We start from the raw sequence: 56,147 nt of genomic DNA, 5'->3' as shown, positions 1-56,147 counted from the left end.
GCGGCAGCGCGACCTGGGTCATCACGTCGAGGCCGGCCGGCAGCTTGGAAATGAAGGTGATGCCCACGTCGTACTCGCCGCTGAGCACCTTGGACGCCACATCCCAGGGCGTGACGGCGGTGATGGCATACGTGACGGCGGGGTACTGTCCCGAGAACTCCTCGACAGCCGCGGGCAGCAGGTCGACGAACAGCGAATCCATCGCTGCAACCGATACGTGGCCCGTGCGTTCGTCCTTCAGCTCGTCCAGCTCGCCGCGCATCAGGTGGAAATCGTTGAGGGTCGCGCGGATATGCTGCAGCATGCGCTCGCCGGCCGCGTTCAGGCGTATGCCGTTGGGCAGGCGGTCGAACAGATCGGTGCCCATCTCGGCTTCCAGCTTGAGGATCTGCCGGTTCACCGCGCTGGAGGCGACATAGAGGTTCTGCGCGGCCTTGCGGATCGATCCGCAACGGGCGACTTCGACAAAGTACTTCAGGACGCTGGCGTGCATGGAGAGTCTTCTGGTTGCAATCCCGGGATTCTGCCCGCGATCCCGGGCGCGCCGGCACTAGCATTGGCCCTAGTGTGCCGTCCCGCGGATACGCCCGCACGAAACTACGGGACGACACACTAGCTACCCGCGCGCCGGATAGGCCGCGACCATGGGATGGTCGCAGGCCGAGGGCTGCACGCCGTCCGCGCCGCCGGGCGAACCCAGGCCGCTTACGTCCGGTCCGAAGAACTCCCGGTTGACCGCCGCGAACACGGCTTCGTGAGGCGGCAGCTCCTGGGCGTCGTGGATCGCTTCGGTCGGACAGACGGACACGCAGATGCCGCAGCTGATGCACTCGTCCGGATGGATGTACAGCGTGCGCCCGCCCTCGTAGATGCAGTCGACGGGGCAGCATTTGACGCAGGCGCGGTCCTTGACGTCGATGCAGCCGGAAGCGATCACGTAGGTCATTATCTTCCCCGCCATTGTGGTTTGCGCTTCTGCTGGAACGCGAGCACGCCTTCGTGCGCGTCCTCGGATTGCAGGGCCGCGACCAGCGCCGGCAGGCGCAGCGCCTGGGCGTCGGCGGGCGACAGGGTGCCGGTCTTGCGCACCACCTGCTTGATGGCCTGCTGCGACAGCGGGGCGCAGGCCAGCAGGGCGTCGACCCATCGTTGCACCGCCTCGTCCAGGCCGGCGCGCGGGACCACTTCGTTGATCAGGCCGAGTTCGGCGGCCTCGCGCGCCGGGATTCGGCGACCTGTCAGCAGCATCGCCATCGCCTTGCGGTAGGGAATCTGCCGCTGCAGCAGCGTCATGCCGCCGTCCAGCGGCATGCGGCCCACCAGCGCCTCCGGCAGGCCGAAACTGGCTTCCTCGCAGGCCACCACGATGTCGCAGCCCAGCACCATCTCGAAGCCGCCGCCCAGCGCGAAACCGTTGACCCGGGCCACGACCGGCACGTTCAGGGTCTCGCGCAACGCGATGCCGCCGAAGCCGCCAGGGCGCGCCGCGCCCCAGTATTCCAGCCCGGTGGTGGTGGGGTTCTTCAGGTCCGCGCCCACGCAGAAGGCGCGCTCGCCTTCGCCGGTGAGCACGACCACGCGGACGTCGTCGCGGCCCTCGATCTCGGTCCAGATGCGTTGCAGCGCGGCCTCGGTGGCGAGGTCGACGGCGTTGAGCACGTCGGGCCGCGCCAGCGTCACCGTGGCGACATGGTTCTCGATTCGCAGATGCACGCTCATGGCGCCTCCTTGGCGGGGGTGTCCGGACCTTGCGCCAGCTCGCGCAGCACGTCCTCGTTATGCTGCCCGAGCCTGGGCGGCGCGCGGCGCAGGCTGACCCGCGCGCTGGACATCGTGATCGGGCTGTTGATGAAGCGCACGCGCTGGCCTTCGCCGTCGCCCTCGATCAGCATCTGGTTGTGCAGCGTCTGCGGGTCGACCAGCGCTTCGCGCAGATCCCGCACGGGCGAGCAGAGGATGTCGACCGCCTCCAGCCGCGCCAGCCAGTGCTCGCGGGTATTGCCGGCGTAGCGCTCGCGGAAGATGGCCTGCAGCGCCGCCTTGTTCTTGAACTGCTGCGTCAGGTCGCAATAGCGCGGATCGGCCGACAGGTCGTCGATTTCCAGCGCCGCGCAGATGTCGCGCAGCGGATTGGGCTTGAAGGCGCCCACCATCACCAGCGGCCCCGTGCGGGTGTCGTACACGCCGCACAGGGGCATGGCCGCCCAGTTGACCTCGGAATCGGCCATCAGGATCATGGCGGCTTCCTGCATCTGCATCGCCAGCATGGAGTTGTACAGGGACACGCTGATCTTCTGGCCCTGGCCGGTACGCGCGCGGTGCAGCAACGCCAGCAGGATGCCTTGCACCATGTGCATGCCAGCCGAATAGTCCGCCAGCGCCGTCGGGTAGACCGAGACAGGCACCGATGCGTCCGAGCGCCGCGCCATCACGCCGGATATCGCCTGGGCCAGCACGTCCTGGCCGCCCTTGAATGCGTAGGGGCCGGTTTCGCCATAGCCGGTGCCGACCGCGTAGATGACGCGCGGGTTGAGCGCCTTGCAATCGTCGTAGCCCAGGCCCATGCGCTCCATGACGCCGGCGCGGAAGTTGTTGACGACGACGTCGGCGCCGGCGATCAGCGCCTTCACCTGGGCCATGTGCGTCGGATCGCGCAGATCCAGCGCCACGCTGCGCTTGTTCCGGTTCAGGCTGCAGAAGATCGGGTTGTCGGCGCCGGCCACGGGTTCGAAGGTGGAGCGGCTGAGATCGCCCGCGCCCTTGCGCTCGATCTTGATGACGTCGGCGCCGTAGTCGCCCAGCGTCTGCGTGCAGACCGGCCCCATCATCACCTGGGTGAAATCGATCACGCGCACGCCGCTCAGCGGCAGGTCTTGTTGCATATCGCGGTTCTCCATGATGCTCATGCGGTTTCGGCCTGGCGCACGTAGGCGGCCAGGGCCGGGACGTCGGCGTTAGGGCCGGTCTGGTCGCCGGGATCGGCGCCCTGGGCGCGCAGCGTTTTCTGCAAGACGCGCACGTCGATATCGCGCGCGGTCACGCCCGCGTTCAGCGCCAGCGCGGCGGCGGTGCCGGCGGCTTCGCCCATCGCCATGCACGGCGGGATCTCGCGGGATATCTTCTGCGCCTGCGAGGTCGCCGAATAGTGCCGGCCGGCCACCAGCAGGTTTTCGATCCGCCTGGGCAGCAGGGCGCGGAACGGGTAGTAGTAGTCACGACCGCGCGCGATGCTGTCGTCGAAGCGCACGCGCTGCACCACGTCTTCCTTGGTCATCACATACTCGCCTTCCAGCAGGCGGGTCTGGCGCACGCCGGTCTGCGGGGCCACGTCGACGACGAAGCACCGCTCGAAGCCGGGCAGCTTGCCGCGCACGAAGTCGACCAGCGCGTGGATGTGCTGGCGGCCCACGATTTCCGCGCGCGTCAGGTCTTCGACCTTGAGCCCGTCGATGCCGGCCATGTGCGGGCAGTTGCACCAGACCACGCCGGGCAGGGGCGTCTTCATCCACCAGATGCCCCAAGAGCCGCCCAGCACGCGCTTGATCTGGCGATCAAGCTCGGCATAGGCCTCTGGTTCCTCGCGCTCGTAGCGCTCGGCCGCCTCGGTGTCCACGCCACCCAGGCGGAACACGGTGGTGGTGATGTAGCTGTCGCTGATGTGCGGCGCGCCGGCAGAAGCGGCGACGTCCAGGTCGCCGGTGGCGTCGATCACCATGTCCGCCAGGATCGCCTCGCTGCCGTTCTTGGTTTCGCAGATGACGCCCTTGATCCGGTCGCCGTCGACCAGGGCCTGCGAGAACCAGGAATGCAGGCGTAGCTGCACGCCGGCCTGTTGCACCATTTCCAGCGCCACGCGCTTGTAGGCGTCCGGGTCGAAGGCGGCGGCGAAGCAGATGGGGTGGGGCGTCTTCTGACTATGGAAATCAAAGGTGCCCCAGCGGCCCCAGCGCCGGTACGCAGCGGGATCCTCGCCCCATTCGTCCGAGCGGGGGAAACGCGCCAGCCCCATCGCCGCCATGCGCTCGATCATGTCCAGGCAGTTGCCGCGCACCGAGATCTCGCGCAGATGGCTGTCCCACATGTCGTCCAGCACCAGCACCATGCCGCCGGAAGCCAGGCCGCCCAGATGGTTGTAGCGCTCCAGCAGAATGGTCCGGGCGCCGTTGCGCGCCGCCGCCAGGGCCGCGGACAGTCCGGCGGGTCCGCCGCCCACCACCACTACGTCCGCCTGCGCCGCGACCCGTGCGTCGCGGGCGGGCCGTTCAAGCCAATCGCCGATCTTTGTCATGTCTATCCTCCAGGCTGTGTTCCGAAAAAGTGTGCCGATCACTGGGCCTTCGCGCGCCATCGATGCGTGCGCTTGGGCTGCGGCGATCCCCGCCGGCCAGGGATGCCAGCGTTTCGGGGACCGCGTCCAGCGGGTTTGGGGGTGTCGGGCCGTGCCGCTACATGCCGCTCAATGCGACTGCTCGGGCTTCCATTTGATGAGCCAGCGCTCCACCAGGGTGATGATTAGGAAGAAGCTGCCGGACAAGGCCGCGCACAGGACGATCGCGGCATACAGCAAGGCCGAATCGAAGGCGTAGGTGGCCTGGATGATCATGGCGCCCACGCCTGCCGTGGCCCCGATCCATTCGCCGACCACCGCGCCGATCACCGACATGGAGGCGGCGATGCGCAGCGCCGAGAAGAGATAGGGCAGCGAGTTGTACAGCCGCAGCTTGAAGAAGATCTCGCGCTTGCTGGCCGACAGCACGCGCATCAGCTCCAGCGACTGGGGGTTGACGTCTTCCAGCCCGCGAACCATGTTCACCAGCGTGGGGAAGAAGCACACCATGGCGGCGATCGTGATCTTGGGCTCGATGCCGTTGCCCATGATCAGCACCAGGATCGGCGCCTTGGCGACGATCGGGATCGAATTGATCATGCCGGCGACCGGATAGAAAATCTCCCGCAACGTCTTGCTGTGCACGAACACCGTCGCCAGCAGCGCCGCCAGCAGATTGCCGAGCAGGAATCCCCCGGCGGCCTCGAGCGCGGTCGGCATGAGGTTCTGCAGCAGGATGTCGCGCTTGTCGTACAGCGTTTGCAGCACCAGGCCCGGCGTGGGCGCGATGAAGGGCTTGACGTCGAAGATCGCCACCACCGCCCACCAGGCGGCCACGATGCCGAGGATACCCAGCGCCGGCAGCGAGCGCGAACGCCAGAGGCTGCGGCGACGGCTGGCCCGGTAGGCGTCCGCCTCGGCGTCAACGCCGGGCTTGGCCAGATTCAGCTTCATTTCGGACGCGCTCATCAGCAGGTCTCCAGAACGCGCCGCAGATGCGCGGACAGTTGAACGAATTCCGCCGTGTCGCGGGTGGCCAGGGTGCGTTGCTCCGGCAGCATCACCGGCACGATCTCCTTGACCCGGCCGGGATTGGCGGCAAGCAGCAGCACGCGCTGGCCCAGGAAGGCCGCTTCGTGGATGCTGTGCGTGACGAACAGGATCGTCAGCCCCATCTCGCGCCAGACGCGGCGCAGTTCCTCGTTGAGGCGGTCGCGCGTGATCTCATCGAGCGCGCCGAACGGTTCGTCCATCAGCAGCACACGCGGATCGCTCACCAGCGCGCGGGCAATCGCCACGCGCTGACGCATGCCGCCGGACATTTCATGCGGGTACGCGTCCTCGCGGCCCTTCAGTCCGACCAGTTCCAGCAGTTCGCGCGGCGTCGCCTTGCCGGCGCGCGAGCGGCCATTGGCAACCTCCAGCGGCAGCTCGACGTTCTGCAGCGCGGTGCGCCAGGGCAGCAGGGCCGCGTCCTGGAACACGAAGCCGATGTCGCGCCGGGCGCGCGCGGCGGACGGGGCGTCGTTGAGCACCTTGATCTCGCCGCGGCTGGGCTGCACCAGGTCGGCCACCACGCGCAGGAACGTGGATTTGCCACAGCCGGAGGGACCAAGCAGGGTCAGGAACTCGCCCGCGGGGACATCCAGGCTCAGGCCCTCGATCGCGGTCGTGCTGCGCCGGTCGCTGAAGAACCGGACATTGATGTCGCGGCAGCTGATCGACAGGTCCGGGCGCGCGCCGGCGGCGCCCGTCCTGGCGGATGGGGATTGAATCGCTTGTTGCATCGTTTACCCCGCCAGTCGCGCGGATTGGGTGGCCTGCAGGATGTCGAGCGTCATGATGTCCTCGACCTTGGGCGTGCGGGCGCGGAACTGCCCGAGCTGGGCATAGGCGGAGATCTGCTCCTGCCATACCGCCGGATCCATGTTGCCCCAGCCCTTGGCCTTGGTCTCGTCGTTGAAGACGTACTCCATGAATACGTCGATCGCGACGCGCTCGTCGGCCTGGTTCAGGCTGGGAAATTCCTTGACCAGCAGTTCCACCGCCTGGTCGCGATTGCGGTTGGCGTGGTGCCAGCCGCTGGCGGTCGCGCGCAGGAAGCGTTGCAACAGGTCGGGATGATCGCGCAACGTGTCCGTGTGCGCGTAATAGGGCAGGGCATACAGGCGCACGCCGGAGTCCCACAGGCTCATATCGACGCGCTCGGCGCCCAGCGCCTTGAGCGCCGAGACGTTGGTCTGCCAGCCGGCCACGGCGTCCACGCGGCCGCTGAGCAGGGGCATCATGTCCGAGCCGATCGGCACGATGCTGACCTGGTTCTCGGGGATCTGGTGCCGGGCCAGCATGGCCTTGAGCAGCACCATGCCGGTTGCGTGTATGCCGATGCGCTTGCCGATCATGTCCTGAGGCTTGCGGATCGGGTTCTTGCCCAGCGAAAAGAAGGCGTAGGGATGGCGCTGCACGCCGACGGCGAAGCACTTGATCGGGAGTCCCTCGGACACCGCCAGCATGACCGATGGGCTGGACGAGACCTGTCCGGTCTGCCCACGGCCCGAGGCCACGATGGCCACGCCATCGATATTGGGCCCGCCGGGCTCGATCTTGAGATCGATGCCTTCCCGTTCATAGAAGCCCAGCCGCTTGGCCACCACTTCGCCCACTTGCCCGCCGCCGGGAACCCAGCCCAGCTGCATGCTGATCGCCGAGCGCTGGGCGGCGGCCGCACGTACCGATAGCAGGGCGCCCAGTCCTCCCATCACGAGCGAGGCCTGCATCAGGCGCCGCCGCTTGGGATCGTTCAAATCCAGATCTTTCATTGCCCTTGTCTCCTTGGTTTTATGTGCCCGCCGCAGGCCTTGCGCGGGTGCCGGCTGTGCCGGTCGATGCGTTGTGAAATGCATTCTGGCCTTCGGGCAGTGCGCTGACAAGAACCGTTTTTCGAGCAATGCCGATGCCGAAATTAGAGCGCTCCGCAGCGGTCCGGCGCGTGTCGCGCGGCATGCGCCAGATCGCCGGGTGCGCGAAATATTCGAGTGGCCGTGGCAAAAATCTATGCTTCCTGCGGTGACTTTCCTGAGCCGACAATCCACGCAAATCTCGCCAACAAGAGATGCCAGGAGGAGACCCCACATGTTTTTCGCAGTCATGAAACGTAGCGTCATCGCGGCCGCGGCCGCGGCCGCGTCGCTGGCATGCGCCTCGGCGCATGCTGAGAACTCCAATGTCACGCTGTACGGCCTGCTGTCCACCGGCGTCGCCTACACCAACAATCAGGGCGGCAATTCCAGCGTGAAGGCGGTGAACGGCCCCATGCAGACGCCGCGCTGGGGACTGCGCGGCGTGGAAGACCTGGGCGACGGGCTGTCGACGGTCTTCGTGATGGAAAGCGGTTTTTCCATGACCAACGGCACCGCGTCGCAGAATGGCCGGATGTTCGGACGCCAGGTCTATGTCGGCCTGCAGTCGAACGACTACGGCACGATCACGCTGGGACGCCAGTACGACCTGGCCAATGCCGTACTGTGGCCCAATGAGTCCGCCACGCAATTCGCGGCCTATGGCACGCATATCGGCGACAGCGACAACGTGTTCAATACCTTCCGCGTCAACAACACGGTGATCTACAAAAGCCCCGTGTACGACGGGTTGCAGGTCTCGGGCATGTACAGCCTGGGCGGCCAGACGCAGTCGCAGTCGAACAATGCCTACGCGCTGGGCCTGAATTACCAGCGCGGAGGGCTGTCGCTGGGCACGATGTATGAAGTGGTGAACACGCCCAACAGTCCCACCAACCAGGATGGGGCGGTGGTGGCGGACTATGGCTTCAGCTCGCCCTTCGTCAAGAGCCCCGGCGGCGCGGGCGTGGACCGTCAGCGGATCTTCGGCGCGGGCGGCGCGTACAAGCTCGGCGCGCTGGGCGTATCGCTGCTCTATACGCATGTGCGCTTCGACTACTGGACCGGACCCGGCTGGGGCTGAACAACGCCGAAGTGTCGACCACCTACAACCTGTCGCCGCGCCTGCTGCTCGGGCTTGCCTATATTTACACCTGGGGCGCGTACACGCCGTCGGACACCCGTCCGAAATGGCATCAGATCAATATTGGCGCGGACTATTTCCTGAGCAAGCGGACGGACCTGTATGTGACGGGCATCTATCAGCGCGCGGCCGGCGACGCGCAGTTCGCGCAGATCTATACGCTGTTGCCCTCATCGGGCAGGAGCCAGGTCTCGACCGTGGTGGGCATGCGGCACAGGTTCTGAGCTCGCCGGTTTCCGGTCCGGGGGGCATGCTTGATAGCAGGCAATTTCCTTGCCGGACCGGATTTGGCCTGGTTAATCATATTGATGTGCGTGAATATAATATTTGATGCGCCTAGATATTATGATTCTAACGGCGCTTATGTTTTATTATCAGAATAATCAATAATCATTTTAGATTCATTTTCCTGGTGTGTGGACCTAGCATAGGATCAGGTCGCTGGTGATATGCCGGCGTCTGTTCTGCCATTATCAACCTCAAGGAAAATGCAATGTCTTCCATACCCGCGCGCACCCTCAGAACCCCTCGGGCAAGGAGCACGGATGTCACCGCGCTCATCCCGGATTTTCCCTTTGAATATGGAAAGTTCCTGGACCGATCCGGCAGGAACGCACTGTGCACTGTTGCCAATGCCCATTATGGCAAGCAGGTCCTGGTCGTGGGCGCCGGAGTATCCGGAATGGTGTGCGCCTACGAACTGATGCGCATGGGCCTGCATCCCGTGGTGCTGGAGGCATCCGACCGCATTGGCGGTCGCCTGTATTCAAAGAAGCTGGGAAACCCGGGCGATGGGGTTATCTGCGAACTGGGAGGCATGCGATTTCCCGTATCGGCCAAGGCGCTCTTTCATTATTTTGAAAAGGTGGGCGTGAAAGCCAATATGGGGGATTTTCCAAACCCCGGGACGGAAGCCGCGATCAGCACCGTTGTCGACTACCTGGGCGAGCCACCCGTCTATTACGAGGCCACGGGCAACGATTTTCCGAAGCCTCCTGAGTACGCCCAGATAGAAGAAGAATTCTTCACGACTTTTCTCGGCGGCGAGCCCTTCCATTTCGCCGAGATGGAAGCGGCCATGACGGAAGGCTCCATCGATCTCGTCAAGATAAAAACGCTCTGGAACAAGATCGTTGACGACAACGGCGCAACCTGGGACGACAAGAGCTTCCTTCTCGCCCTGCAGGAACTGTCCGGCTGGGACGAGGCGCAGATCAATCTGTTCGGCCAGATCGGTTTTGGAACGGGCGGGTGGAACACTGATTTCCCCAACTCGATCCTGGAACTGCTGCGCGTCATCTATGGCGGCCTGGACGCCGATCACCGGCTGGCCTATGACGGGGCCTCCAGCATGCCCGAGCGCTTGTGGTCCATGCCCGCGAGCACGCTGGGCGATGACGTGGCGCACTGGCCCGCGGGTACCAGCGTGGAAACGCTGACCCGGCAGGCGATGCCCGATCCGTTCTGCAAGGAAGTCCGGCATATCGCGCCCAAGCCGGGCGGTGGCTTCACGGTGAAGTTCATCGACACGCGTACGCAGGAGGCGTTCAGCCGGGAATTCGACTGCGTTGTCTACACGCCCCATGTGCGCGTGCTCGACAAGCTGCGCTATGCCGATGGCGCCGCGAGCCTCGAGCAGATGAATCCGCTGCTGCCCGAGGGAACGTGGGAGGCGGTGATGAATACCCATTACATGCAGTCGACCAAGATCTTCGCGTCGACGACGACGCCGTTCTGGGAGGAACGCGATCCCGTCGACGGCAAGCGGAAAATGAGCGTCACCCTGTCCGACCGGCTGACCCGGGGCACCTACCTGGTGGACTATGGCCCCAGCCTGGGCGCCTACAGGGGCAGCGGAATGTTCCTTTCCTATACATGGAATGACGATGCGCTCAAATTCCAGAGGCATCTTCCCGCCCCGGAAACGCTGTGCACCAATCTGCTGGAATCCATCTATCCAAAGGCCGACATCAGCGGTTTTTACGCAGGCTCGGATACCTTCGCGAAAATGAGTTGGGAAAATGAGCCCCATTATCTTGGCGCGTTCAAGATGAATTTGCCTGGGCAGTATGAATATCAGCGGAGGATATTCTCCCAATTCATGCAGGGCATTGAAGACAATGCGCCGTATGGATTCATCCTGGCGGGCGACGATGTGTCGTGGACGGGAGGGTGGGCCGAAGGGGCCGTGACCACAGCGATCAATGCGGTTCACAAGGCCGCCGTCCTGTTTGGCGGCGGCAGCCAGACTGGCAATCCCGGCCCGATTGATGCTTGGGATACGCTCAAGCCCATAGTGCGGTCTTGATCCGCCGTTTGCATTGAACCCGAGGCCGCTCACGGCCTCATGGCGATCGCTTGGGATGGTTTTCTTCTGGCCTTGTGCACCGGGGCGTGATGCCTCGGTGCATTTTTTTGCCGTGTGCATGCGTCGCTGCCCGGAGGAGCGGCAGTTCTCGCCACCCGCCGCGCCTTACTCGATGTTCTGCGCCTGTTCCCGCATCTGCTCGATCAGCAGCTTCAGATCCATGGCCGCGCGCGTCACGTCCATGCTGCCGGCCTTGGAGCCCAGCGTATTGGCTTCGCGGTTCATTTCCTGGAACAGGAAATCCAGCCGCTTGCCGGCGCTGCCTGCGTTCTTCTTGCCCGACGCCGGCTTGCCGCCGCCGTCGCCCAGCAGGTGGCGCAGTTCTTCCAGATGCGAGCGCAGTCGCGACAGCTCTTCGGCCACGTCGATGCGCAGCGCGAACAGATTGGCTTCCTGGGCCAGCCGTTCGGACAGCTCGGCGCCCGAGATGTGATTGAAGCCGCCGGGGAAGGCGGTTTCCACGCTCTCGCGCAGTTTGGCGGCCAGCTTCTCGCGATGCTCGGCCAGCAATTGGGGCAGGTGGCTTTCCACGGTCTCGACGATGCGGCCCACGCCGTCGGCGCACTCGCGCATCATCGCGGCCAGGCGCTGGCCTTCGCGCTCGCGGCCTTCCTGCAACTGCGTCAGCGCCTGTTGGGCAGCCTGCAGGCAGGCGGCGCCCCAGACCTGGGGATCGAGCGCGTCGTTGCCGCGCTGGCCAGGCCAGTTGAACAGTTCCACCAGGCGGGGCGAGGCGATGTCGGGCAGGATGCGGCGCGCGGCCTGCAGCTGCTCGGACAGCGTCTCGAGCCAGGCCGGGTCGAGCCGGGACATGTCGGCGCTGGCATTGCGCGTGAAGGACACGCGGATCTCGACCTTGCCGCGCGCCAGTTGCGCCGTCAGCAGTTCGCGCAGCGGCGTTTCCACATGGCGCAGCTCGTCGGGCAGGCGGAAATACAGGTCGAGGAAGCGGCTGTTGACGCTGCGCAGTTCGAGCGCCAGCGTGCCTTGCTCCAGGTCTGCCTTGGCGTTGCCGAAGGCGGTCATGCTGCGGATCATGGTGTGTCTATCCTGTTCTTTGCCGGAGGGATGGCGCGTCGCGGCCGCCTGCACAGGGCGTTCGCGGGCGCGCGAGCGCCAATATCGCGGCAGGATACTCCATGCCGCCGCATTTTGCGGTGTTACCGGGCAGGGCGCCGGGTTTCGTCCGGACGCAAGCCCTTACAATGCCGCCATCTGAATTCTTGCCTTGGAGTCATCGTGACCACAACCCCCGCCATTGCCCGCCCGTCCGGCCGCGCCGTCGACGAATTGCGCCCCTTCAGCCTGGAGCGCGGCTTCACGCGCTATGCGGAAGGCTCCGTGCTGGTCAAGGCCGGCAACACCCATGTGCTGTGCACGGCCAGCGTGCTGGAGAAGGTGCCGCCGTTCCTCAAGGGCAAGGGCGAGGGCTGGGTCACGGCCGAATACGGCATGTTGCCGCGCGCCACGCACACGCGCGGCGATCGCGAGGCCGCGCGCGGCAAGCAGAGCGGCCGCACCCAGGAAATCCAGCGCCTGATCGGCCGCAGCCTGCGGGCGGTGTTCGACATGCGCGCGCTGGGCGAGCGCACGCTGCACCTGGACTGCGATGTGCTGCAGGCCGATGGCGGCACGCGCTGCGCCAGCATCACCGGCGCCTGGGTGGCGGCGTCCGATGCGATCGCGCTGCTGATGAAGCGCGGCGACCTGGCCGCCAGCCCGATTCGCGACGCGGTGGCGGCGGTGTCCGTGGGGCTGGTGCAGGGCCGCCCGGTGCTGGACCTGGATTACGAGGAAGATTCGGCCTGCGACGCCGACGTCAACGTCATCATGACGGGCGGCGGCGCGTTCGTGGAAGTGCAGGGCACGGGCGAGGGCGCGACCTTCACCCGCGCAGAGCTGGACCGTATGCTGGAGCTGGCCGAGGGCGGCATCGCCGGGCTGGTGCGGGCACAGCGGGCCGCGCTGGCCGGCTGACTCAACCTTTGAGCGGGCTGGCGCGCGATGCGTGGCCAGTCCGCGACAGCCCAGGCCCGTTCCGGGCTGGGCCGTCCCGCCGGCTTCAACCCAGCAGCTGCCCCAGGGTCTGCGCCTTTTCAAGGCTCCACACCGTGTCGATCAGCGTGCGCAGTTCGCCTTCCGTGGCGGCGTCGGCGTAGCGTCCCAGGCGCAGCGTCTTGTCTTCGATCTCGGCGCGGGACAGCGTGTTGCCGGGATCGCCCTTGGGTTCGTCCACGCGGCTGCGCAACTGGCGCCCGTCGCGGGTATGGACCGTGACCTTGCCGATCCAGCGCTGCGGGTAGGCGGCGTCCACTTCGGGATCCAGCTCCATTACGACGCGTTGGCGGAACGCCGCCACCCGTTCATCGTCCAGTCCGGCGTCGAATTCCGCCAGCCCGGCGCGGCCCTGCAGCGCAACCAGCGCCAGCACCGTGCCCATCGAGAACTTGGATTGATGCACGGTGCGCGGATCGGTCACCGGCCCCAGCACGTCGATCGCGCCCTGGTGCACGTGCGTGACCACGCGCTCGATATCGTCCGGGCTCAGTCCATGCTCGCGCAGCGCCTGTTGCAGCGCGTCGGCCGCCGGATGCGTGTGGCGGCAGGAGGCATGGTACTTGAACGAGGTTTCGGCCAACGCCCAGCGCGTGCCCAGCCGGTCGCACAGCTTGGACGGATCGGCGTCGCGCGACATGCCCGCGGCCATGCCCTGGGGGCCTTCCAGGATGTGGCGGGCGCCGGTGAAGCCGTCGCGCGCCAGGTAGGCGGCGGTCAGGCCGTCGGCGGCGGCCTTGGCGGTGTGCAGCTGCTTGGAGTCGGCGGCGTCGCGCAGGAATTCCCATAGCCCGGCCGCCTGGGTGCCGGCCGAGCCCAGCGCGTGCAGCATCTGCCCGGCGTCCAGGTTCAGCAGCCGACCCACGGTGACGGCGGCGGCGATGGTGCCGGCGGTGCCGGTGGTGTGAAAGATCTTGTAGTGCGAACGGCCGAGAAATTCGCCGACGCGGATGCCGACCTCGTAGCCGGCCACGGCGGCGGTCAGCAGGTCGCGTCCCGAGCGCCCCAGCGCCTGGGCCACGGCCAGCGCCGGAGGGAACACCACGGCGGCGGGGTGGAACACCGAGCCGTTGTGCACGTCATCCTGCTCGACCACGTGCGCGGCGGCGGCATTGACCATGGCCGCGAACAGCGGCGTGCTGCGCCGGCGGGTGATCAGCACCTCGCTGGGGCCGTCGGCCGGGCCCATGGCAGCGGCATAGCGCTCGATCGCCAGCACCGCTGGCGCCGAGGCGCCGGCCAGGATGGAGGCCAGGCAGTCCAGCAGCAGATCCTCGGCGCGCCGCAGCACCGGCGCGGGAATGTCTTCGTGGCGCAGCCCGGCCGCGAAGGCGGCCAGCTCGGCGCTCAGGTGGGGGGTGTGGGAGGCGTTTGTCATCGTCAGAAGGAGCGGGGCAGGCCCAGAATGTGTTCGGCCACGTAGGACAGGATCAGGTTGGTGGAGATCGGCGCCACCTGATACAGACGGGTCTCGCGGAACTTGCGCTCCACATCGTATTCGTTGGCGAAGCCGAAGCCGCCGTGGAACTGCAGGCAGGCGTTGGCTGCTTCCCAGGATGCGTCGGCGGCCAGCAGCTTGGCCATGTTGGCCTGCGCGCCGCAGGGCTCGTGGGCGTCGAACAGGCGGCAGGCTTCGAAGCGCATCAGGTTGGCGGCCTCGACGTTGACGTAGGCGCGCGCGATGGGAAACTGCACGCCCTGGTTCTGACCGATGGGGCGGCCGAACACGGTGCGCTCCTTGGCGTAGGCCGCGACCTTGTCGATGAACCAGTAGCCGTCGCCGATGCATTCGGCGGCGATCAGCGTGCGCTCGGCGTTCAGGCCGTCCAGGATGTACTTGAAACCCTTGCCTTCCTCGCCGATCAGGTTTTCGACCGGGATTTCCAGGTTGTCGAAGAACAGTTCGTTGGTCTCGTGATTGACCATGTTGGGAATCGGGCGCACCGTCATGCCGTGCTTGATCGCGTGGTGCAGATCCACCAGGAAGATCGACATGCCCTCGGACTTGCGCGTCACCTGATCCAGCGGCGTGGTGCGCGCCAGCAGGATCATCAGGTCGGAGTGCTGCACGCGCGAGATCCAGACCTTCTGGCCGTTGATCACGTAGCGGTCGCCTCGGCGCACGGCGGTGGTCTTGATCTTGGTGGTGTCGGTGCCGGTGGTGGGTTCGGTCACGCCCATCGACTGCAGGCGCAGCTCGCCGGTGGCGATGCGCGGCAGGTATTCGCGCTTCTGCGCCTCGGAGCCGTGGCGCAGCAGCGTGCCCATGTTGTACATCTGGCCGTGGCAGGCGCCGGAATTGCCGCCGCTGCGGTTGATTTCCTCCATGATGACCGAGGCCTCGGTCAGGCCCAGGCCGGAGCCGCCGTATTCCTGGGGGATCAGCGCGGCCAGCCAGCCGGCCTCGGTCAGCGCGCGGACGAATGTCTCGGGATAGCCGCGTTCTTCGTCGATCTTGCGGAAGTACTCGCCGGGGAACTGGGAACACAGGTCGCGCACGGCTTCGCGGATGTCCTGGTAGGCGTGGGAGGCTTGGGGCATGGGGGCTTCTTGGATCGTGATGGATGGAAATTCGGTACAGGATGGACTGTGCCGCAAGGCGCCGGGGCTGCCAATTCACAATTCATTAACACGGCCTTGCTCCGCGCCTAAGCGCGCGATCATGACAAGGGTTTGTCATGCAAGGGGCCGGGTTGTGTCAAGAATTTGCCAAACTGCGTCCGCATAATCATCCGCGATGTGCCCTGGAGGCAGGGCGATAGGATGAATATGCGGAAGAATCTGAGAGTCACCACGGCCTTGTCGGCGATCCTGGCCTTGTTCGTGGTGCTGTTCGCGGCGGCCGCCGCCGCGGGCATCGCGGTGCTGCGCGACAATCGCGCCGATATTGAAGCGCTGGGCAAGGGCAGCATCGAGCGCGCCAGCGACCTGGCCGACATGACCAGCCGGCTGTTCCAGGCGCGCGCGGCGCTGACCGATGCCAAGACGGCGATGGAAGGCGGGCTGGAAGAGGCGCGCAATGCCTCGCTCAAGCAGTCCGAGACCCTGCTCAAGCAGGCCGCCGACAGCCTGGCGCGGCTGCGCGCCAATCCGGACGCCAGCGCGCAGGGCGCGCCGCTGTTCGACCAGATGCTGGCCGCCTATGCGGCCTTCGCCGACCAGACCCTGGCGCCCATGCAGAAGGCGATACAGGGCTGGAACGGCATCGAGGTGAATCGCCTGGTCGATAAGGTGCTGCCGGGCAGCGGCAGCGCCTACGTCAGGCAGGCCGAGGCCTACCAGGCCTATGCCCGCCAGCGCGGCGAGGCGGCGGTGGCCGGCGCCAGCGATACCCTGGCCAGGGTCATCCTGGTGGCGGCGGTGGTGCTGGGGCTGGTGGTGCTGCTGGCCGTGCTGATCCGGCTGGCGTTCCGGCGCGGCATCCTGCGCCCGCTGAACGAGGCCGGCGCGCATTTCGACCGCATCGCCGACGGCGACCTGACCGGCGCGATCGCGCTGCGTGGCGACAACGAGATCGGCGTGCTGTATTCGGCCATGCGCCGCATGCAGACCGGCTTGACCGAGGCGGTGGCCTCGGTGCGCCACGGCGTCGAGGAGATCCATACCGGCTCGGGCGAGATCGCCGCGGGCGGCGCCGACATGTCCGACCGCACCGCGCGCCAGGCAGGTTCCTTGCAGGAAGCCGCCGCCAACATGACGCAACTGGCGCACACCGTGCAGCTGACCGCTGGCAACGCCGACCAGGCCAGCCGCCAGGCGCAGAGCGCCACGCAACTGGCCCAGCGCGGCGGCCAGGCGGTCGACGAAGTGGTGCAGAGCATGCGCGGCATCGCCGACAGCGCGCGGCGCATCGGCGAGATCGTGGGCGTGGTCGACAGCATCGCCTTCCAGACCAATATCCTGGCGCTGAACGCGGCGGTCGAGGCAGCGCGCGCCGGCGAGCAGGGCAAGGGCTTCGCCGTGGTCGCGGGCGAGGTGCGTTCGCTGGCGCAGCGCAGCGCGCAGGCGGCCAAGGAAATCAAGGGCCTGATCGACGATTCGGCGGCGCGGGTCGAGGCCGGCGTGCGTCAGGTGGGCCTGGCCGGCGACACGATGCGCGACATGATGGTGTCGGTGGACCGCGTGACGCAGATCGTGGCCGAGATCTCCAGCGCCACGGCCGAGCAGGCCGCGGGCATCGCCTCGGTCAACCTGGCCGTGGCCGACGTGGAGCGCTCCACGCAGGAGAACGCCGCCATGGTCGAGCAGACGGCGGCGGCGGCTGCCGCGCTGGAAAGTCAGGCGCAGGCCCTGCGGCGCGCCGTGGCGGTGTTCCAGATCGCCGAAGGCGAGGACGAGGCGCGGCAGGCCTCAGCCGCCGGCGAGCTGCGCCAGGGATCCGCCGCCATAGCGCTCGCTCACCAGCGACAGGTTCCCATGCTTGACCTTGTGCTTGACGTGCGCGGCGGCCGACGCGATGTCCTCCGGGCGGATGCGCTCGCATAGGGAAGGCGTGACCGTCAGCGCGCCCACGCCGAGGGTCACGAAGGGGAAGAAGCGCGGCACGCCGTAGCGGTCCTCGGCCTCGATGCCGCCGTTGCGGCGGCCTTCGTCGTCGTAGAGGTCCACGGCACGGTCGTTGAATTCGGCGATGATGCGCTGCACCCGCTCCATCCAGTCGGGGCTGCGCAGCAGCACCACGAAATCGTCGCCGCCGACATGACCGACGAAGTCGCGCAGCGGATCGCAATGCCGCTTGATGACCTCGGCGGTCAGCAGGATCATGTCGTCGCCGCGCCAGTAGCCATAGACGTCGTTGAAGGGCTTGAAGTTGTTCAGGTCGCCATAACAGACGGTGAAGTCCTCGGCGTCGTCCAGCAGGGTGGCGATGTGCCGGCTGATGGGGATGTTGCCGGGCAGCGAGGTCAGCGGGTTGGCGTAGCGGGCGGCCTCGATGCGCATCTCGGTGACCGAGCGCACCAGCGTCTCGCCGGTGGCCAGGCCGTCGTAGCGGCCGTCGCGGGTGATGATCAGCCCGTCCATCAGGTAGCGCTGGTCTTCGGAGATCAGTACGTGGCTGAGCTGGTCGATCGATACGTTCAGATCGACCAGCACCGGCTCGCCGTTCATGAAGGTGGAGCAGGTGTCCCGGCCGAACAGCTCGCGCGTGTAGCGCTGCGCGTAGTGCTCGGAGAAATCGCGGCGGTTGATGATGCCGACCGGGCGGTTGTCGGCGTCGATCACGGCCACGGCGTGCAGGTGCTTGTGTTCCATGAACAGGCGGTGCACGTCGTCATTGGTGTGCTTGTCCAGCAGGGCGGCGGGCGCCTCGACCTTCAGGCTGGCGGCGGTGCCGCCCGCCGAGCGTTGGGCCAGCGGCGTGGGCGTGCGCACCCGCAGCGAATCGCGCAGCGGCTGCGTCAGCTCGGTCAGCAGCGCCTCTTCGGGGCGGCCCAGCAGCCAGCCCTGGGCGTAGCGGATGTCCAGCTCGCGTACCACGGCCAGGTCCTCGGCCGTCTCGATGCCTTCGGCCACGATGGCGGTGCCCAGGTGCTGGGCGACCTTGAGGATGGCGCGCACCATGTTCTGCTTGCGGTCGTCCTGGCCGATGCCACGGAAGAAGTAGCGGTCGATCTTGACCAGATCGGGCTGCATCTCGGCCCACAGCTGCAGGTTGGAATTGCCCACGCCGTAGTCGTCCAGCGCGATGCGCATGCCGTAGTCGCGCAGGCAGGCGAAGGCACCGCCTAGCGCGGCCATGTGTTCGGACAGAGGATCCTGCTCGGTCAGCTCGACGATGATGCTGGTGGGTTCGAGCGCGCAATCCTTGAGCAGCCGCAGCGGCATTTCGTCGCCCCACAGCGTCCAGTAATGGATCAGGGCGGAGCCGGACAGGTTCAGGAACAGCTTGCCCTGGGCACGTGCTTCATGGAAGCCATGGGCGCCGGCGCGGAAGCTGGCCAGTTCCAGCTGGGGATGCAGGCCCTGGCGGCGGGCCTCGGCAAACAGGGCGTCGGGAAAGTGCAGCGCCGAGTCCAACGGGCCGCGTATCAGGCTTTCATGGCCGTAGATGCGGCTTTGGGCCAGGTCGATGACGGGTTGGAAGCGGGGTTGCAGGAGGCGTTCGCGCAAGATGCCGGCCAGACTGGCGTGACCAGACCCCACTGCCGGAATGGAATGGGGAGCGCCGGCCGCAACCGGCCGGGGCAAAGCGTGAAGAGAGTTCATCGCCGGTGCGTCAGATACGATCAGTGACAAGATTATCCATAGTGACAATAAAATATGTCGGTCTTGTTGCGCGATTGCCATATTCATCATTCTTCCTGCGCTGGCGCAACAGCGGCATGGCACGCCGGGGCGGGCAGGGCGGCGGCGGCCGGCTCCCTTACAATGCCGCCATGACTTCCCCCAAGATTCCCGAATCGCTGCGCCGCGCGGTGCTGGCGTCCAACAATGCCGGCAAGCTGCGTGAGTTTTCCGCCTTGTTCGCCCCGCTGGGCATGGAGCTGGTGCCCCAGGGCGAGCTGGGCGTGCCCGAGGCCGAAGAGCCGCACGTCACCTTCATCGAGAACGCGCTGGCCAAGGCCCGCCACGCCAGCCGCCTGACGGGGCTGCCGGCCCTGGCCGACGACTCCGGCCTGTGCGTGGCCGCGCTGCAGGGCGCGCCCGGCGTGTATTCGGCGCGCTACGCCAAGATGCATGGCGGCGAGAAATCCGACCTGGCCAACAACGCGTTGCTGGTCCAGAAGCTGGCCGGCCTGGCCGACCGGCGCGCCTGGTACGTGGCGGTGCTGGCGCTGGTGCGGGCCGAGAACGATCCGTGTCCGCTCATCGGCGAAGGCCATTGGCATGGCGAGATCATCGACCAGCCCGAGGGCGCCAACGGCTTTGGCTACGATCCGCATTTCTACCTGCCCGACCTGGGCCTGACCGCCGCCTCGCTGGACCCGGCCGAAAAGAACAGCGTCAGCCACCGCGCCCGCGCGCTGCGCGAGCTGCTGGGCAAGCTCAACCAGGCCTGAGCGGCGCGCCGCCCTTCCTGCATCCGCATCGCAGCATGTCCATCACCATTCCCATCCGCGCTGAATCGGGCGCTTCGCGCCCGCGCCTGGCGACGGGCTCCGCCCTGACCAGCCTGCCGCCACTGTCGCTCTATGTGCACGTGCCCTGGTGCGTGCGCAAATGCCCGTACTGCGACTTCAATTCGCACGCCGCGCCGGGAGAGGGCATTCCGGAACGCGCCTACCTGGACGCGCTGCGCAGTGATCTGGAACAGGCGCTGCCCGGCATCTGGGGCCGGCAGGTCGTGTCGGTGTTCATCGGCGGCGGTACGCCCAGCCTGCTGTCGGCCGCCGGGCTGGACGAGCTGCTGGCGATGTTGCGCGCCTGCCTGAACCTGTGGCCGGACGCCGAGATCACGATGGAAGCCAACCCCGGCACCGCCGAGGCCAGCCGCTTCCGGGACTATGCCGCCAGCGGCGTGACGCGCTTTTCGCTGGGCATCCAGAGCTTCGATGACGTCCAGCTCAAGAAGCTGGGCCGCATCCACGACGCCGCCCAGGCCCGCGCCGCGATCGAGATGGCGCAGCGCGCCGTGTCGCGCGTCAACCTGGACCTGATGTTCGCCTTGCCGGGCCAGACGCTGGCGGCCTGTACGGACGATCTGCGCCAGGCGCTGGCCTTCGGCACCGAGCATCTGTCGCTCTATCACCTGACGATGGAGCCGAACACGGTGTTCGCCAAGTTCCCGCCCGAGGATTTGCCGGACGACGATACCAGCGCCGCCATGCAGGACCTGGTCGAAACCGAGCTGGCCACGGCGGGCCTGGCGCGCTACGAGGTGTCCGCCTACGCCCGGTCGGGCGCGCGTTGCCGTCATAACCTGAATTACTGGGAATTCGGCGACTACCTGGGCATCGGTCCGGGCGCGCATGGCAAGCTGTCTTTCCATGATCGCATCGTGCGCGAGGCGCGCCTGCGCAACCCGGAATCCTGGATGCAGGCCGCCGCCGCGCGCGACGGCAGCCATCTGGCCGAAAGCCGACAGGTCGGGCCGGACGAGCTGCCCTTCGAGTTCATGCTGAACGCCTTGCGCCTGAAGGACGGCGTGGCGGCGACCCTGTTCAGCGAGCGCACCGGCCTGTCGCTGGCCGTCATCGCGCACCAATTGGAGGCAGCGGCCAAACGCGGCCTGCTGGACGCCGATCCCACCCGCCTGCAGGCGACCTCCCTGGGCTGGCGCTTCCTGAACGATCTGCAGGAAATGTTCCTGTAGCAAAAAAGCACCAAGATGGGGCGTTCATGCCCCATCTTTTGCACCATATTGGTGCTACATTTTCCTTCTTACTCGCCGTTGTCCCCGGGGATTCCCTGAGGCCAAACCTGGCACGCTTATTGCTTCCCTCTTTCATGCCAGTCGAGCGGCAGCGCCCTCGACCCTTTTATCTAATGGAGATGACATGGCAAGCCCGAAAGACGTCCTGAAACAGATCGCCGACAACGAAGTCAAATTCGTCGACTTCCGCTTTACCGACACCGTGGGCCGCGAGCACCACGTGTCCGTGCCCACGAGCGCGATCGATGAAGACAAGCTGGAAAGCGGGCAAGCCTTCGACGGTTCGTCGATCGCCGGCTGGAAGGGCATCGAAGCCTCGGACATGCTGCTTATCCCCGACCTGTCCACCGCCAACATGGATCCGTTCCGCGAAGAGCCGACGCTGATCCTGTCCTGCGACGTGGTCGAACCTTCGGACCTGAAGGGCTATGACCGCGATCCGCGCTCGCTGGCCAAGCGCGCCGAAGCCTACCTGAAGTCCTCGGGCCTGGGCGATACCGCCTACTTCGGTCCGGAACCCGAATTCTTCGTGTTCGACGGCGTGACCTGGAACACCGACATGTCGGGCACCTTCGTCAAGATCAAGTCGGAAGAGGCCTCCTGGTCCACCGGCCTGGACTTCGAAGGCGGCAACACCGGCCATCGTCCCTCGGTCAAGGGCGGCTACTTCCCCGTGCCCCCGGTCGATTCGTTCCAGGACATGCGTTCGGAAATGTGCCTGCTGATGGAACAGATGGGCGTGCCGGTCGAAGTGCACCACCACGAAGTGGCGGGCGCCGGCCAGCTGGAAATCGGCACCAAGTTCAGCACGCTGGTGCAGCGCGCCGACTGGACGCAGATCACCAAGTACATCATTCATAACGTGGCTCACGCCTACGGCAAGACCGCCACCTTCATGCCCAAGCCCATCGTCGGCGACAACGGTTCGGGCATGCACGTGCACCAGTCCATCTGGAAGGACGGCCAGAACCTGTTCGCGGGCAACGGCTACGCCGGCCTGTCGGACTTCGCGCTGTACTACATCGGCGGCATCATCAAGCACGCCCGCGCGCTGAACGCCATCACCAACCCGGGCACCAACTCGTACAAGCGCCTGGTTCCGCACTACGAAGCCCCGGTCAAGCTGGCCTACTCGGCCCGCAACCGCTCGGCCTCGATCCGTATCCCCTACGTCGGCAACCCGAAGGGCCGCCGCGTCGAGGCGCGCTTCCCGGACCCCCTGGCCAACCCGTACCTGGCCTTCTCGGCCCTGATGATGGCCGGCCTGGACGGCGTGCAGAACAAGATCCACCCGGGCGATCCGGCCGACAAGAACCTGTACGACCTGCCGCCGGAAGAAGACGCCAAGATCCCGACCGTGTGCGCCTCGCTGGAAGAAGCGCTGGAAGCCCTGGACAAGGACCGCGAGTTCCTGACCCGTGGCGGCGTGTTCAGCAACGACATGCTCAACGCCTACATCGACCTGAAGATGGGCGATGTGAACCGTCTGCGCATGACGACGCACCCGATCGAGTTCGACATGTACTACAGCCTATGAGGTGACGCCCACCCCCGAAGCGCCTTCGGCGCTTCCCCCTCAAGGGGGCGCAGCCAGCGGACCGGCAAAGCCGGCTCCGCGCTGCCTGGGGTGGGGAGGGCTCTGCCGAGTCGTGGCGTTGTCTCCTCCCTTGAGTCGTTTGTCTCCATCGGGTTTGCGGCGGGCCGGCCTGGCCGGCTTTGCCGCGCTCCGGATGGAGTTGTGTTGATTTCTTGCGTTGCGGGTGGCGCGTAGCGCGATGGGTAACTGAGATGAATGTAGAAGCTCTAGACCTGCTCGCCACGTCCGTTTTTCTGGTGAACGGGCGCGGCCACATCGAATACGCCAATGCCGCCGCCGAGGATCTGTTCGGGCGGTCGCGCAAGCAGCTGTGCGGGCAGTCGGCCGCCACGCTGTTCGACAGCCCCGAGCACATACAGTCCTCCATCGATCGCGCCGCCGGCGGCCGCTATGCCGACGTCAGGCAGCTGGCGTTCCTGCGCCGCGCCATGGAATCGGTGGAAGTGTCGGTCACGACCGTCGGGCTGACGGGCCAGCGCTGGCCCGTGCTGATCGAGGCGCGCGAGATCGAGCAGCGCGTGCTGGCCGATCGCAGTCATCGCCTGGTCGAGGAGATCGAGGCGCACCGCGAATTGCTGCGCAATCTCGCGCATGAAGTGAAGAATCCGCTGGGCGGCCTGCGCGGCGCCGCCCAGTTGCTGGAGGCCGAGTTGCCCAACGCGGCGCTGGCCGAGTACACCCAGGTCATCATTTCCGAAGCCGACCGCCTGCAGGCGCTGGTGGACCGCCTGAGCGGACCGCAGCGCGTGCCGCTGAACGCGCGGCCGGTGAACATCCACGAGATCTGCGAGCGCGTCTGCGCGCTGATACAGGCCGAGTTTCGCGACGAGATCACGCTGCTGCGCGACTACGACGCTTCCGTGCCCGACCTGAAGGGCGATGCGGCCCGGCTGATGCAGGCGGTGCTGAACGTGGCCCGCAACGCCGCGCAGGAACTGGTGGCGCGTCCCAGGGACGCCGGCGTGGAGCATGGCCTGGTGACGCTGCGCACGCGGGTGGCGAGGCAGGTCATGCTGGCGCACCGGCAGCACCGGCTGGCGCTGGTGCTCTCGATCATTGACAACGGTCCGGGCGTGCCCGAGCACATCCGCGACCGCATTTTCCATCCGCTGGTGACAGCCCGTGCCGGCGGCACGGGACTGGGCCTGAGCCTGGCTCAGGACTTCGTGCAGCAGCACGGCGGCATCATCGAATTCGAATCCCGGCCCGGGCGCACCGAGTTCCGCCTGGTCCTTCCGATGGAGCCCGCACACTGATGAAACCCGTATGGATCGTCGACGATGACCAGGCCATCCGCTGGGTTCTTGAAAAGGCCCTGGCGCGCGCTGGCATCCCCACCCGCAGTTTTTCCCAATCGGCCGACGTGCTGGATGCCTTGGCGCGCGACGTCCCGTCGGCGCTCGTGTCGGACATACGCATGCCGGGCGGCAATGGGCTGGAGCTGTTGCGCCAGCTGAAGGAACGCCACGCCGGCCTGCCCGTGATCGTGATGACGGCCTTTGCCGACCTGGACAGCACGGTATCCGCCTTCCAGGGCGGCGCGTTCGACTACCTGGCCAAGCCCTTCGATGTGAACGAGGCGGTGGCGCTGATCCAGCGCGCGATGCAGGAGTCCTCGCAGCAGGATGAGGCCGCGCCCGGGCAGGACGAGACGCAGAACAACGAGCGCTGGATGATGACGCAGTCCTCGTCCACCGCCATGCAGGAAGTCTTTCGCGCCATCGGCCGGCTGGCCCAGTCCAAGGTCACGGTGCTGATCACGGGCGAGTCCGGCACCGGCAAGGAGCTGGTGGCGCGGGCGCTGCACGGCCATGGCGTGCGCGCCGGCGGCCCCTTCGTCGCGCTGAACGCCGCGGCGATTCCGCGCGACCTGCTGGAGGCCGAGCTGTTCGGCCACGAACGCGGCGCCTTCACCGGCGCCAACACGCTGCGCCGCGGTCGCTTCGAGGAAGCGCACGGCGGCACGCTGTTCCTGGACGAGATCGGCGACATGCCGATCGAGCTGCAGACCCGCCTGTTGCGCGTGCTGGCCGAAGGCAGCTTCTACCGCGTGGGCGGCGCCCAGCCGGTGCGCGTGGACGTGCGCATCGTCGCGGCCACCCACCAGCCGCTGGAGCAGCGGGTGGAGCAGGGCCTGTTCCGCGAGGATCTGTTCCACCGCCTGAACGTGATCCGGCTGCGCCTGCCGCCCTTGCGCGAGCGCACCGAGGACATTCCGGCGCTGGCCAATCACTTCCTGACGGCCAGCGCCCGCGCGCTGGGCGTGCCGGTCAAGCGCCTGACGCCCGAGGCGCTTGCGGTGCTGACCCGGTTCGACTTTCCCGGCAACGTGCGCCAGCTGGAGAATTTCTGTCACTGGCTGACCGTGATGGCGCCGGGGCAGACGGTGGAACCCGCCGATCTGCCGCCCGAAATCCGGGCGGTGGATTCGCAGCAGGCATCCGGCGCGCCGGCGACGCAGCGCCCGCCCGTGGCCGCCATCGGCACGGTGTTGCCGACCGCGATGCCGGCGCAGGCCGAGCCGGATGCGGCGACGCCGCGCAACTGGCAGGATCCCTTGTTGCGCGACGCGCAGCATCGGCTGGAGCGCGGCGAGCCTGCCGTCATGGCCACGCTGACGCGCCAGTTCGAAAAGATCCTGCTGCAAAGCGCGCTGGATGCCAGCCGTGGCCGACGGGTCGAGGCCGCGACGCGGCTGGGCATTGGCCGCAACACCATCACGCGCAAGCTGCGCGAGCTGGGCATCGAGGACGACTGAGGCACGGGCGCGGCATCGCGCCCGCCTTCAACCCAGCCCGAGCAGGCTTTCGCACAGCCGGGGCGACTTGAGCTTTTCCAGCCACCACTTCAATGCCTCGCCCGGCGGCTCCGCGCGCCACGCGTAGGCCACATGCTCCGTCAGGGGCATGCCTTCCTCCGTCTCGCAGATCGTCAGGAGGCCTTGCGCCAGATACGGCGCGGCCAGCGTCACCGGCAGATAGCCGCAGCCCAGGCCGCGCACCTGCGCGTCAATCTTGGCCTGCATCGTGGGCATGACCAGCACGGGCTGCTCCGACAGGATCCCGCGCGTCTGCGGCGGCAGGCCGCGGCTGGTATCGGCCACCACCACCGAGCTATAGCGGTTCAGATCGGCCGGGCCCAGCGGGCGGTCCAGCGACGCCAGCGGATGGCTGGCGGCCACGCAGAACGCGAACTGCACCTGGCCCATGGCCTGAGAGCGATACGGACCGGTCGGCTCGCCGGCCGCGCCCGCGCCGACGACCAGATCGGCGCGGCCGGAGGTCAGCGCGTCCCAGTTGCCGCTCAGCACCTCGGTGGAAAAACGCAGCGCGGTGGCACTGCCCAGCGCCTGGAATTCCTCGATCAGGTCATACAGCGGGCGCCAGGGCAGCACGGCGCTGACGGCGATGCGCAGCTCCACCTCCCAGCCCGTGGCGATCCGCTTGACGCGGCAGGCCAGGTCGTCGAGCGATTGCAGGAGGTGGCGGCCTTCCCGCAGCAGCGCCTCGCCGGCCGGGGTGAGCCGTGCGCGCTGCCCGCTGCGGTCGAATAGCAGCACGTCCAGCCCGTCCTCCAGCTTGCGGATGGCGTAGGTCACGGCCGAGGGTACCTTGCCCTGTTCGCGGGCGGCCTTGGCGAAGCTGCCGTGGCGCGCGATGGCGTCCACCAGGGTCAGCAGCTCGGGAGTGATGGGCTGGGAGAGCGGGGTCATGACCATGCATTCAAAATTTATGAACGTTGTCTTCAAAAACGGGCGACAAAACCGGCCGCCATCAGGCGCAGAATATCACTCATGCCGGTTGTGCAGCCAGAAACCGCACGGCGATTCCCGCCAGAAGGTACGTCACAACCATTCATTTTATTGAAACAGGAGTCAGCCATGCTTACCATCCGCCGCAGCGCCGAACGGGGCCACGCCAACCACGGTTGGCTCGACTCGTTCCACACCTTTTCCTTCGCCAACTACTACGATCCGGCGCACATGGGCTTCGGCGCGCTGCGCGTGATCAACGATGACCGCATCGCCGCGGGTCGCGGTTTCGGCACCCATGGGCACCGCGACATGGAGATCATCACCTATGTGCTCGACGGCGCCGTCGCCCACAAGGACAGCATGGGCAGCGGCTCGACCATCCGGCCGGGCAACGTGCAGCGCATGAGCGCGGGCCGGGGTGTGCTGCATTCGGAGTTCAACCCGCTGCCGGATGCCGAAACGCATCTGCTGCAGATCTGGATCGAGCCTGACGTGGCCGGCATCGCGCCGGAGTACGAGGAGCGTGAATTCAGCGATGCGCAGAAGCGCGGCCGCCTGCAGGCGCTGGTGTCGCCGGATGGCGCCGAGGGCTCGATGAAGATCCATCAGGACGCGCGGCTGTATGCGGGCCTGTTCGACGGCGATGAAAGCGCCGAGCTGCCGCTGGCGGCGGGGCGTCGTGCCTGGGTGCACGTGGCCCGGGGCGAGATCGTCGCCAATGGCCAGACGCTGAAGGCCGGCGACGCGCTGGCGCTCAGCGATGAGGTCGCCGTGAAGCTGTCGAACGGCAAGGACGCCGAAGTGCTGGTGTTTGACTTGAAGTAGAGGCCCCCCCGAGCGCTGCGCGCTTCCCCCAGGGGCGCCGCTACGGACCGGCAGAGCCGGATCCGTGCGGCCCCGATGGGGGGAGGGCGTGCCACTGTTGATGGGTGGCGTGTGGTGTCGGGTATTACTAAGATGGAATGTGGTTGCAGGATTCAAATGGGAGAGATGACCATGACGACCTTGTCTGATGACGGCGCGAGCCAGATTGAAACGGTGGTGGTGCCGCGCAGCAGCGATCTGGGCGGATTCGAGGTTCGGCGGGCGCTGCCTTCGGCGCAGAAGCGCACCGTCGGGCCTTTCGTGTTCCTGGATCATATGGGGCCGGTCGAATTCAGGGCTGGCAGCGGCATCGATGTGCGGCCGCATCCGCATATCGGGCTGTCCACGGTCACATATCTGTACGAAGGGTCGATGGTGCATCGCGATGGCGCGGGGCATACGCAGACCATCCTGCCGGGCGAGGTGAACTGGATGACGGCGGGCCGGGGCATCGTGCACTCGGAGCGCTCGTCGCCCGAAAGCCGGCAGGCTGATCAGCGGCTCTGTGGCCTGCAGATCTGGGTGGGGCTGCCCAAGCAGCACGAGGAGACCGATCCCGGTTTCGTCCATTACGGGCTGGACGCGCAGCCGGTGGTGGAAGGCGAGGGCGTGCGCGCCCAGGTGGTGGCCGGCGAGCTGTTCGGCAAGACTTCCAGCGTCAAGACGCTGTCGCCGCTGTTCTATGGGGATATCCAGATGCGCGCGGGCTCGACCCTGGTGCTGCCGGCCGAGCATGAAGAGCGCGCGGCCTATCTGGCCACGGGTTCGATCGAGGTCGAGGGGCAGGTGTTCGAAAGCGGCCGCCTGGTCGTGTTCGCGCCGGGCAGGCCGGTGCAGATCCGCGCGGTGAGCGATGCGCGCTACGCGGTGCTGGGCGGCGAACCGCTGGACGGTCCCCGCTTCCTCTGGTGGAACTTCGTGTCCAGCAGCAAGGATCGCATCGAGCAGGCCAAAGAGGACTGGCAGCGCGATCGTTTCGGCCAGACGGTGCCGGGCGATGAGACGGAGTTCATTCCCTTGCCGCCGCCCAAGGCCTGACGGGCATGAGAGATGCTTCCCTGTACAGCGTGCGCCTGCCGCAGAGGGGCTGACCGTTTTGAAAAAACGGCCGGTGACTCGCGTCCCGGCCGTTTCACGCCTGTGCAAGACGCCTGGGCGCGGACTACGCGCCGTCGGCCGGCTCGAAGGCGGCGCCCTTGAACACCCGCTTTGGACTGCCGCGCTCCACCTCATGATGGAATTGGCGGCGGCGGGCGCGTTGCGCCGCGTCCCGCGCCTGCTCGTGGCTGGCCAGCCGATGCGCGATCAACAGCACGGCGAGGCGCTTGTTGGCATGCTGGCTGCGCTCGGTCTGTACCTTCACGCTGATGCCGGTGGCGACGTGCGTGGCGCGCACGGCGGATTCCGTCTTGTTGACGTGCTGGCCGCCAGGTCCGGACGAGCGTGTCGTTTCAAAGCGTATGTCGGCGGCCAGGCTGGGCGCGGGCGCTTCGCAGCGCAAGACGCCGATGAACCAGTTCTTGCGCGGATGGGACGGACGGTAAGGGCTGGGGCAGGTCCATTGGATCGAGCCCTCCCAGTTCGCCGCCAGCGACGCCGCGCCGTCGCCGTCCAGGCTCAGCAGCACGGAGCGGTAAGTGCCGGCCTTGCCGCCGCTTTCGCTTTCGACTATGTCCACATCGACCGAGCGTGCCTGCGCTTCGCGCGACAGTCGCGCCAGCGCCTTGGCCACCGCCAGGCAGCACTCGTCCGGCCCCTGGGCCGAGGATAGTTGCAGCAGGATCATCAGCAGCATCCTCCCCGGGTCTTGTAGGTCAGCACCGGGCGCAGTTTGGCCAGCACCGTCAGCAGGCCGGCCTGTTCCAGGCTGGCGATGATGCTGTCCACCGGCTTGTAGGCTTCGGGCGCTTCTTCGTAGATCAGCTGCTTGTCCTCGCAGATGACGTGGCTGCCCAGCCGGGTCTTGGCGAGTTGCGCGGGGCTGTAGCGCTTGAACAGCCGGTCCTTGCACTCGCTGCGCATCCACTTGCGGCCCGCGCCATGCGCCAGCGAGTACAGGCTGGCCGCGCTGGGAACCGGCGCCACCAGATAGCTGAAGTCGCCGCGCGAGCCCGGGATCACGACCAGCCCGCCATCGGACGGCGTGGCGCCCTTGCGGTGCAGCCAGCCCCGTTCGCCCTGGACCTCGGCGCGCGTGACCAGGTTGTGGTGCACGTCCAGCACCTGTTCGCCTTCCGTGCCGAGCCGGTCCAGCATGCGGCGAGCGACCAACTGCCGGTTGGCCTGGGCGTAGCGCAGGGCGGCGTCGTGCCGGGCCAGGTAGGCCTGGCAATCAGCGCTGTCTTCGGCAAGGCCGTCGTGGCCGTGCCGCTGGACATGCTCTTCCAGGATGGCGCGGCCCAGGCCACGCGACCCGCTGTGGACCAGCAGGACGAGTCGGTCCAGATCCAGCCCCAGCGCGTCGACCGCCTGCGGGTCGCAGACGGTGTCGATGCGCTGCAATTCGGCGAAGTGGTTGCCGCCGCCTATGGTGCCCAGCGCCTGCCGATGGCCGACATCGGCGGGCGCCAGCTCGTCCACCAGCGGCTGCCAGCAGTCATCCAGCGGTCCGTCGATATCGCCGAGCCGCTTTTCCAGCTTGGCCGTCGCGGCCTTGCGGGCGTCGATGCCGGTGCTCCATAGCGACATGCCGCAGCCGATATCGCCGCCGATCAGGGCAGGGTACAGGCGTCCGGTGGAGAAGAAGGCGGCGCCCACCGGATAGCCGCGACCCGGATGCAGGTCGGGCATGCCGGCGACGCGGCGCATGCCGGCGAGCCTGGCGGTCGTGTGTAGTTGTTGGATCGCGTTGCCTTCGATCCAGGTGTCGTCCGAGGCGATCAGCGTGACGCGCTCGGACAGTGCTTGAATGCAATTGCCCATGGAATTTCCATAATCAGGTCTTGGAAAGGGCTTGCTTCCATCGGCATCGGTGCCGCAAGGCGCGGCCACGGCTCACCGGCGCGGCGTATGGCGCGGACGCGGCGATCGCGGCGCACTGCCAGGCAGTGGCCGTGCGGGCGTGATGCGTATGAAAGACCCTGTATGGCAGGACCGGACCAGGGCAGTGCGAATGTCTTGCCGGCTAGTCTGCGGCAAGAAGAATTCAGTCGGGCTGGACGCGGCCTGCAAGGCGGGAAGTCTGTTGTTGTTGCATGATGATTCCTCCTGTGCAGTTCGGTTGATGGGGGTGAGGACGTCGCGCGGATGGCCATACGTGGCGTGGGTGGCGTGCGCGGCGCGGCTTCCTCGGCGGACGTTCGTTGGCGCCGATAAGGGGCGTTGCGCGGGCGTCAGGCCGGAAAGAGCGCAACTCTATCATTGAACTTCGCGGCCTGTCTCGCGGTTGCGGCAAGCCAGGGCCTCATGCGCGTCAATACGTATGAATTGCGCCACAGTGCGCGCGTGCGCGCGGCGCGGCCAGGGCTGGCGCCGCGCAGTATGATGCGCCTCCGGCATCGAGCACAACGCGATCGCCGCGAGACAACAACGGGATGGAGACATCATGCAACGCTTTACCTTGAGCGCGCTGCGCGGCCTGGCCGCGCTGGCGCTGGTCCACGGCGCGGCCGCCGCGCAGGCCGCCGGCTATCCGGCCAAGCCCATCGTATTCATCGTGCCCTACACCGCGGGCGGCACCACCGATCTGGTGGCGCGCACCGCGGGCCAGAAGGTCGCGGAGAAACTGGGCCAGCCCGTCATCGTCGAGAACCGTCCGGGCGCGGGCGGCAACATCGGCATGGACGCCGTGGCCAAGGCCGCGCCGGACGGCTACACCATCGGCTTCGGCGCCATTTCCACCAATGCGCTCAATCCCTTCGTCTATCCGTCGATGCCGTTCGATCCGACCAAGGACTTCACCGGCATCAGCATGCTGGGCGCGTCCTCGGTGGTGCTGGAGACCGGCCCCTCGATCAAGGTCGACAGCGTCAAGGATCTGGTCGCCTATGCCAAGCAGCATCCGGGCACCGCGTTCGGCACGCCGGGAACGGGCACGTCGATGCATCTGGCGGGCGTGATGTTCGATCAGCTGACCGGCGCCGGCATGCAGCACATTCCCTACAAGGGCAGCGCGCAAGGCATCAACGATCTGCTGGGCGGCCATCTGCCCATCATGTTCGACAACCTGCCGGCCTCGCTGCCGCATATCAAGTCGGGCAAGGTCCGCGCGCTGGCCGTGACCGGCAGCAAGCGCGCGCCGGCTCTACCGGACGTGCCGACGCTGGCCGAGCTGGGCTATGGCGCGGCCGTGGTCGATCCGTGGTTCGCGGTCTATGGTCCCGCCAAGATGCCGCCGGAGATCACCAAGACCCTGAGCGAGGCCTTCCAGGCCGCGCTGGCCATGCCCGAGGTCAAGATCAAGCTGGAGCAGGCGGGCTTCATGCCGTATGGCTCGACGCCGGAAGAGGTGGAAAAGCTGACGCGCAGCCAGCACGAGGCCTTCAAGGCCTTGTCGCAGAAGGTGAAGCTGTCGGCGGATTGACGCCGGGACGGAAGTGACGGCGGCCTGGATGGGCGCGCCGTTCGCGCGGGCGGCCCGGACCCTGGTCCTGGCCGCCCGCGTTGCGTTCAGCGGCCGCGCGCGAAGACCTGCTCGCGCTGCTCTTCCAGCGCCTCGCTGCGGATGAAGTCGCGCACGAAGGCGTCGGCCGGGTGATGATGCAGGTTGTATGGCGTGTCCCACTGCGCGATGCGGCCCTTGCTCATCACGCCGATGCGGTCGGCGATGGCGAAGGCCTCGGCCTGATTGTGCGTGACCAGGATGGCGGTGTGGCCGGTGGCCTTCAGGATCTCGCGCACCTCGAAGGCCAGCCGCTCGCGCGTGTCCACGTCCAGGTTGGAGAAAGGCTCGTCCAGCAGCAGCAGCTCGGGCGAGGGCGCCAGCGCCCGGGCCAGCGCCACGCGCTGCTGCTGGCCGCCGGAGATCTCGTGCGGATAGCTGGCAGCGGCATGGTTCAGCCCCACCAGTTCCAGCATTTCCTCGACTCTCCGCGCGCGCGCCGCGCGGTCCAGCCTGCGCAGGCCGAAAGCCACGTTCTGCGCCACCGTCAGGTGCGGGAACAGCGCGTAGTCCTGAAACATCATGCCGACCCGGCGCGACTCGGGCGCGACCTGCATGTCCGGGGTGGAGATGACCGTGCCGTCCAGCAGGATGCGGCCGGCGCGCAGCGGTTCGAAGCCGGCGATGGCGCGCAGCACTGTGGTCTTGCCGCAGCCGGATTCGCCCAGCAGGCAGCCGATGTGGCCGGCGGGCAGCGACAGCGTCAGGTCCCGCACCACGTCGCGCACGCCCTTGGGCGTGTCGTAGGCCAGCGAGATATGGTCGATTTCGAGCAGATCGGACGACAAGATGTTCAATGTCCCATTTTCAGATTGGTGCGCGCCAGCAGGATGACGGGCAACAGGCCCGCCAGCACGATGGCCAGCGCGGCGACCGCGCCTTCCTCGTAGGTGCCCCGGGCCGCCTCGGCGTACAGCCAGGTGGCCAGCGTGTCGAAGTTCATCGGGCGCAGCAGCAGGGTGGCGGGCAGTTCCTTCATGGCGTCTACGAACACCAGCAGCGCGCTGGCCGCCAGGGCCGGGCGCAGCAGCGGCAAGTGGACGCGGCGCAGCGTGCCGGCGGACGTCTCGCCCAGCATGCGCGACGCCTGTTCCAACGACGGCGGAATGCGGGCCAGGCCCGCTTCGATGGCGCCGGTGGAGATAGCCAGGAAGCGGATCGCATAGGCGCACACCAGCGCGCCCATGGAGCCCATCAGCAATAGACCGCCGCCGCCGAACAGGCGGCCCACGGCGGTGTCGATCCAGACGAAGGGCGTGAGCAGCCCGATGGCGAGCACCGTGCCGGGCACGGCGTAGCCCAGGCTGGCGACGCGGCCGCAGGCGCGTCCGGGATTGAAGGCGGCGCTTTCGCGCAGCGTGCGTCCGGCCCAGGCGACGGTCAGGCCGCACAGCAGGGTGACGACGGTTGCGCAGAAGGCCACGGTCAGCGTATTGCGCAGCCCGACCAGCAACTGGCCCGACACGCCGCCGACCAGATGCAGGCGCTTGTAGGTTTCCACCACCAGGTACAGCGCAGGGGCGACGAAGCCCAGCAGCACGGGAATCCAGCCCAGCGCCGCGGCGACCAGCGCCGCCGGACCGCGCAGGCGGCGCGGCTGCATCGGGCGCATGCGCTGGGTGTTGGCGTAGCGCTGGCGCTTGCGTCCATGCCGTTCCAGCAGGATCAGGCCGACGACGATGGCCAGCATGGTCAGCGCGATCTGGGCCGCGCCGGCCAGGTCGGAACGCGTGACCCAGGTGGTGTAGACCGAGACGGTCAGCGTCTGCACGCCCAGGAATTCCGAGGCGCCGATATCGTTCAGCGTTTCCAGCAGGGCCAGGCTCATGCCGACCACGATGGCCGGACGCGCCAGCGGCAGCGCCACCCGGAAGAACACGCCGGCGCGGCCGGCGCCGAGGCTGCGCGCGGCTTCCAGCAGGCTGGCGGCCTGCGTCATGAACATCACGCGCGTGCTCAGGTACACATAGGGATACAGCACGAAGCCCAGCACGAAGATCGCGCCCTGGATCGAGCGCAGGTCGGGCAGGCGGAACTGGCGCGGGCTGTCGTAGCCCAGGATGGCGCGCAGGCCGGTCTGGATGGGGCCGATGGGATGCAGCAGGTCCAGGTAGGCGAAGGCGATGATGTAGGTGGGCACGGCCAGCGGCAGCAGCAGCGCCCAGGTCAGCGTGCGGCGCGTGGGGAACTCGTAGGCGGTCACCAGCCAGGCCGAGCCGGTGCCCAGCAGGGCCACCAGCGCGCCCACGCCGGCGAGCAGGATGAGGGTGTTGGCCAGCGCCTGGGGCAGCACGTAGCTGGCCAGGTGTTGCCAATGGGCCAGGTCGCCGCCCAGCGCCCACCAGCCCAGGGTCAGCAGCGGCGCGAGCACCGCCAGGGCAATCAGGGCGGCGCCGGCGAGCCAGCCGGCGCCGCGTTCCGTCCAGCGCAGCCGCAGCGGCCGGGACAGGGATTCAGTGTGCATGCTTGTACGTCGATAGCTTCAAGTTCTGGCGTCCGGCGCGTCCGGCTTCCTGAGCGGCAAGGCCTGCCGTCGTCCGCCGGGCATGGAGCCGGGGCGGGCGAGGGCAGGCCTGGAGACCGCCGGGACCGCGCGCCGGAGCCGCGCCCGAGGGCGCGGCCACCGTGCATCAGTTGTCGAAGCCGACCTTGTCGACCAGCTCGCTGGCCTGCTTGCGATGCTTGGCGATTTCGGTCAGGGGCAGCGGGTCGATCTTGAGCTCGCCGAAGCTGGCGATCACGGGGTCGAGCTTCACGCCCTTGCGCACTGGGTATTCATAGTTGGCCTGGGCATACAGCGCCTGGGCGGGCTCGGACACCAGGTAATCCAGCAGTTTAATGGCGTTGGCCTTGTTGGGCGCATGCGCGGCCACGGCGGCGCCGCTGACGTTGACGTGCGTGCCGCCGCTCTTGGCGTTGGCGAAGGTCGGACGGATCACCTTGATGGCGTCGCCCCACTTGCGGGCGTCGGTGCCGGCTTCGGCGTTCTTCATGTGGCCCACGTAGTAGGCGTTGGCCAGGCCGATGTCGCAGATGCCGCCCAGGATGTCGCGGGCCACGTCGCGGTCGCCGCCGGCGGCCTTGCGGGCCAGGTTGGCCTTCACGCCGCGCAGCCATTTCTCGGTGGCTTCGGCGCCGTCGTGCGCGATCATGGAGGCGATCATCGCGGTGTTGTAGGGGTGCTGGCCGGAGCGGATGCAGACCTTGCCCTTCCACTTGGGATCGGCCAGGTCTTCATAGCGGAAGGATTCCAGCTTCAGGTCTTTTTCGACGTACAGCACGCGGTCGCGCAGCGACAGGGCGTACCACTTGCCGTCGGCGCCGCGCAGGTTGGCGGGGATGACGGATTCCAGCGTTTCGGACTTGACCGGCTGGGTCACGCCGCCGTCGACCAGGTCCAGCAGGTTGCCGATGTCCACGGTCATCAGCACGTCGGCCGGCGACTTGGCGCCTTCGGCCTTGACCCGCTCGAGCAGGCCGTCCTTGACGAAGACGGTGTTGACCTTGATGCCGCTTTCCTTAGTGAAGGCGTCCAGCAGCGGTTGGATCAGCTTGGGCTCGCGGGTGGTGTAGAGGCTGACTTCCTCGGCGGCCTGGGCCTGCACGGCGAAGGCGGCGGCGCCGGCCAGGGCCAGGACGCGCAGCAGGGAATTCAGTTGGGGACGCTTGGACATGAAACAACTCCGGCAAGAGGGCGCGGGAAGGGCTGCCTTCCTGCGAGGTGTGCCTGCGGCCTGAGCACATGGCCTGGCCGCATAACGAAAATGATTATCAAATGGAAGTGCGACGATACCAGGAAGATTTCCACCGTTCAACTGCGCGTAAGGAGGTGTGACCGGCGCTTGATCCCCATCAATACGGCATAAGCGTATTACGGAATAATGAGAGCAATTATCATCGAGACCCTGTAGAATAGGGTCAACCCTAATGCCGACCGCCGCCTTTTCACTCTTGCCAGCTTTTGAGTGCGGCTCGGAAACCATCCTCGCGGAGCGCGGACGGGCCGCAAGCCCGGCAACGCCGAACCGCCCATAATTGATACGACATGGCTGCTTTCAATACTGAGCGCGTGCTGAGCGTGCACCACTGGAACGACACCCTGTTCTCCTTCACCACCACGCGTGACGCGGCCTTGCGGTTCCACAACGGCCACTTCGTCATGATCGGCCTGGAAGTCGAAGGCAAGCCGCTGCTGCGGGCCTACAGCATCGCCAGCGCGAACTACGAAGAAAACCTCGAGTTCCTGAGCATCAAGGTGCAGAACGGCCCGCTGACGTCGCGGCTGCAGCATCTGAAGGAAGGCGACACCATCCTGGTCAGCCGCAAGCCCGTCGGCACGCTGGTGGTCGACGACCTCAAGCCCGGCAAGCACCTGTTCCTGTTCGGCACCGGCACCGGCCTGGCGCCCTTCATGAGCATCATCAAGGATCCGGACGTCTACGAACGCTTCGACAAGGTCATCCTGGTCCACGGCGTGCGCTGGGTCAGCGAGCTGGCCTATGCCGACTTCATCGGCAACGAGCTGCCCAATAACGAATTCTTTGGCGAGATCGTGCGCGACAAGCTGGTCTATTACCCGACCGTCACGCGCGAGCCTTTCCGCAATCAGGGCCGTATCACCGAACTGCTGGAAAACGGCAAACTCTGCCAGGACATCGGCATTCCCCAGATCAACCCCGAGACCGACCGCGCCATGATCTGCGGCAGCCCGCATATGCTGGCCGACATCAGCGCCATGCTGGACGCGCGCGGCTTCACCGTGTCCCCGGGTGTGGGACAGCCGGGTGACTACGTGGTGGAACGCGCGTTCGTCGACAAATAAAGCGCCGCGCCGATCCCGCCGCACAGCGTGTTCGCCGAAGTACAAAAAGCCCATCGCATGCGATGGGCTTTTTGCTGGGCGCGGCGTATATCCGACCCACGCCGCGCGGCCGGTACGCGGAGCACCGGGCGCCGCGCATGCCGGCGCGTCGTGCTCACTCGGGCTGGATCCCCGCCTTCTTGATGATGTCTCCCCATTTCGCCGCTTCCGCCTGCTGGAAGCGGGCCAGCTCTTCGGGCGTGGAGCTGGCGGGGGCGGTGCCCGTCTGCGCATAGAACTGCTTGGCCGGCCCGCTTTGCGTGGCCTTGACCAGCAGTTCGTTCAGGCGCCTGGCCACGTCCGGCGGCGTGCCCGCCGGCGCGTAGGCCGCGAACCAATAACCCATTTCATAGCCCGGCACGCCGGCTTCCGCGATGGTCGGCACCTCGGGCGCCAACGGCGAGCGGGCCAGTCCCGTGACGCCCAGGGCGCGCAGCTTGCCGGACTTGACCTGGGGCAGGCCGGTGGCGGTGTCGGTGATCATCATGTCGATCTGGCCGCCCAGCAGATCCGTGACGGCCAGCGGATTGCTCTTGTAGGGTACGTGCAGCAGCTGCACATTGGCCATCTGTTGCAGCAGCTCGCCGGCGATGCGGCTGCTGGAGCTGCCGCTACCGAAGCTGAGCTTGCCGGGCGACTGGCGCGCCTGCGCGATAAAGTCGCCGACGCTCTTGGCCGCCGAATTCGGATTGACCACCATGATCTGGCCGCCCTTGCCCAGCAGCGTCAGCGGCGCATAGTCCTCGACGGGCCGGTAGGTCAGCGTCTTGTACAGATGCTGGTTGGCGGCGTGCGTGGTGTTGGTGGTGATGAGCACGGTATAGCCGTCGGGCGCGGCGCGCGCGGCGGCGGCCGCGCCGATCATGGCGCTGGCGCCGGGCTTGTTCTCGATCACCACGGCCTGGCCGGTCTGCTCCGTGACGCCCTGGCCGATGGCGCGCCCGATCTGGTCGGTGGCGCTGCCGGCCGCGAAGGGCACGATGAAGGTGATGGGCTTGGCGGGGAAGGACTGGGCCGAGGCGGCCAGCGGCAAGGCGGCTGCCAGCAGCAAGGCGAGCCGGTTCCGAAGGGGCGTGCGCATCGTGTGTCTCCTGTGTGTGTTCTTGTAGGGTGGATCAGGCGGCCGCCGGGCGGTCGCCGGGTATGTCGGGCAGACGGGCCGCCAGCGCGGGGCTGACCTGCACCGTCATGTCCAGCAATCGGAAGGACAGGCTCTTGCCGTGAGCGTCCAGGTTGAGCGCGTCGTTGACGCCGCCATCCAGCGCGTTTTCCAGCACGAAGTTCATCGCGTGCAGGCTGGGCAGCAGGTAGCGGACCACGCGGCGCGGATGGCGGCTGGCGAACCAGGCCGCCACGCGGGCTTCGCTGACCTGGGCGGCCAGGATCGCGTAGCATTCCGGGTCCCAGGCGATCAGGCTCAGGTTCGAGATGTCGCCCTTGTCGCCCGAACGGCCATGGCCGAGGCGATACAGGGGCACGCTGACGAGGTCGGCGCTCATTGCGGGATCTCCTCCAGGAAGCGCCAGCCGGCGCGCACCGCGTCGCGCGGGATGGTGCAGGACATCATGTTCAGGCGCGGCCGCAGGGCGGTGCGCACGCCGCCGCCGCCGGCCGGGCCGCAGGTGTAGAGCGCGGTCACTTCGCGCAGCAGCCGTTCGGCCTGGGCGCGCTCGGCGTGCGTCGCGGCCAGGCGCAGGCGCACGTCGCGCGCCCGGCCTTCAGGCAAGCCGGCCAGCATGTCGCCGCCGTCGTCGCCCAGCACGCTGACCACGCCGATGAGATCGGCGCGCAGTCGCAGCGCCGCGCCCAGGCGCCGGCGCACGATGTCCGCCGCCTGCCGGGCACGCGCTTCGGCCTGCACGCCGGCGTAGGAAATCTCCGCCTCGGCCAGCCAGCCGCCGCGATAGCAGACGTTGACCTTCAGTTCATCGGGACGGGCATGACCGGTGACGCCTTGCACCGCCACGCGGTCGGCGCCCAGCTCGACCACGCGGGCCTGGCTCAGGTCGGCGGTCACGTCCGGCGTCAGATAGCGGGCGGGATCGTGGACTTCGTACAGCAGCTGTTCCTTGGCCGTGCGGGCATCGACCATGCCGCCGGTGCCGTCGGCCTTGCCGATGACGAACTCGCCATCGGACTGGATCTCGGCGATGGGGAAGCCGGCTTGGTGCAGATCGGGCACGTCCTTCAAGCCCGGCACGCTGAAGTAGCCGCCCGTGACCTGCAGGCCGCATTCCAGCATGTGGCCGGCGATGGTGGCGCGTCCCAGACGGGGCCAATCGGCCGCGTCCCAGCCGAAATGGGCCAGCGCCGGTCCCAGCGTCAACGAAGGATCCGCCACGCGGCCGGCGACCACGATCTGCGCGCCCGCGACCAGCGCCTGGGCGATCTCGGCCGCGCCCAGGTAGGCGGTCGCGCTGACCACGTCCAGGCCGTCCAGCGCCCCGCCCAGCCGTTGGCGCAGCAGGTCGCGCTGCCCGGGCGCGTCCAACGCATCGCCGTGCACCACCGCGATACGCGGCGCGGCCAGGCCCTGCCGCGCGGCCAGTTCCGCGATGCGCCGCGCCGCGCCCTGCGGGTTGGCCGCGCCGAAATTGCTGACGATGGCGATGCCGTGGCGCTGGCAGTCGCCCAGCACGGGGCCGACCAGATCATCCAGCAGCGGCTCGTAGCCAAGGCGCGGATCCTCGTTGCGCGCCAGCTGCGCCAGCGCCAAGGTGCGTTCGGCCAGCGTCTCGAAGATCAGCGTGCCGCCGCCGCGCGCGGCCAGCGTGCGCACCACGGCGGGCGCGCCGTCGCTGCGGTCGCCGGAGAAGCCGGAGGCGCAGCCGATATGAAGGGGAGAGCGGGGCATGGCGTTCATGGACGGGCACAGGTTGGGGGTCACTATAGGCAGCGTCCAGTCATCCGTAAAATAGAAATATCGGATCAATTCATAGAGAAAAGCCATGAATCTCTCTGCCCGCCAGCTGCGCGCCTTCGTGGCCCTGGCCGACGAGAAGCACTTCACGCGGGCGGCGCAGCGCTGTCACCTGACGCAGCCCGCCTTCAGCGCCCTGATCCGCCAGCTGGAAGACAGCGCCGGCCTGCGCCTGTTCGACCGCGACACACGCAACGTCGAGCTGACGGCGGAAGGGCGCGTGCTGGAGGCCTCGGCGCGCCGCCTGCTCGCCGACATGGAACTGGCCATGGATGATCTGCGCGACCACGCCGCGCGGCGCCGGGGCCGGGTGACGCTGGCCGCGTTGCCGTCGCTGGCGGCGGGCTGGCTGCCCGGCCTGCTGGCGGGCTTCCGTGAGCGGCATCCCGGCATTTCGATCGACCTGCGCGACGCCCTGCTGGATCCCTGCCTGGACATGGTTCGCAGCGGGCAGGCGGATTTCGCGGTGGCCTCGGAGCGGCCGGACATGAGCGAGCTGGCGAGCGAATTCCTATACTCCGACCGCTATTTCCTGGTGTGCCGTGGCGATCATCCATTGGCTCAGGTGGAGCAGGCGCGATTGCGCGACATCGCGCGCTATCCGCTGATCCAGCTGGCGCGCGGCAGCAGCGTGCGCAAGCACCTGGACGTGGCATTAGGCGCGGCCGCGCCACCGCCGGTGTTCGAGGTGGAGCATCTGGCCACTGTGACCGGCCTGGTCAGGGCGGGGCTGGGCGTGTCGGTGGTGCCGGCGATGACATTGTTCCATTTCGGCGGCGAGGACTTGCGCATCGTGCCGCTGGCCGGACGCGCGCTGACGCGGCCCCTGCACTTGGTGCGGCGCGAGGGGCGCAGCCTGTCGGTGGCGGCGCAGGCCTTGTATGACCTGCTGCGGGAGCGGCGCGTCGAGCTGGGTGGAGAGGGATAGACTGGCGGGAGGCCCTGTGGGACGGGCACAGGCCGTACATCATGCTGTCATCGGCGTGGGTAACATGACAGGGCCGCGGCCTTGCCGCCATCGTTTGCCGCGTCGCTTCAGTGGTGGACCCGCCGCGCACCGTGGCGGCAAGCCGGAGCTTTCGCAATATGCTATTGGTGATTAAAATCCGATAGTTCAAGCATCTGTACGACCTTACAAGGATTCCGCCCATGAGCAAGCAAATCATCCACACCGACGCCGCGCCCGCCGCCGTCGGCCCTTACTCGCAAGCGGTCGCCGTCAGCGGCGGCAAGACGGTCTATCTGTCCGGCCAGATCGGCCTGGAGCCCGGCACCGGCGATCTGGTGTCCGAGAACTTCGACGCCCAGGTCCGCCAGGCGTTCGCCAACATGCAGGAAGTCATCAAGGCGGCCGGCGGCACGCTGGACAACGTCGTCAAGCTGACCCTGTTCCTGACCGACCTGGGCAAGTTCGCGGCCGCCAACGCCATCATGGCCGAGATCATTCCTCAGCCTTTCCCGGCGCGCTCCACCATCGGCGTGGCCAGCCTGCCCAAGGGCGCGCAGTTCGAGGTCGAGGCCATCCTGGTCCTGTAAGCACCACCGGGGCATTTCATTACCGAGGCGCGTTCCTCCATGCCGGCCGCCGCAGCGGCACCCAAGCGCGCGAGCGCTGCCAAGGGCGGCGCCGGCAAACCGCTGACGGATACGGAGCGCAAGCTCCGCAATCTGGGTCTGGTGTCGCCCGAAGACTTCGTGCTGCATTTGCCGCTGCGCTATGAAGACGAGACCCGCGTGGTTCCGATCGCCTCGTTGCGGCCGGGCTTTTCCGCGCAGGTCGAAGGCGAGATCACCAAATCCGAGGTCCTGTACCGCCCCAGGCGTCAGCTGACGGCCACGCTGGCCGACGACAGCGGTGAGCTGCAATTGCGCTGGCTGAATTTCTACCCCAGCCAGCAGAAGCAGGTGACCGTGGGCAAGCGTCTGCGCGCGCGCGGCGAGGTCCGCGGCGGCCTGTTCGGCCGCGAGATGGTGCACCCGCGCATGGTCAACGCCGATGCGCCGCTGCCCACCGCGCTCACGCCCGTCTATCCCAGCACCGAAGGCCTGCCGCAGCTGACGCTGCGCCGCGCCATCGCGCAGGCGCTGGATCGCGCCGACCTGTCCGACACCTTGCCGCCGGTGGCGCGCGAGCGCTATGCGCTGCCGCTGTTCGAGCCCGCCATCCGCGCGCTGCACACGCCGGCGCAGGGCGAGTCGGAGCAGGCGCTGCTGGAACGGGTTCACCCGGCATGGCGGCGCATCAAGTTCGACGAGCTGCTGGCGCAGCAACTGTCGTTGGCCGCCGCCCGGGCCGCGCGGCGCGTCAAGGAAGCCGCGCCGCTGCCGCCCAGCGACGCGCCGGACGGGCTGGTGGCCCGGCTGTACGAAACCCTGCCGTTCAAGTTGACTGGCGCGCAGCAGCGCGTTGTGCGGGAAATCGCCGCGGACGTGGCGCAGCCGTATCCGATGCATCGCCTGTTGCAGGGCGACGTGGGCAGCGGCAAGACCGTGGTCGCGGCCATCGCCGCGGCCCAGGCCATCGCGGCCGGGGCCCAGGTGGCGTTGATGGCGCCCACCGAAATCCTGGCCGAACAGCACTTCCGCAAGCTCGCCGCGTGGTTGCAGCCGCTGGGCGTGAACATCGCCTGGATGACCGGCAGCCTGACGGCCAAGGCGCGGCGCGAGGCCGCCGCCGCCGTGGCCGAGGGCAGCGTGCAGCTGGTGGTCGGCACGCAGGCGCTGATCCAGGACCATGTCGAATTCCACCGGCTGGGCCTGTCCATCGTCGACGAGCAGCATCGCTTCGGCGTGGGCCAGCGCCTGGCGCTGACCAAGAAGGGCGAAACCGTGCGCGGCCGCATCGTGCCGCACCAACTCAACATGAGCGCCACGCCCATCCCGCGCACGCTGGCCATGACGTTCTTCGCCGATCTCGACGTGTCGGTCATCGACGAGCTGCCGCCCGGCCGCACGCCGGTGGTGACCAAACTGGTTTCGGACGCGCGCCGCGAGGAGGTCATCGCGCACATCGCCCAGGCGGCGCGCGCCGGCCGTCAGGCCTACTGGGTCTGCCCGCTGGTCGAGGAAAGCGAGGCGCTGGAATTGCAGACCGCCGTCGATACCTACGAAGGCATGCGGGCCGATCTGCCGGACCTGCGCATCGGCCTGGTGCATGGCCGCCTGCCGCAGGCCGAGAAGGCGGCGGTGATGCAGGCGTTCCGCGAAGGAGAGGTCGACCTGCTGGTGGCCACCACCGTCATCGAGGTGGGCGTGGACGTGCCCAACGCGTCGATGATGGTGATCGAGCACGCCGAGCGCTTCGGCCTGGCCCAGCTGCACCAGCTGCGCGGGCGGGTGGGGCGCGGCACTGCCGAATCGGTCTGCGTGCTGCTCTATCAGACGCCGCTGTCGCAGATCGCGCGCGAGCGCCTGCGCGCCATGTTCGAGACATCCGACGGCTTTGAGATCGCCCGGCGCGACCTGGAGCAGCGCGGCCCCGGGGAATTCCTGGGCACGCGGCAGTCCGGCATGGCGCTGCTGCGCTTCGCCGACCTGGAGACCGACGCGGCCATCGCCGAGGACGCGCGCGACGCGGCGGTCTGGCTGCGGGCCGAGCATCCCGACGTGGTCCAGGCGCACCTGGCGCGCTGGATGCGCGGTCGCGAGGACTTCCTGCGCACCTAGATGAACCACCCTAAACTTTTCGCCGACGGCCCGCTGGCCGCCGCATAACCCGGGGGGCGTATGACTCTCACCGAACTCAAGTACATCGTGGCGGTGGCACGCGAGCGCCATTTTGGTCGGGCTGCGGAGGCCTGTTTCGTCAGTCAGCCCACGCTTTCCGTCGCCATCCGCAAGCTCGAGGACGAGCTGGGCGTGACCCTGTTCGAACGCGGCGGCGCCGAGGTCGGCGTGACGCCGATCGGGCAGCGCATCGTGGCGCAGGCGCAGAAGGTGCTGGAGGAAAGCGCCAGTATCAAGGAGATCGCGCGCCAGGGCCACGATCCGCTGGCCGGGCCGCTGCGCGTGGGCGTGATCCATACCATCGGTCCCTACCTGCTGCCGCGCCTGGTGCCCGAGCAGATCCGTCGCACGCCGCAGATGCCGCTGCTACTGCAGGAAAACTTCACCGTGCGCCTGGTCGAGTTGCTGCGCCAGGGCGAGATCGATTGCGCCATCATGGCCTTGCCTTTGCCGGAGGCCGGCCTGGTCATGCAGCCGCTATACGATGAACCCTTCGTGGTGGCCGTGCCGAACGACCATGAATTGGCGAAGCAGGCCGCCGTCGACGCGCAGGACCTGAAGCAACAGACCATGCTGCTGCTGGGCAGCGGCCATTGCTTCCGCGACCAGGTGCTGGAGGTCTGTCCCGAGCTGTCGCGCTTTTCCGCGGCCAGCGACGGCATCCAGCGCACCTTCGAGGGCTCGTCGCTGGAAACGATCCGCCACATGGTGGCGGCGGGCATCGGCGTCACCGTGCTGCCGGTGACCGCTGTGCCGGAGCAACCTCCCTCGAACAGCCTGCTGCGTTACTTGCCGTTCGAGGGCCAGGTGCCGGAACGCCGCGTGGTGCTGGCCTGGCGCCGCAGCTTTCCGCGACTCGCGGCGATCGAGGCGCTGGCGCAGGCCGTCTATGAATGCGGGCTGCCGGGCGTGCAGATGCTGGCGGGCGAGGTCACGGCAGAACAAGATTGACCCACCCCCGAGCGCTCGCGCGCTCCCCCTCAAGGGGGCATGCCCACGGACCGGCGGAGCCGGCTCCGCGGCATCCCGCTTGCAGTTTCTGGCTGCGACGTCTGGTGTTCGGTTGCAGCACGCAGTTCATTGATTGCAGCAGTTATCGCTTGAGCCGCATCAATGTTGAGCCGCCGTGCGGTCCCAAGTCTGTCGTAGCAGCAGTGTTATCCTTGCTCAGTCCATTCAACAGGAGTCATCGATGGCCAAGTCCTCCAAGAAGACCACCAGTGTTCCGCGCATCAACATCGGCATTTCCGACAAGGATCGCGCCGCGGTTGCGGGCGAGCTGTCCAAGCTGCTTGCGGATTCGTACACGCTGTACCTGATGACGCACAACTTCCACTGGAACGTCACGGGGCCAATGTTCAATACGCTGCACCTGATGTTCATGACGCAGTACACCGAGGAATGGAACGCGCTGGACAGCATCGCCGAGCGCATCCGGGCGCTGGGCCACTACGCGCCGGGCACGTACCGCGAGTACGCCAAGCTGTCGTCGATCGCCGAGCCGGACTCGGTGCCGGAAGCGCTGGAAATGGTGCGCCTGCTGGTCAGCGCCAACGAGTCGGTCGCCAAGACCGCGCGCGCCGCCTTCGAGAAAGCCGACGCCGCCAATGATCAACCCACGGCCGATCTGCTGACGCAGCGCCTGGACGTGCACGAGAAGAATGCCTGGATGCTGCGCAGCCTGCTGCAGTGATTCAGCGCGAGCCGCGATAGCGCGGCCGATCAACCCCGCCACGCACCCTTGCGTCGCGGGGTTTTTGTTTTGGGCAGCCCCAATGGAACGCCCGTCAGGGGCAGAAGGCGCGTATCGGCGAGCGCCGCGTGGAGATGCTCAGCCCTGGTGCGACAAGGGGCGCACGGGTACCGGCGAGATGCGCTCGGGCGGCGGCGAGACCCGCCACGACGAGCGCCGGCGTAGCGCGCCCAGCAGTTTCAGGCCCTGGGGCCAATCGCCCAGCCCGCTGTCGGCGTTGATGTGGCCGGCGCCGGGCACGACCACCAGGCGGCTGCCCCAGTGTTCCGCGAACAGGCGCGCGCGCTCCAGGCGGCAATAGGGATCGTTGTCGCTGGCCACCACCACGCTCTGGAAGGGCAGCGAGGTCCGGGGGATCGGCGCGAAGCCGCGCAGACAGTCCGGGGCGTCGGCGCGTTCCACGTCTGCCGGCGCCACCAGCAGGGCGCCCGCCACCTTGGCGCGCAGCGGCACCGGCAGCGCGGCGCAGGCCAGGCAGCCCAGGCTGTGCGCGATCAGCAGCACCGGACTGCGGGCCTTGTCCACTTCGGCCGCCACGGCGGCGGTCCATTCGGCGCAGGACGGCTGTTCCCAGTCCCGCTGCTGCACCCGTATCGCGTGCGGCAAGGCGTCCGCCCAGCGGGATTGCCAGTGTTCGGGTCCGGAGTTTTTCCATCCGGGGACGATGATCGGTTGGAGTCTCATGGCGGCCATGATGCCGCGCCGGCTTAGTAACGCAAACGAATAAATCCTCTTTTGCATATATCCCTGAAGGCATAAGGGAAATGCGGGAAAGTGATGCGTCCCATCAAGTTTTCCGCACAAAAAAAGGCGGGCCGGAGCCCACAATGACAGTGATCTTTCAGTGTATGCTTTGCCGTGCAAACGCATAGCAGCCGGGCGGAATTCACTGATAAAGCCGGCCTACGCCCGGTGAAAACCAACGATTACATGCCAATAGAGGAGTCCACTCATGAAGCCAGCATTCCGTCTGACCCCGGTCATCGCCGCCTTGGGTGTTGCCGCAGGGTTGACGTTCGCAGCGGGCGCGCAAGCCCAGACGATCAAGATCGGCGTGGTCGGCCCGACCACCGGCCCGGTCACCCAGTACGGCGACATGGTCCGCGAAGGCGTTGACACGGCGGTCGAGCGCATCAACGCCGCCGGCGGCGTCAATGGCAAGAAGCTGGAAACCGTCGTCATCGACGACGGCTGCGAACCCAAGCAGGGTCCGGTGGCCGCCAACCGCGTGGTCAACAGCAAGATCGGTTTCGTGGTTGGCCACGTCTGCTCGGGCGCGACCATCGCCGCCGCCGACGTCTACAACAACGAAGGCGTGGTCATGGTGACCCCGTCGGCCACCTCGCCGGCGCTGACCGACGGCAAGAACTACGAGTTCATCTTCCGCACCATCGGCCGCGACGACCAGCAGGGCCCGGCCGCCGCCAAGTTCGTCCTGGAAAAGCTCAAGCCGAAGAAGGTCGCCGTGCTGCATGACAAGCAGTCCTACGGCCAGGGCATCGCCACCGCGGTCAAGAACGACCTCGAGAAGGGCGGCATCCCGGTCGCGATCTTCGAAGGCATCAACGCCGGCGACAGCGACTACTCCGCCGTCATCACCAAGCTCAAGAGCGGCGGCGTGGACTTCGTCTACTACGGCGGCTACCACCCCGAAATGGGCCTGCTGCTGCGCCAGGCGGCCGAACAGGGCGTGAAGGCCAAGTGGATGGGTCCGGAAGGCACGGGCAACCCGGACATCAACGCCATCGCCGGCGACGCCGTCGAGGGCATGCTGCTGACGCTGCCGGCGGACTTCAGCCAGAGCGCCGCCAACGCCGAGATCGTGAAGGCCTTCCAGGCCAAGAAGCGCAACGCCGCGGGCGCGTTCCAGATGACCGCCTACACGGCCACCCTGGCCATCGCCGACGGCATCAAGGGCGCTGGCAGCGAGGATCCGGCCAAGGTCGCCAAGTTCCTGCACGCCAACACGCTCGACACCCCGATCGGCAAGATCTCCTGGAACAAGCAGGGCGACCTGACGAACTTCCAGTTCGACGTGTTCACCTGGCACAAGGACGGTTCCAAGACCGTCTACAAGTAAACCGGCGCATGCCGGAACCGTCCCCGGACCCGCAGCGCGCGGGTCCGGGGAAGGGCTCGCGACGGGCCGGAAGCCTAGCTTTCCGGCCCGTTTCCTATTGGGCGGCCAGGCGCAGCGTCGCGCCTGTCCGAGGGCGGTCCGCCCTCGCGGACGGAGGGCCGAAACCGCCGATTTGCCTCGGTCCGTCCGGACTCGGGAACCGGGCCGGGCCGCTATGGTCGAACGCCGATTCCCGACTTTTGCGTAGAATGCGGCGCAATTGAACTCTTTTTTGTGGACATCATGACCAAGGCCCTGCTAGTCGAAGACGATCCCAAGCTATCGCGCCTGATTGCCCAGTTCCTGGAGCAACATGGGTTCAACGTGGCGCAGGCCTATCGCGGCGACCACGCGGTCGAGGCGTTCCGCAGGCACGATCCGGCCATCACCATCCTGGACCTGATGCTGCCGGGCCGCGATGGCCTGCAGGTATGCCGCGACCTGCGCGCGTTCTCTTCCGCACCCATCCTGATGCTGACCGCCCGCGAGGACGATCTGGACCAGATCCTGGGCCTGGAGTCGGGCGCGGACGATTACGTCATCAAGCCGGTCGAGCCGCGCGTGCTGCTGGCGCGCATCCGCGCGCTGCTGCGCCGGCACAGCCAGCTGGACGAACCGCCGGAGCGTCTGGAATTCGGCCCGCTGGTCATCGACCGGCGCACCCGCGCCGTGGTGCACGCGGGCGCGGAGGTCGACCTGACCACCATGGAATTCGAGATGCTGTGGGCGCTGGCCAGCCAGGCCGGGCAGGTGCTGACCCGCGACGACCTGCTCAATGCCGTGCGCGGCATCGAGTTCAATGGCCTGGACCGCAGCGTCGACGTCTGCGTCAGCAAGCTGCGCCGCAAGCTGGACGACGACCCGCGCGATCCGGCGCGCATCAAGACCGTGTGGGGCAAGGGCTATCTGTTCTCGCCCAAGGCACACGAGGGCGAGGATGCTTAAGTTCGTCCTGCGGCTCTTCGTGGTGCTGGCGGTGGGCTTCGTGATCTCCAACGAGATCGTGGACCGTTCCGCCAACTACCTGTTCGAGCCGGTCAGTGATGCCTATACGCGCGAATCGGTGCGCGGCCAGATCCACAGTCTGGTGCAGGAGCTGTCGCGCATCGAGCCGGCCTCCCGGCAGACTCACATCGACGACCAGCTCGCGCCGTACTACGGCCTGCGACTGCGGGTCGTGAACGCGCGCGATTACAACGCCAGCGACAAGGAACGGCAGGCCATCCGCGCGGGCGATTTCTTCATCCGCGACAAGATGCAGACCTTCGTGGCCGGCATCCCGGGCGCGGGCGGCCAGTGGCTGGAGCTCAAGCTGCCGCCCGAACCGTCGATCGGACCCTGGGTGATCGCGGCGGTCTATTCCGCGCTGGGCCTGCTGCTGTGCGCGTTCATGCTGGTGTGGGCGCTGCCCATCTGGCGCGATCTGGAGGCGCTCAAGACGGCGGCGCAGCGCATGGGCCAAGGCGACCTGCAGGCGCGCGCCCGGCTGTCGCGCCATTCCAGCATCGGCAATCTGGGTGAAACCTTCAACCAGATGTCCGAGCGCATCGGCGCCCTGATCAGCAACCAGCGCGAACTGACCAACGCCGTCTCGCACGAGCTGCGCACGCCCATCGCGCGCCTGTCGTTCGAGCTGGACATGATGGGCCGCGAACGGGACGAGGCCGCGCGCGCGCGCCTGATCGAGGAAATGAAGAACGACGTGGCCGAGCTGGACAGCATGGCCTCCGAGTTGTTGATGTATGCGCGGCTGGAGCACAGCGACGGCCTGGCGCTGCAGGCGCAGGACGCGCGCGGCTGGCTGGACTCCGTGGTCCAGCATGCCGATTTCGAGGCCGGCCAGCGCGGCGTGCGTTGCGAGGTGGCGCTATGCCAGGTGGCGCAGGTGCACCTGAATCAGCGCTATATGACGCGGGCCCTGCTGAACCTGCTGCAGAACGCCATCCGCTACGCCGGCGGCAATATCCGGGTGAGTCTGGTCTCGCCCGCGCCGCGCGAGTATGTGCTCATGGTGGACGATGACGGTCCCGGCATTCCTCTGGAGGACCGCGAGCGCATCTTCGAGCCGTTCATCCGGCTGGACGAAAGCCGCGACCGCGGCACCGGCGGTACCGGCCTGGGGCTGGCGATCGTCAGCCGGGTGGCGCGCTGGCACAACGGCACGGCCGAGGTGGTGGACAGCCCGCTGGGCGGGGCCCGTTTCATCATCAGCTGGAAGGCAGCCTGAGCGCTGCGACGCTGCCCGGAAGGCCGCTCTGGACGGGCGTCTTCAATAAACTTCACAAACATCCTGTCCAATCTTTACAAACTCCATACAAAGCAGGAAAGAACGGAGCTTGACCCATCGATAGCATGACGGCAGTTCTCATCAGAGGCTTTGCCGCACGTCATGTTTCCGTTTGCCCGTACCCTTGTCCTAGGCGCATTGCTGGCTTTTGCCGGCGGTTGCCAGGGCGTGCCGCCGGCCAAGCCGCCGGCCATATCCAAGGGCGACTATCACGCGGTGGTGAGCTATCTCACTAAGCGCATTTCCCATGACCTGAGCGCGCTGGACGTGCCCGGGCTGTCGATCGCGCTGGTCGATGATCAGAAGCTGGTCTGGAGCGCCGGGTTCGGCTATGCGGACGAGGCGCGCCATCGCAGCGCGTCCAGCGACACGCTGTACCGCGTCGGTGCGATTTCCAAGCTGGTGACGGCGGCGGGCGTCATGCGCGCCGCCGACGACGGGCGCCTGGCGCTGGACATGCCCGCGGCGCAGGCGCTGCCGCAGTGGGAGATCCAGCCGCGCCGCGCGGCCATGCAATGGCTGGGCGCGCATCCGGTCACCGCGCGCAGCCTGCTGACGCTGCGCCCGGACACGCCCGAGGACACCATGGGCAGGGCGCGTTCCGACATGGGCTATGCCTTGCTGGGCGACATGGTGGCGCACGCGGCCGAAGAGCCCTTCGACACCTATATGCGCCGCGCGATCCTGCGCCCGCTGAACATTTCCCGCGCCGGGTACCAGGCCGATGAGCGCATGCTGGAGCTGCGCGCCGCCGGCTATCGGCGCGGCAAGCCCTGGTCGGAAGCGCCTCTGGACAACGCGGCCGCCGAGGGGTTGTGGATGAGTTCGTCGGAGATGGCGCGCTTCAGCAGCATGCTGTTCGCCGAAGGCCGCTACCGCGATACCCGAGTGCTCAAGGCCGAGTCCGCGCAGGCGATCCTGAACCTGGAAACCGTGGCCGATGGCATCAGCCTGCCTTGCCGGCTGGCCCTGTCCTGGCTGGTCGCGCCCTGTGACGAGGACGGCGTCGCGGGCGACGCGATGCGTTCGCACAGCGGCGCTACCGAAGCCTTTCATTCCCGCTATGTACTGGCCCCGCGCGACAAGCTCGCCGTGCTGGTCATGAGCAATGCCGATACGGCCGAGCCGCTGGTGGCATCGGTTTCGACGCTGGCCATGACGCTGATGCGCCAGGCCAAGTACGGCGACGACGTCCGCTAGATTTGACGCCGCGTGCCGCGCGGCGGCTGTAAGCAGTACCTCCTCAACCTCGTTTCCCTGGAAGCTCTATGAAGCGATCTACCCTGTTAGTCCTCAAGCCGCGCCGCGTGGCCGCCGCATGCACCCTGGCCCTGCTGCCTGTCATTTCGATGGCGGCCGAGGATGGCGCCGGCAACGCTTCCGGCAAGCGCGGCGCCACATCTCGCGAACTGGAGGTCGCCAGGGGTGGCGCCACCGGCATGGTGCAGGACCAGTGGTCCTTCTACGGTACGGTGGGTGGCGCCTATGTGCCGCGTTACAGCGGCAGCGACGAGAGCGTCGCGGTGCCCGTGTTCGGCTTCGGCGTGCGCAGTCCCTACGGCATTTTCCTGAACACCGACCATGGCCTGGGTTGGGAAACAAACACGATGGGCAGCACGTTCCGCATCTACGTTGGCCCCAGCGCCTCGCGCAAGGACCACAAGAAGGGCCTGGAAGGCTCGAACGCGCTGCGCGGCATGGGCGACATCAAGAGCCGCGCGCAGGTTGGTTTCGACGCGGAGACCGACGTCGGCCCGGTGACACTGTCCGCCTCGGTGCAGCACGCGTTCAAGAAGGGCGACGACCGCGACACCGGCAGCGCCTACACGCTGTTCAACCTGGGCGCCAGCGCCAAGGTCTATGACGGTCCGGCCGGCAAGATCGGCCTGTCGCTGAACAGCACCTTCGGCGACGGCAACTACATGCGCACCTGGTACGGCGTCAGCGGCCGCCAGTCGGCCAAGTCCGGCTATCGCAAGTACGAGGCCGAGGGCGGCCTGGAAAGCATCGCGCTGGGCGCGGTGTGGTCGTATCCGCTGAGCAAGTCCTGGACGCTGACGGCCGCCGCCGAGGCGCGCCGCCTGTTCGGCGACGCCAAGGACAGCCCGATCGTGAAGGAACGCAATCAGTACTCCGTCGGCACGATGGTCACGTACACGTATTGATGGAAGAGGGCGGGCGGATCCGCCCGCCGGATGCGAAACGGGCGCCGCATGCGGCGCCCGTTCCTGTTTCGGCGAAGCGCGGGATCAGAGACCCTGGACGCGGCGGCCGGTGTCGGTCTCGAACCAGTGCAGCGGATGGCGGCCGTCCGGGCCGACGTTGACGCGGTCGCCGACCTTGGCGGGCGATTCCGACAGCTGGCGGGTGGTGCAGCGCACCACCAGCGTGGTCTTGCCGACACGGCAGTGGACCAGCTGCTCGGAGCCCAGCGTTTCGACCATCTCGACTTCGCAGGGCACGCCTTGCGTGTTCAGCAGCATGTGCTCGGGACGCATGCCCATGATGACCTTGCGGCCGCGGACCTGGGACGGCACTTGCAGCGGCGAGATCTCCAGCGGCTGGCCGTCGGCGGTCTGCACCGTGCCGTCGCCGGCCACGTTCACTTCCATCAGGTTCATCGGCGGCGAGCCGATGAAGCCGGCCACGAAGGTGGAGGCGGGTTTTTCGAACACTTCCATCGGTGTGCCGATCTGTTCCGGCACGCCCTGGTACATGACGATCATGCGATGCGCCAGTGTCATGGCCTCGACCTGGTCGTGGGTCACGTACAGGCTGGTGGTGCCCAGGCGACGGTGCAGCTTCATGATTTCAAGGCGCATCGCCACGCGCAGCTTGGCATCCAGGTTCGACAGCGGCTCGTCGAACAGGAAGACCTTGGGTTCGCGCACGATGGCGCGGCCCATGGCCACGCGCTGGCGCTGGCCGCCGGAAAGGGCGCGCGGGCGGCGGTCCAGCAGGTGGCCGAGTTCGAGGATCTGCGCGGCGGCGTCGACGCGCTTCTTGATCTCTTCCTTCGAGAACTTGCGGATCTTCAAGCCGTAGGCCATGTTCTCGAACACGGTCATGTGCGGATAGAGCGCGTAGTTCTGGAACACCATCGCGATATCGCGTTCGGCGGGCTCGAGATGGTTGACGACCTGGTCGTCGATCAGGATTTCACCGCTGGTCACGGATTCCAGGCCGGCGACCATGCGCATCAGCGTGGACTTGCCGCAGCCGGAGGGGCCGACGATGACGATGAACTCGCCATCCTTGACGTCCATGTCGATGCCGTGGATCACGGGCACGTTGCCGGCGTAGGTTTTCTTGACTTTGCGGAAGCTGAGAGTAGCCATGAGTTAATTCGTGTTATCTGAGTCGTGTTCGGGCGGGCGTGGTGCGCAAACGCAATGGGCAAGCGTCACTTTTCAGTGTCGACCAGACCCTTGACGAACCATTTCTGCATCAGGATGACCACCAGCGCGGGCGGGATCATGGCCAGCATGGCGGTGGCCATGGTGATGTTCCATTCGGTCACGCTGTCGCCGCCGCTGATCATGCGCTTGATGCCGATCACGACGGGGTACATGTCTTCCTGGGTGGTGACCAGCAGCGGCCACAGGTACTGGTTCCAGCCGTAGATGAACTGGATCACGAACAGCGCGGCGATGCTGGTCTTGGACAGCGGCAGCAGCACGTCGCGGAAAAAGCGCAGCGGGCCGGCGCCGTCGATGCGGGCGGCCTCGATCAGCTCGTCCGGCACGGTCAGGAAGAACTGGCGGAACAGGAAGGTGGCGGTGGCCGAGGCGATCAGCGGCAGCGTCAGGCCGGCGTAGCTGTTGAGCAGGCCGAGGTCGGCGACCACCTTGTAGGTCGGCGCGATCCGCACTTCCACGGGCAGCATCAGCGTGACGAAGATCATCCAGAAGAAGAACATGCGGCCGGGGAAGCGGAAGTACACCACCGCGAAGGCCGACAGCAGCGAGATCGCGATCTTGCCGATGGAGATCGCCAGCGCCATGATCAGGCTGACGTACATCATGCGGCCCACCGGCGCGCCGGCGGAGCCGCCGGACGAGCCGCCGAACAGCGCCTGCATGTAGTTGTCGACGAAGTGCTTGCCAGGGAGCAGGGACATAGGCGCGGATGCCACTTCCTGCGCCGTCTGGGTGGACGCGACGAAAGTGACGTAGAGCGGAAATGCCACCATCGCCACGCCGCAGAGCAGGATGACGTGGGCCAGAATATCCAGCCAGGGACGGCGTTCAACCATTGTTAGTAGCCTCGAACAAAATCAATACTGCACTTTGCGGTCGACGTAGCGGAACTGCACGACCGTCAAGGCAATCACAATGAACATCAGCACCACGGACTGAGCCGCGGACGAACCCAGGTCCAGGCCGCGGAAGCCGTCGCTGTACACCTTGTAGACCAGGATCGAGGTCGAGGTGCCGGGACCGCCCTGCGTGGTGGTGTCCACCACGGCGAAGGTGTCGAAGAACGCATAGATGATGTTGACCACCAGCAGGAAGAACGTGGTGGGCGACAGCAGCGGGAAGACGATGCTCCAGAAGCGTCGCGTGGGCGAGGCGCCGTCGATGGCGGCGGCTTCGATCAGCGAGCGCGGGATCGATTGCAGGCCGGCCAGGAAGAACAGGAAGTTGTACGACACCTGCTTCCACACGGCCGCGATCAACACCAGCATCATGGCCTGGTTGCCGTTCAGGCGCGGGTTCCAGTTGACGCCGGAGTGGTTCAGCGCGACGGCCAGGATGCCGACCGAGGGCGAGAACATGAACAGCCACAGCACGCCGACCACGGCCGGCGCGACGGCGTAGGGCCAGATCAGCAGGGTCTTGTAGAGGCCGGCGCCGCGGATCACGCGGTCCGCCATGACGGCAAGCAGCAGCGACACGCCCAGGCCGACCACGGCCACCAGCACCGAGAACACGGCGGTGACGCGGAACGAGTCCAGGTAGGCTTGCTGCTTGAACAATTCGACGAAGTTGTCGATGCCGACGAACTCGGACGACAGGCCGAAGGCGTCTTCGAGCCGCATGGACTGCCACATGGCTTGTCCGGCGGGCAGGAAGAAGAAGACCACTGTGATGACGATCTGCGGCAGCAGCAGCAGATAGGGCAGGGTCTTATGCCCGAATACAACGCGTTTTTCCATAGGGGGAACCCAAGGGTACAGAAAAGCGGCGATGGAAGATCGCCGCCGGAAGAACCTCGTGCCTGAAAGCACGATAGGCCCAAAGCCCCAAAATGACCAGGGCTTCAAGCCTGTGAAACTACGAACTTTACGACTGCGGCGGCCCGTCGCCGGGCCGCCGCAGGATGCCTCCCTGGCGGGAGACGGGCGTTACTTTACGCTCTTTTCGAACTTTTCCAGCAGCTCGTTGCCGCGCTTGACGATGTTCTCGGCGCCGTCCTTGGCCGTGACCTTGCCCGAGACGATGCGCTCGATCTCGGCGTCCTCGATTTCACGGATCTGCGGCAGGAAGCCCAGGCGCAGGCCGCGCGATTGAGCGGTGGTTTCCACGTTCAGCTGCTTGACGCCGACTTCGGTGCCGGGGTTCTTGTCGTAGAAGCCTTCCTTCTTGGTCAGCTCGTAGGCGGCCTTGGTGACGGGCACGTAGCCGGTCTGCTGGTGCCAGCGGGCGGCGATCTCGGGGCTGGCCAGGAACTTGAAGAAGGCGGTCACGCCCTTGTACGTTTCCGGCTTCTTGTTGGCGAAGACCCACAGCGAGGCGCCGCCGATGATGGTGTTCTGCGGCGCGCCCTGCACGTCCGAGTAGTAGGGCAGGGTGGAGGTGCCGAATTCGAACTTGGCGTTCTTGGCGATGTTGGCGCGCAGGCCCGACGAGCCGGTGATCATGGCGCACTTGCCGCTGATGAACAGCGAGTTCGGCTCGTCGCCGCGACCGCCGTACATGAAGATGCCTTCCTTGCCCAGCTTGGCCAGGTTTTCCAGGTGGCGCACGTGCAGCGGGGTGTTCACGGCAACGCGGGCGTCCAGGCCGCCGAAGCCGTTGTCCTTGGTGGCGTAGGGCACGTTGTGCCAGGCCGAGAACGTTTCCAGCTGGACCCAGGACGGCCACGAGGTGGTGTAGCCGCATTCCTGGCCGGCGGCCTTGAGCTTCTGGCCGGCGGCGGCCAGCTCTTCCCAGGTCTTGGGCGGCTTGTCGGCGTCCAGGCCGGCCTTCTTGAAGGCGTCCTTGTTGTAGTAGAACACCACGGTGGAGCTGTTGAACGGCATCGACACCAGCTTACCGTCGGCCGACGAGTAGTAGCCGGCCACGGCGCCGATGAATTCCTTGGGATCGATCGGGTTGCCGGCTTCTTCGGACATCTGCTGCACCGGCTTGATGGCGCCCTTGGCGTACATCATGGTGGCGGTGCCGACTTCGAAGACCTGGAGGATGTCGGGCGCGTTGCCGGCGCGGAACGCGGCGATGCCCGCATTCATCGACTCGCCGTAGTTGCCCTTGTAGACTGCCTTGACCTGGTATTCGGGGTTCTTCTTGTTGAACTCGTCGACCAGCCCGTTGACGCGGTCGCCCAGCGCGCCTTCCA

50 protein-coding genes and 1 pseudogene (2 of these 51 running past the window's edge) are annotated in these 56,147 nt (G+C 67.1%); 24 read left to right on the top strand and 27 right to left on the bottom strand.

What is annotated here, in order from left to right:
* The 8 genes from C2U31_RS20915 to C2U31_RS20880 all read right to left on the bottom strand — a co-directional run.
* Positions 1–493: the 5' portion of a LysR family transcriptional regulator gene (locus C2U31_RS20915; RefSeq protein WP_103274532.1), read on the bottom strand. The gene continues 422 nt to the left of window position 1, outside the view; only the first 493 of its 915 coding nucleotides appear in the window; its start codon is at positions 491–493; the stop codon falls past the left edge of the window.
* 123 nt (positions 494–616) lie between these two features.
* Positions 617–946, bottom strand: coding sequence for a ferredoxin (gene fdxA, locus C2U31_RS20910; protein WP_103274531.1), 330 nt, complete (start codon positions 944–946; stop codon positions 617–619).
* The gene (locus tag C2U31_RS20905) at positions 946–1,719 is read right to left on the bottom strand and encodes an enoyl-CoA hydratase-related protein (protein ID WP_103274530.1); all 774 of its coding nucleotides are present in this window, start codon (positions 1,717–1,719) and stop codon (positions 946–948) included. The genes fdxA and C2U31_RS20905 overlap by 1 nt, the downstream gene beginning before the upstream one ends.
* Positions 1,716–2,906, bottom strand: coding sequence for a CaiB/BaiF CoA-transferase family protein (locus tag C2U31_RS20900; protein ID WP_233772446.1), 1,191 nt, complete (start codon positions 2,904–2,906; stop codon positions 1,716–1,718). Before C2U31_RS20900 ends, C2U31_RS20905 begins: the two co-directional genes overlap by 4 nt.
* On the bottom strand, positions 2,903–4,288 hold the full coding sequence (locus C2U31_RS20895) for an FAD-dependent oxidoreductase (protein ID WP_103274529.1): 1,386 nt from the start codon (positions 4,286–4,288) through the stop codon (positions 2,903–2,905). Before C2U31_RS20895 ends, C2U31_RS20900 begins: the two co-directional genes overlap by 4 nt.
* A 168-nt stretch (positions 4,289–4,456) precedes the next feature.
* Positions 4,457–5,296, bottom strand: a complete 840-nt coding sequence (locus C2U31_RS20890; RefSeq protein WP_103274528.1) for an ABC transporter permease — start codon at positions 5,294–5,296, stop codon at positions 4,457–4,459.
* Entirely contained in the window at positions 5,296–6,114 is an 819-nt protein-coding gene (locus C2U31_RS20885) for an ABC transporter ATP-binding protein (RefSeq protein WP_103274527.1), read from the bottom strand. The genes C2U31_RS20890 and C2U31_RS20885 overlap by 1 nt, the downstream gene beginning before the upstream one ends.
* Before the next feature lie 3 nt (positions 6,115–6,117).
* On the bottom strand, positions 6,118–7,146 hold the full coding sequence (locus C2U31_RS20880; protein WP_103274526.1) for an ABC transporter substrate-binding protein: 1,029 nt from the start codon (positions 7,144–7,146) through the stop codon (positions 6,118–6,120).
* Positions 7,147–7,459: 313 nt separating this feature from the next.
* Here C2U31_RS20880 and C2U31_RS20875 point away from each other — a divergent pair, with 313 nt between their 5' ends.
* From C2U31_RS20875 to C2U31_RS20870, 3 genes are all read left to right on the top strand, one after another.
* A complete protein-coding gene (locus tag C2U31_RS20875; protein WP_233772445.1) occupies positions 7,460–8,308 on the top strand; it encodes a porin in 849 nt (282 codons plus the stop codon).
* 11 nt (positions 8,309–8,319) lie between these two features.
* Complete coding sequence (locus tag C2U31_RS31010) at positions 8,320–8,592, top strand: porin (RefSeq protein WP_233772443.1); 273 nt, start codon at positions 8,320–8,322, stop codon at positions 8,590–8,592.
* 269 nt (positions 8,593–8,861) lie between these two features.
* Positions 8,862–10,676, top strand: a complete 1,815-nt coding sequence (locus tag C2U31_RS20870; RefSeq protein WP_103274525.1) for an NAD(P)/FAD-dependent oxidoreductase — start codon at positions 8,862–8,864, stop codon at positions 10,674–10,676.
* A 165-nt stretch (positions 10,677–10,841) separates the two neighbouring features.
* On the opposite strand, the gene C2U31_RS20865 is transcribed toward C2U31_RS20870, so the two are convergent.
* Positions 10,842–11,774 carry a YicC/YloC family endoribonuclease gene (locus C2U31_RS20865; protein WP_103274524.1) on the bottom strand — a complete coding sequence of 311 codons (933 nt, stop codon included), beginning with the start codon at positions 11,772–11,774 and terminating at the stop codon, positions 10,842–10,844.
* Between the two features lie 201 nt (positions 11,775–11,975).
* Between C2U31_RS20865 and rph the strand changes: the two genes are divergently transcribed.
* Complete coding sequence (rph, locus tag C2U31_RS20860) at positions 11,976–12,713, top strand: ribonuclease PH (protein WP_103274523.1); 738 nt, start codon at positions 11,976–11,978, stop codon at positions 12,711–12,713.
* A gap of 85 nt (positions 12,714–12,798) precedes the next feature.
* Here the strand turns inward: rph and C2U31_RS20855 are convergent, their stop codons facing one another.
* Positions 12,799–14,175, bottom strand: a complete 1,377-nt coding sequence (locus C2U31_RS20855; protein ID WP_103276492.1) for an MmgE/PrpD family protein — start codon at positions 14,173–14,175, stop codon at positions 12,799–12,801.
* Complete coding sequence (locus C2U31_RS20850) at positions 14,172–15,332, bottom strand: acyl-CoA dehydrogenase family protein (RefSeq protein ID WP_103274522.1); 1,161 nt, start codon at positions 15,330–15,332, stop codon at positions 14,172–14,174. The genes C2U31_RS20855 and C2U31_RS20850 overlap by 4 nt, the downstream gene beginning before the upstream one ends.
* Before the next feature lie 222 nt (positions 15,333–15,554).
* On the opposite strand from C2U31_RS20850, the pseudogene C2U31_RS20845 reads away from it, so the two are divergent.
* Positions 15,555–16,946: pseudogene (locus C2U31_RS20845) on the top strand (methyl-accepting chemotaxis protein); the annotation flags it as partial.
* Between the two features lie 195 nt (positions 16,947–17,141).
* Here C2U31_RS20845 and C2U31_RS20840 read toward each other — a convergent pair.
* Positions 17,142–18,998 carry an EAL domain-containing protein gene (locus tag C2U31_RS20840; RefSeq protein ID WP_369869682.1) on the bottom strand — a complete coding sequence of 619 codons (1,857 nt, stop codon included), beginning with the start codon at positions 18,996–18,998 and terminating at the stop codon, positions 17,142–17,144.
* Between the two features lie 170 nt (positions 18,999–19,168).
* On the opposite strand from C2U31_RS20840, the gene rdgB reads away from it, so the two are divergent.
* From rdgB to ntrC, 5 genes are all read left to right on the top strand, one after another.
* Positions 19,169–19,792, top strand: a complete 624-nt coding sequence (rdgB, locus tag C2U31_RS20835; RefSeq protein WP_103276490.1) for an RdgB/HAM1 family non-canonical purine NTP pyrophosphatase — start codon at positions 19,169–19,171, stop codon at positions 19,790–19,792.
* 35 nt (positions 19,793–19,827) lie between these two features.
* Positions 19,828–21,045 carry a radical SAM family heme chaperone HemW gene (gene hemW, locus C2U31_RS20830; protein ID WP_103274520.1) on the top strand — a complete coding sequence of 406 codons (1,218 nt, stop codon included), beginning with the start codon at positions 19,828–19,830 and terminating at the stop codon, positions 21,043–21,045.
* A 184-nt stretch (positions 21,046–21,229) separates the two neighbouring features.
* Entirely contained in the window at positions 21,230–22,642 is a 1,413-nt protein-coding gene (gene glnA, locus C2U31_RS20825) for a type I glutamate--ammonia ligase (protein ID WP_103274519.1), read from the top strand.
* 251 nt (positions 22,643–22,893) lie between these two features.
* Positions 22,894–23,958, top strand: a complete 1,065-nt coding sequence (gene glnL, locus C2U31_RS20815) for a nitrogen regulation protein NR(II) (RefSeq protein WP_103274517.1) — start codon at positions 22,894–22,896, stop codon at positions 23,956–23,958.
* Entirely contained in the window at positions 23,958–25,460 is a 1,503-nt protein-coding gene (ntrC, locus tag C2U31_RS20810; protein ID WP_103274516.1) for a nitrogen regulation protein NR(I), read from the top strand. Before glnL ends, ntrC begins: the two co-directional genes overlap by 1 nt.
* 27 nt (positions 25,461–25,487) lie before the next feature.
* Here ntrC and C2U31_RS20805 read toward each other — a convergent pair whose 3' ends face one another.
* Complete coding sequence (locus C2U31_RS20805) at positions 25,488–26,414, bottom strand: LysR family transcriptional regulator (RefSeq protein ID WP_233772441.1); 927 nt, start codon at positions 26,412–26,414, stop codon at positions 25,488–25,490.
* A gap of 32 nt (positions 26,415–26,446) precedes the next feature.
* The gene (locus C2U31_RS30630; protein ID WP_158658432.1) at positions 26,447–26,584 is read right to left on the bottom strand and encodes a hypothetical protein; all 138 of its coding nucleotides are present in this window, start codon (positions 26,582–26,584) and stop codon (positions 26,447–26,449) included.
* Between C2U31_RS30630 and C2U31_RS20800 the strand changes: the two genes are divergently transcribed.
* A complete protein-coding gene (locus C2U31_RS20800) occupies positions 26,583–27,281 on the top strand; it encodes a pirin family protein (RefSeq protein ID WP_103274514.1) in 699 nt (232 codons plus the stop codon). The genes C2U31_RS30630 and C2U31_RS20800 overlap by 2 nt on opposite strands.
* Before the next feature lie 171 nt (positions 27,282–27,452).
* Positions 27,453–28,358 (top strand): pirin family protein, encoded by a 906-nt coding sequence (locus tag C2U31_RS20795; RefSeq protein ID WP_103276489.1) that lies wholly within the window; start codon positions 27,453–27,455, stop codon positions 28,356–28,358.
* 124 nt (positions 28,359–28,482) lie between these two features.
* On the opposite strand, the gene prfH is transcribed toward C2U31_RS20795, so the two are convergent.
* Together prfH and C2U31_RS20785 are read right to left on the bottom strand one after the other, a co-directional pair.
* Positions 28,483–29,106, bottom strand: a complete 624-nt coding sequence (gene prfH / locus C2U31_RS20790) for a peptide chain release factor H (protein ID WP_103276488.1) — start codon at positions 29,104–29,106, stop codon at positions 28,483–28,485.
* Positions 29,106–30,242, bottom strand: a complete 1,137-nt coding sequence (locus C2U31_RS20785) for an RNA ligase RtcB family protein (protein WP_103274513.1) — start codon at positions 30,240–30,242, stop codon at positions 29,106–29,108. The genes prfH and C2U31_RS20785 overlap by 1 nt, the downstream gene beginning before the upstream one ends.
* 622 nt (positions 30,243–30,864) lie before the next feature.
* On the opposite strand from C2U31_RS20785, the gene C2U31_RS20780 reads away from it, so the two are divergent.
* Entirely contained in the window at positions 30,865–31,842 is a 978-nt protein-coding gene (locus tag C2U31_RS20780) for a tripartite tricarboxylate transporter substrate binding protein (RefSeq protein ID WP_103274512.1), read from the top strand.
* A gap of 86 nt (positions 31,843–31,928) precedes the next feature.
* Here the strand turns inward: C2U31_RS20780 and C2U31_RS20775 are convergent, their stop codons facing one another.
* The 3 genes from C2U31_RS20775 to C2U31_RS20765 all read right to left on the bottom strand — a co-directional run bounded on the left by C2U31_RS20775 (position 31,929) and on the right by C2U31_RS20765 (position 35,594).
* On the bottom strand, positions 31,929–32,711 hold the full coding sequence (locus C2U31_RS20775; protein WP_369869793.1) for an ABC transporter ATP-binding protein: 783 nt from the start codon (positions 32,709–32,711) through the stop codon (positions 31,929–31,931).
* Positions 32,712–32,713: 2 nt separating this feature from the next.
* Positions 32,714–34,384, bottom strand: a complete 1,671-nt coding sequence (locus C2U31_RS20770) for an iron ABC transporter permease (protein ID WP_103274510.1) — start codon at positions 34,382–34,384, stop codon at positions 32,714–32,716.
* A 166-nt stretch (positions 34,385–34,550) separates the two neighbouring features.
* A complete protein-coding gene (locus C2U31_RS20765) occupies positions 34,551–35,594 on the bottom strand; it encodes a Fe(3+) ABC transporter substrate-binding protein (RefSeq protein WP_103274509.1) in 1,044 nt (347 codons plus the stop codon).
* 371 nt (positions 35,595–35,965) lie between these two features.
* Here C2U31_RS20765 and C2U31_RS20760 point away from each other — a divergent pair, with 371 nt between their 5' ends.
* Positions 35,966–36,742 (top strand): ferredoxin--NADP reductase, encoded by a 777-nt coding sequence (locus C2U31_RS20760; RefSeq protein WP_103274508.1) that lies wholly within the window; start codon positions 35,966–35,968, stop codon positions 36,740–36,742.
* Between the two features lie 154 nt (positions 36,743–36,896).
* On the opposite strand, the gene C2U31_RS20755 is transcribed toward C2U31_RS20760, so the two are convergent.
* The 3 genes from C2U31_RS20755 to C2U31_RS20745 are packed head-to-tail and all read right to left on the bottom strand — an operon-like array spanning position 36,897 to position 39,635.
* Positions 36,897–37,862, bottom strand: a complete 966-nt coding sequence (locus C2U31_RS20755) for a tripartite tricarboxylate transporter substrate binding protein (protein WP_103274507.1) — start codon at positions 37,860–37,862, stop codon at positions 36,897–36,899.
* A gap of 34 nt (positions 37,863–37,896) precedes the next feature.
* Complete coding sequence (locus C2U31_RS20750; protein ID WP_103274506.1) at positions 37,897–38,280, bottom strand: hypothetical protein; 384 nt, start codon at positions 38,278–38,280, stop codon at positions 37,897–37,899.
* A complete protein-coding gene (locus C2U31_RS20745) occupies positions 38,277–39,635 on the bottom strand; it encodes an acyclic terpene utilization AtuA family protein (protein ID WP_103274505.1) in 1,359 nt (452 codons plus the stop codon). The genes C2U31_RS20750 and C2U31_RS20745 overlap by 4 nt, the downstream gene beginning before the upstream one ends.
* Positions 39,636–39,729: 94 nt before the next feature.
* Between C2U31_RS20745 and C2U31_RS20740 the strand changes: the two genes are divergently transcribed.
* From C2U31_RS20740 to C2U31_RS20720, 5 genes are all read left to right on the top strand, one after another.
* The gene (locus C2U31_RS20740; protein ID WP_103274504.1) at positions 39,730–40,629 is read left to right on the top strand and encodes a LysR family transcriptional regulator; all 900 of its coding nucleotides are present in this window, start codon (positions 39,730–39,732) and stop codon (positions 40,627–40,629) included.
* A gap of 221 nt (positions 40,630–40,850) precedes the next feature.
* Entirely contained in the window at positions 40,851–41,237 is a 387-nt protein-coding gene (locus C2U31_RS20735; RefSeq protein WP_103274503.1) for a Rid family detoxifying hydrolase, read from the top strand.
* Between the two features lie 39 nt (positions 41,238–41,276).
* A complete protein-coding gene (gene recG, locus C2U31_RS20730; protein ID WP_103274502.1) occupies positions 41,277–43,367 on the top strand; it encodes an ATP-dependent DNA helicase RecG in 2,091 nt (696 codons plus the stop codon).
* Between the two features lie 60 nt (positions 43,368–43,427).
* Entirely contained in the window at positions 43,428–44,378 is a 951-nt protein-coding gene (locus tag C2U31_RS20725; RefSeq protein WP_103274501.1) for a LysR substrate-binding domain-containing protein, read from the top strand.
* Between the two features lie 241 nt (positions 44,379–44,619).
* Complete coding sequence (locus tag C2U31_RS20720) at positions 44,620–45,120, top strand: Dps family protein (protein ID WP_103274500.1); 501 nt, start codon at positions 44,620–44,622, stop codon at positions 45,118–45,120.
* 138 nt (positions 45,121–45,258) lie between these two features.
* Here the strand turns inward: C2U31_RS20720 and C2U31_RS20715 are convergent, their stop codons facing one another.
* Positions 45,259–45,864, bottom strand: coding sequence for an alpha/beta hydrolase (locus tag C2U31_RS20715; RefSeq protein WP_103276487.1), 606 nt, complete (start codon positions 45,862–45,864; stop codon positions 45,259–45,261).
* A gap of 268 nt (positions 45,865–46,132) precedes the next feature.
* Here C2U31_RS20715 and C2U31_RS20710 point away from each other — a divergent pair, with 268 nt between their 5' ends.
* The 5 genes from C2U31_RS20710 (at position 46,133) to C2U31_RS20690 (ending at position 51,751) form a co-directional block, all read left to right on the top strand.
* Positions 46,133–47,260 (top strand): branched-chain amino acid ABC transporter substrate-binding protein, encoded by a 1,128-nt coding sequence (locus C2U31_RS20710; protein WP_103274499.1) that lies wholly within the window; start codon positions 46,133–46,135, stop codon positions 47,258–47,260.
* 282 nt (positions 47,261–47,542) lie between these two features.
* Positions 47,543–48,244: a response regulator gene (locus C2U31_RS20705; RefSeq protein ID WP_103276486.1), complete on the top strand. Its 702-nt coding sequence runs from the start codon at positions 47,543–47,545 to the stop codon at positions 48,242–48,244.
* Positions 48,237–49,526 (top strand): ATP-binding protein, encoded by a 1,290-nt coding sequence (locus C2U31_RS20700; RefSeq protein ID WP_103274498.1) that lies wholly within the window; start codon positions 48,237–48,239, stop codon positions 49,524–49,526. The genes C2U31_RS20705 and C2U31_RS20700 overlap by 8 nt, the downstream gene beginning before the upstream one ends.
* Positions 49,527–49,724: 198 nt before the next feature.
* Positions 49,725–50,786, top strand: a complete 1,062-nt coding sequence (locus tag C2U31_RS20695; RefSeq protein ID WP_233772440.1) for a serine hydrolase — start codon at positions 49,725–49,727, stop codon at positions 50,784–50,786.
* 68 nt (positions 50,787–50,854) lie between these two features.
* Entirely contained in the window at positions 50,855–51,751 is an 897-nt protein-coding gene (locus C2U31_RS20690) for a MipA/OmpV family protein (protein WP_103274497.1), read from the top strand.
* A gap of 84 nt (positions 51,752–51,835) precedes the next feature.
* On the opposite strand, the gene C2U31_RS20685 is transcribed toward C2U31_RS20690, so the two are convergent.
* The 4 genes from C2U31_RS20685 to ugpB form a co-directional block, all read right to left on the bottom strand.
* Positions 51,836–52,924, bottom strand: coding sequence for a sn-glycerol-3-phosphate import ATP-binding protein UgpC (locus C2U31_RS20685; protein WP_103274496.1), 1,089 nt, complete (start codon positions 52,922–52,924; stop codon positions 51,836–51,838).
* A 65-nt stretch (positions 52,925–52,989) separates the two neighbouring features.
* Positions 52,990–53,841, bottom strand: a complete 852-nt coding sequence (gene ugpE / locus C2U31_RS20680; protein WP_103274495.1) for a sn-glycerol-3-phosphate ABC transporter permease UgpE — start codon at positions 53,839–53,841, stop codon at positions 52,990–52,992.
* 21 nt (positions 53,842–53,862) lie between these two features.
* Positions 53,863–54,744, bottom strand: coding sequence for a sn-glycerol-3-phosphate ABC transporter permease UgpA (gene ugpA / locus C2U31_RS20675; protein ID WP_103274494.1), 882 nt, complete (start codon positions 54,742–54,744; stop codon positions 53,863–53,865).
* A gap of 189 nt (positions 54,745–54,933) precedes the next feature.
* On the bottom strand, positions 54,934–56,147 hold the 3' portion of the coding sequence (ugpB, locus tag C2U31_RS20670) for a sn-glycerol-3-phosphate ABC transporter substrate-binding protein UgpB (RefSeq protein WP_103274493.1). 100 nt of this gene lie beyond the right edge of the window; only the last 1,214 of its 1,314 coding nucleotides appear in the window; its start codon lies off the right edge, out of view — the gene reads right to left on this strand; it ends in the stop codon at positions 54,934–54,936.

The organism is Achromobacter sp. AONIH1 (genome assembly GCF_002902905.1).
GTDB lineage: Bacteria > Pseudomonadota > Gammaproteobacteria > Burkholderiales > Burkholderiaceae_B > Achromobacter.
Note: the sequence above shows the minus strand (reverse complement) of the source record. Positions and strands in the feature narration are given on the sequence as shown.

Excerpts from the sequence above, each read along its gene's own strand:
- C2U31_RS20740 (WP_103274504.1), top strand. The coding sequence starts at position 39,730 with ATGAATCTCTCTGCCCGCCAGCTGCGCGCCTTCGTGGCCCTGGCCGAC.
- C2U31_RS20875 (WP_233772445.1), top strand. The coding sequence starts at position 7,460 with ATGTTTTTCGCAGTCATGAAACGTAGCGTCATCGCGGCCGCGGCCGCG.
- recG (WP_103274502.1), top strand. The coding sequence starts at position 41,277 with ATGCCGGCCGCCGCAGCGGCACCCAAGCGCGCGAGCGCTGCCAAGGGC.
- C2U31_RS20805 (WP_233772441.1), bottom strand. The coding sequence starts at position 26,414 with ATGACCCCGCTCTCCCAGCCCATCACTCCCGAGCTGCTGACCCTGGTG.
- C2U31_RS20795 (WP_103276489.1), top strand. The coding sequence starts at position 27,453 with ATGACGACCTTGTCTGATGACGGCGCGAGCCAGATTGAAACGGTGGTG.
- C2U31_RS20870 (WP_103274525.1), top strand. The coding sequence starts at position 8,862 with ATGTCTTCCATACCCGCGCGCACCCTCAGAACCCCTCGGGCAAGGAGC.
- prfH (WP_103276488.1), bottom strand. The coding sequence starts at position 29,106 with ATGATCCTGCTGCAACTATCCTCGGCCCAGGGGCCGGACGAGTGCTGC.
- C2U31_RS20885 (WP_103274527.1), bottom strand. The coding sequence starts at position 6,114 with ATGCAACAAGCGATTCAATCCCCATCCGCCAGGACGGGCGCCGCCGGC.
- C2U31_RS20690 (WP_103274497.1), top strand. The coding sequence starts at position 50,855 with ATGAAGCGATCTACCCTGTTAGTCCTCAAGCCGCGCCGCGTGGCCGCC.
- C2U31_RS20840 (WP_369869682.1), bottom strand. The coding sequence starts at position 18,998 with ATGAACTCTCTTCACGCTTTGCCCCGGCCGGTTGCGGCCGGCGCTCCC.
- C2U31_RS20735 (WP_103274503.1), top strand. The coding sequence starts at position 40,851 with ATGAGCAAGCAAATCATCCACACCGACGCCGCGCCCGCCGCCGTCGGC.
- C2U31_RS20890 (WP_103274528.1), bottom strand. The coding sequence starts at position 5,296 with ATGAGCGCGTCCGAAATGAAGCTGAATCTGGCCAAGCCCGGCGTTGAC.
- glnA (WP_103274519.1), top strand. The coding sequence starts at position 21,230 with ATGGCAAGCCCGAAAGACGTCCTGAAACAGATCGCCGACAACGAAGTC.
- rdgB (WP_103276490.1), top strand. The coding sequence starts at position 19,169 with ATGACTTCCCCCAAGATTCCCGAATCGCTGCGCCGCGCGGTGCTGGCG.
- C2U31_RS20850 (WP_103274522.1), bottom strand. The coding sequence starts at position 15,332 with ATGCCCCAAGCCTCCCACGCCTACCAGGACATCCGCGAAGCCGTGCGC.
- fdxA (WP_103274531.1), bottom strand. The coding sequence starts at position 946 with ATGACCTACGTGATCGCTTCCGGCTGCATCGACGTCAAGGACCGCGCC.
- ugpE (WP_103274495.1), bottom strand. The coding sequence starts at position 53,841 with ATGGTTGAACGCCGTCCCTGGCTGGATATTCTGGCCCACGTCATCCTG.
- glnL (WP_103274517.1), top strand. The coding sequence starts at position 22,894 with ATGAATGTAGAAGCTCTAGACCTGCTCGCCACGTCCGTTTTTCTGGTG.
- C2U31_RS20900 (WP_233772446.1), bottom strand. The coding sequence starts at position 2,906 with ATGAGCATCATGGAGAACCGCGATATGCAACAAGACCTGCCGCTGAGC.
- C2U31_RS20715 (WP_103276487.1), bottom strand. The coding sequence starts at position 45,864 with ATGAGACTCCAACCGATCATCGTCCCCGGATGGAAAAACTCCGGACCC.
- C2U31_RS20760 (WP_103274508.1), top strand. The coding sequence starts at position 35,966 with ATGGCTGCTTTCAATACTGAGCGCGTGCTGAGCGTGCACCACTGGAAC.
- C2U31_RS20785 (WP_103274513.1), bottom strand. The coding sequence starts at position 30,242 with ATGGGCAATTGCATTCAAGCACTGTCCGAGCGCGTCACGCTGATCGCC.
- C2U31_RS20880 (WP_103274526.1), bottom strand. The coding sequence starts at position 7,146 with ATGAAAGATCTGGATTTGAACGATCCCAAGCGGCGGCGCCTGATGCAG.
- C2U31_RS20710 (WP_103274499.1), top strand. The coding sequence starts at position 46,133 with ATGAAGCCAGCATTCCGTCTGACCCCGGTCATCGCCGCCTTGGGTGTT.
- C2U31_RS20705 (WP_103276486.1), top strand. The coding sequence starts at position 47,543 with ATGACCAAGGCCCTGCTAGTCGAAGACGATCCCAAGCTATCGCGCCTG.
- ntrC (WP_103274516.1), top strand. The coding sequence starts at position 23,958 with ATGAAACCCGTATGGATCGTCGACGATGACCAGGCCATCCGCTGGGTT.
- C2U31_RS20745 (WP_103274505.1), bottom strand. The coding sequence starts at position 39,635 with ATGCCCCGCTCTCCCCTTCATATCGGCTGCGCCTCCGGCTTCTCCGGC.
- C2U31_RS20905 (WP_103274530.1), bottom strand. The coding sequence starts at position 1,719 with ATGAGCGTGCATCTGCGAATCGAGAACCATGTCGCCACGGTGACGCTG.
- C2U31_RS20750 (WP_103274506.1), bottom strand. The coding sequence starts at position 38,280 with ATGAGCGCCGACCTCGTCAGCGTGCCCCTGTATCGCCTCGGCCATGGC.
- C2U31_RS20770 (WP_103274510.1), bottom strand. The coding sequence starts at position 34,384 with ATGCACACTGAATCCCTGTCCCGGCCGCTGCGGCTGCGCTGGACGGAA.
- hemW (WP_103274520.1), top strand. The coding sequence starts at position 19,828 with ATGTCCATCACCATTCCCATCCGCGCTGAATCGGGCGCTTCGCGCCCG.
- C2U31_RS30630 (WP_158658432.1), bottom strand. The coding sequence starts at position 26,584 with ATGGCTGACTCCTGTTTCAATAAAATGAATGGTTGTGACGTACCTTCT.
- ugpA (WP_103274494.1), bottom strand. The coding sequence starts at position 54,744 with ATGGAAAAACGCGTTGTATTCGGGCATAAGACCCTGCCCTATCTGCTG.
- C2U31_RS20685 (WP_103274496.1), bottom strand. The coding sequence starts at position 52,924 with ATGGCTACTCTCAGCTTCCGCAAAGTCAAGAAAACCTACGCCGGCAAC.
- C2U31_RS20895 (WP_103274529.1), bottom strand. The coding sequence starts at position 4,288 with ATGACAAAGATCGGCGATTGGCTTGAACGGCCCGCCCGCGACGCACGG.
- C2U31_RS20720 (WP_103274500.1), top strand. The coding sequence starts at position 44,620 with ATGGCCAAGTCCTCCAAGAAGACCACCAGTGTTCCGCGCATCAACATC.
- C2U31_RS20800 (WP_103274514.1), top strand. The coding sequence starts at position 26,583 with ATGCTTACCATCCGCCGCAGCGCCGAACGGGGCCACGCCAACCACGGT.
- C2U31_RS20865 (WP_103274524.1), bottom strand. The coding sequence starts at position 11,774 with ATGATCCGCAGCATGACCGCCTTCGGCAACGCCAAGGCAGACCTGGAG.
- C2U31_RS20765 (WP_103274509.1), bottom strand. The coding sequence starts at position 35,594 with ATGTCCAAGCGTCCCCAACTGAATTCCCTGCTGCGCGTCCTGGCCCTG.
- C2U31_RS20780 (WP_103274512.1), top strand. The coding sequence starts at position 30,865 with ATGCAACGCTTTACCTTGAGCGCGCTGCGCGGCCTGGCCGCGCTGGCG.
- C2U31_RS20725 (WP_103274501.1), top strand. The coding sequence starts at position 43,428 with ATGACTCTCACCGAACTCAAGTACATCGTGGCGGTGGCACGCGAGCGC.
- C2U31_RS20700 (WP_103274498.1), top strand. The coding sequence starts at position 48,237 with ATGCTTAAGTTCGTCCTGCGGCTCTTCGTGGTGCTGGCGGTGGGCTTC.
- C2U31_RS20755 (WP_103274507.1), bottom strand. The coding sequence starts at position 37,862 with ATGCGCACGCCCCTTCGGAACCGGCTCGCCTTGCTGCTGGCAGCCGCC.